Here is a 51497-nt window from a genome sequence, read left to right on the forward strand (position 1 = left end):
ACAAATCTCGGGGCTATTCATCCATACCATCACGGAAGAGACGACCTGTCCGCTTTGTGCCCATCGATGGTGGCGTGCCTGCTCACGCCAGCGATCCGGTGATCGGTCTGCGCTTCAACATCCAGGCGCGATATGGGGGCATCGCAGAAGTCGATTTCACGGACCTCGAGCCAAGACCTTTGGCGATCGCTTTCGCTGGCGCTCTTCGAAGGCAAGCGGAGTTCGGTGGCTCGTTGGGCGCGCGCAGCACCATCATGCAGCATATGAACGCCTATCGGCGTTTCTTCGCATATCTGCGCGAGCACACACAGGTGACGAAGCCCGCCGACCTGAGCGCCGATGTCATCGACGGCTACGAGGATTTCCTCGAAGCCGGTGGGATGACGCCGATCCATCGCCACACTGTGGTCGCCAAGGCTATTCTGGCTTTGCGTTCGATCGACGCCGATCAGCCTGGTGTCCTCGATGAGGTCCTTCGTCGTCGGCTCAACTATACCAGCGCACAGTCGGCTGGCCGGTCGCGCCCACGCGATGCCTACAGTCCGTTTGTCGCAAGACAGCTTCGCGATGCCGCCCGCGCTGACATTGGCGAACTGTTTCGGCGCTTCGGCAACCTGCCGAGTGAAGATGCCGACGAGAACCTTCGCAACGTGACGGCCGAAGCCCATGCAACGATCACCGCCCATGGCAGGCTCAGCAGTGGAGACCGAGTATTCAAGAGCCTGTACTTCATGCGGCTTCGTCGAGGCCTGCCGGTGTCAACTCTCGCCGAGGACATCCATGCACGTTATCATCTGCGCGCCGCCGACATTCCGCCCCTCCTTACATTTCTGTCGCTGGAGACCGGACTGGAGATAGAGTGTTGCAAGACGCTGACGATCGATTGCCTTCAGAATCCCGGCCCAGGCACGATCGAGATTGCCTATGTGAAGCGGCGCGCTCGCGGCGCCGAGCACAAACATATCCGCGTCCGTGACGGAGGGCTCGGAACTCCGGGTGGCCTCATTCGCAAGCTCATCGAGGTCACGGCCTTCACGCGTCAGTTCGTACCGAGCGATTGTCTCTGGCTCTATTATTATACTGGACCGAAGCAGCTCCGCGCTGGTGTCGAACATCAGCAGGAGCTGGTCGACCGATGGACAGGAAGTCACGGGATCGTCGATGACGATGGCCAGCCTCTTCGCCTCGTTCTGTCGCGCTTGCGCAAGACCCACAAGGCGCTCTGGTATCTGAAGACGGACGGGCACATGGCTCGCTTCGCAGTCGGGCACACCCCGGAGATTGCGGCGCGCCACTACGCCGACATTCCGTCGCTGCGACCACTTCATGAAGCCACTGTGGCAGAAGCGTTTGCCGAAGCCGCTGCGGCAGCAGGTCCGATCATATTGGCGCCTGACGATAAGGATTCCTGGCGCCGCGACGACACCGCCTCGGGAGGAGGCAGCAACGTCAATGCTCTCCTGGATGGGGAACAGGATGTCTGGCTGGCTGCATGCTCGGGTTTCGATCGCAGTCCGTTCGGTGAAGTCGGGTCACCATGTCCACAGCCGTTCTGGGGTTGCCTCGAATGCCGTAACGCCGTCATCACCGCGTGCAAGCTGCCGGCGCTCGTCGCCTTCCAAGGGTTTATCGAGGCGCAACGTGTCGGGTTGTCGGCCGCCGATTGGGCGATGAAGTTCGGCCGCGCGCACGACCGCATCACCAATCAGATCCTGCCGGCCTTTTCCGACAGCTTGATCGATCAGGCCCGCCGCGAGGCGGAAGAGAAGTCGCTTTATCTCCCGCCAGAGGCTCGACAATGATCAGTGCCGCGACCGCCCCTCGTGAACAGGAACTCGACCTCCGTCCGGTTCTCGCGTCCGTCCCGCTGAGGCCGGGCTTCGATCGGGACAATCTGTCACGCTACGGCGATGCGAACTGGGATCTTGGGCCGGCCGTGTTCCGTGAGAACGCCCGTCGCTGCCATGTCACCGTCAACTTCGAGTCCGTCGAGCACATCGGCGTGCGCGAGGCGCTTCGCGAGTTCCTCTATGCGCGCCTCAACGTCGACCTGCCCGGCCATCGCAAAAGGCTTCCACCAGGCAGCGTGCGGCAGGTCTTCAACCGCGCGCGACGGTTTTTGGAGTTCATTTGCGACGAGCTAGGCGACGTCGATGCTCATCGGGTCGATCAGCAAATCCTTGACCAATATGCTCGCCATCTTAAAAGTGGCCGCACCCGTCAACCGGCAATGGTGGCTCAGCTCCTGGAGATCCCATTCGACCTGCGAGCTTACCGTGACCATCTTCCCTCCATCGGTCTGCCCTTCGAGCCATGTAGCGAACGGTCGCCAGCCCGGGTCGCCGGATATCGCTTCGTCCGCGAGAACCTGACGCCGCGGATTCCCGAAGAGATCATCACGCCATTGCTGTCGTGGTCGCTCCGCTACGTCACCATGTTCGCGGCCGATATCTTCGCCGCACGCGAAGAGATTGAGCGATTGGAGGCCCACTGCTCTGCGCTCATCAAGTCCGACCAGGGACTCGGACGCAAGGAACGCCGCATTCGTCAAAGAAAGCGTCTACAGGACTATCTCGATCGCCTGCATCGCGAAGGCCGCGGCGTGCCGATCTTGGGGAACCGCGCATAATGGAATGACGCTACGCCATCCTGAGACCGGAGAGGTGACGCCGCCCGTCAACTCACATCTGCTGCATCTTCATATCGGCATTGACGCGGTGGCTGAACCCAGGATGCATATCCAGTTGCTCGACGGCGCCCCTCGTTTGATTACCGCGGCCGTGCGTGTGCTTGGCGTCGAGACTGGCGGCATGGATACGCCTATTGCCATCCTGCCGGAGACCGGCAGCCACTGGCGACCGCGCTTCGATGCCAAGACGCTGGCGCATGAGGAGCGCATGCTTCAGACCGCCGCCTACATTCTCTGCGCCTATCTGACCGGTATGCGTGATTGCGAAGTCCAGGCGATGCAGCGTGGATGTCTCACCCTGACGCGCAGTGAGGACGACATGATCATGCGCCGTCGCGTCCGGTCGATGGCATACAAGGGCAAATCGAACCAAGGCGAGCCGGCCGAGTGGGTCACGATAGAGCCGGTAGCCAAAGCCATCGATGTCCTCGAGCACCTGTCGTTTCGGGCGGCCTCTGCTCGTGGGCTCACGACGCTCTGGCCTGTCCTGGCGGCCAAGTCCTACTGCAAGAATTACCTGTCCGCCGAGATCGTCCGTCAGCTCAACCGCTATCGTGACCATCTCAATGACCTGTTCGGCACGCCGGACGCGCCGGCTGTTCCGAACGGGCCTGATGGCGCGCCCTGGCGCATCACGACGCGGCAGTTCCGGCGGACGATCGCGTGGCATATCGCCAACCGCCCCTTCGGAACGATCGCCGGCATGATCCAATACAAGCATGCCTCGGTTGCGTCATTCGAAGGCTATGCCGGCTCCAGCCGATCGGGCTTTCGCGCCGAGGTCGAGAACGAACGCAGCCTCGGCCAGCTCGACGATCTGCTGACCTATTTCGATGAGCGCCAGGCCGGTGCGACCCTATCGGGGCCGGCGGCGGCACGCATATCGCAGACGCTCGATGGAATATCGGCGGAACTTGGACCGCTCCCCGCCATGATTGCCGACCGCGCGCGGCTGCGCACGATGCTCGCCAGCCTGGCGCGAACGCTGCATGTCGGGGTGCTTGCCGACTGCTTCTTCGATCCGGGCACGGCCGTCTGTCTGAAGCAGGCCACCAGCGTCAATAACGCGACGCCTCTGACAGCACTTTGCCAGCCGACACGATGTCCGAATGCCTGTATCAGCGCCAGACATCGACCCGCCTGGGCGCGCTCGGCACTGGACGCCAAGAGCCTGTTGAAGGAGAAGCGGTTGTCGCAGCTTCAGCGCAATATTCTACAGCGGGAGCTCGAGCGAACGATGAAGATCCTGACTGACATCGACGAAGGCACAGCTCGGCGGTGAGCGTCTGATGGCATCGACGCTCACCGCAGGAAGTCGCGGATCCCCTGGCCGGCCTTCGGGTCTTTTTCGTAGCGACACACCACATGCATATGCGCGTGGAAGATATGCTGACCTCCGATCGCTCCGACATTCCATCCAATCGTGAATCCTTCGGGCTGGAACTGGTCGAGTTGGCGCTTGGCTTCCGTCAGCATCTCACCGAGATCCGACCACTCTTCCGAGCTGAACTCGAACGGCGTCTCGACGTGACGGTACGGCATGATCATCGCGGACGGGTTTGGCAAGGTCGCTTTCAGCATCATGTATTGGGTCTCATTGCTTGCGGCGGGGTCCGATCCAGCCAAACCGTTCGCAAGACACCAACGACAATTTCCTACGCTTCCATCTGCCATAACGACTGTCCATGCTCGTGATATTTGTGCATACATATCGCCCATGACTGACGCCGCCAACACATCACTTCCCCGCCATCCCGCAGCTGCTTTCAGCGGAGGTGCGATTATTGGCGCCCTCGGTGGCCTCATAGGCCTGGGAGGCGCCGAGTTTCGCCTTCCGATCCTGATCGGGTTCTTCAATTTTGCAGCCCTGGAGGCGGTGATCCTCAACAAGGCCATGAGCCTTGTCGTCGTGGCGACGGCTCTTCCCTTCCGGGCGGGAACCGTGCCCTTCGGCGCCATAGCCGATAACTGGCCGATCGTGATCAATCTCCTTGCAGGAAGCCTGATCGGCGCCTGGTTCGGCGCGGGCTGGGCGACAAGACTTCGATCGGAGACACTTTACAAGGTCATCGCCATCATGCTGGTGGCGATCGCGATCGTCCTAATGCTTGGCCATGATGCGACAGCGGGCCAGCCGCTGCTGACGGGCGTGGCCCAGATGATTGCCGGCGTGATTGCTGGTTTCATTATCGGCATTGTCGCCGCGCTCCTGGGTGTCGCAGGGGGCGAACTCCTGATCCCGACCCTCGTCCTGCTATTCGGCGCGGACATCAAGCTCGCCGGTAGCCTCTCGCTCGCGGTAAGCCTGCCCACCATGCTGGTCGGGTTTACCCGCTACAGCCGCGATCAGAGCTTCTCCGTTATCGGTCGCAACAAGGTTTTCCTGCTCATAATGGCTGCCGGATCGATCGTCGGTACGTTTATCGGCGGCCTTCTGCTCGGCATCGTTCCAAACGCGGTTTTGCTGCCGGCATTGGCAATCATCCTCCTGATCTCTGCGGTGAAGGTGTGGCGGCATTAGCCGCCCAGAAGCTGACGGAACCAACCCTCCCGAATGATACAATAAACTAAAGTGCAGGGCGTGCTCGCCCGCGCCGGCTCTCTCCCGGCGTACCCGGAGCGCGCGACGCCCGGCTCGTCTGTGCAACGGCTGTCGCCGTCCTTCGCTGTGCTTCGGCTCTGCGAGTGCGCAGCCGTGCCTGAGACGTCGCAAGTCGCTGCTCCGACGCCGGGACAGGCCCGGCGGAGAAGGAGCAACGATTATGACAAAACAGGAAACAAGCCAAAACAGCCGCCCTTCGGGCCGGCATGAGAGGAAGAGAAAGGCCGGAACCGGACGGTCGGTTGAAAGGGAGAGAGAGGCTCGCCCGGCTGGCCACGGAGGTTCCCGCATGTCCCACGCTTCCAGCTCAGCGAGCCGTGCCGATGTCTATTCCCGCGTGACGGCGGAGATCATCGCCGCAATCGAGCAGGGTACAGGTGAATGGCGTGCGCCCTGGTTCCACAACGGAGCGAGTATCGCCCGTCCGACCAACATTGCGTCCGGAAAGCGCTACCGTGGCATCAACACGCTGGCCCTGTGGGCTGCGGGCTATGCCGTCGGTTACGGTGATGGCCTCTGGGGCACCTATAAGCAATGGCAGGAGGCTGGCGCACAGGTGCGCGAGGGAGAACGCTCCACCACGGTCGTGCTGTGGAGAGAGGTCCAGGCGTCACGGTCGGCCGACAATGAAGACGACACCGATGACGGGCATCGACGGATGTTCGCTCGCGCATTCTCCGTCTTCAACGTCGCGCAGGTAGACGGCTACGAGCGTCCGCCGATCCCCGTATTGCCCGAGAGCGAACGCCTGGCGCATGCGGAGGCGTTCATCTCCAATCTCGGCATCAAGACCGAGTTCGGCGGGTCGGAAGCCTATTATCGTCCCTCAGAGGACACGGTGTTCATGCCGGCCTTTACCTCGTTTCGCGATCCCGCGTCTTTTTATGGCGTCTGGCTGCATGAGGATGGTCATGCCAGCGGTGCAAAGCATCGGCTCGACCGCGATCTCTCGAGTCGGTTCGGGTCGGCTGCCTATGCTGTCGAAGAGTGCTGCGTCGAGATTCTGAGCGGCCTTGTCCTTGCTGATCTCGGCATCGCCCATCATCCGCGTCCCGATCATGCGGCGTATATTGCCTCGTGGCTCAAAGTGTTGAAGGACGACCCCAGGGCCATTTTCACGGCCGCCAGCAAGGCGCAGCAGGCGGCTGACTGGATGCACGCCCAGCAGGGTGATGCAGCGCACCTGTACGCTTGATTTGTAACGGTCGTAACTTTATAGTACAGCCATGGCTACTTCATCTTGGCTGCTTTTGACCTACAAAGTCCCGCCCGAACCGGCTGCGAAGCGCGTCGCATTGTGGCGCCGGTTGAAGGGAATGGGGGCAGTTTACCTTCAAAACGGGGTCTGCCTGCTACCCAAGACAGACGATCACGTCCGAGGACTGAAGATGATTGAGAACGGCGTCTCCGAGATGGAAGGGGAATCTGTGATTCTGGAAACGGTGGCGCTCGATCGGTTCCAGGAAGAGAAGGTCATCGCCCGGTTCAAGGCTGACCGGGACGAGGCGTATCGCGAGTTCATCGACAAGTGCGGGGACTTCGACGCGGAGATTGCTAAGGAGCGGGCAGCAGATCACTTCACCTATGCCGAGCTCGAGGAGAATGACGTCGATCTGAAGAAGCTCCAGGGCTGGTTCGAGAAGATTCGTAAGCTCGACTTCTATGGCGCGACCCTTGGAGCCGAGGCTGAAGAACGGCTGCATGCCTGTGAGGCATTGCTCGACGCCTATGCCCAGCAGGTCTTCGACGCACATGACGAGAATCGCTAATTGGAGCCCGACTGGATGGATTCGTCCTCGCATGATCAAGACTTACGGCGGGTAGTCCGTCTGGTCGCCCTTCTCAATCTCGCCTACTTCGGCATCGAGTTCACTGTTGCTCGCGCCATCGGCTCTGTCTCGCTATTCGCCGATAGCGTTGACTTCCTCGAGGACGCCTCGGTCAACTTTCTGATCCTTGTGGCACTTGGGTGGTCTGCCCGCCGCCGCGCCAAGGTCGGAATGCTGCTTGCCGGCATTTTGCTCATCCCGGGCTTGGCTACACTCTGGACCGCGTGGGAAAAGTTCATGGCGCCGAGCCCACCCGAGGCGCTTGCTCTATCATTGACGGGCCTCGGTGCGCTTGTGGTCAACCTTACTTGCGCAATCATGCTGACGCGTTTCCGACGGCACAGCGGTAGTCTCACGAAGGCCGCTTTCCTTTCAGCGCGTAACGACGCATTTGCGAATATCGCGATCATCGCGGCCGGCCTTCTGACGGCTTACACCCTGTCTGCATGGCCCGACCTGATTGTCGGGCTCGCTATTGCCGCCATGAACGCAGATGCGGCGCGAGAGGTCTGGGAGGCAGCCCGCGAGGAACACAAAACCGCTGAGGCCTGACCACAGCTTCCGCGATAACCACGATCGTCAGGCTTGACTGTCAGGATATGTTGCCGAGCTCGGCAGTTGCTTCCTTTGCGCCGACCTCGGCATCGCACCGGAGCTTGAGCCACGGTCCGACCATGCGTCCTACCTGCAGTCCTGGCTATCGGTCCTTGCCAACGACAAGCGGGCAATCTTCCAGGCCGCCGCGTACGCGCAGCGCGCGGTCAGTTTTCTGCATTCCCTGCAGCCGGAAGCGGATCTCAAGGCTGCGGCCTGAGCATCAGGCGCGGCCGTCACCATCGGTGGCGGCCGCTTCTTCCATATCACGCTGATTTTGGAGGCCTTGTGCGATGTCAGTGTCCAGCTTTCCCCAGATCGACGGTTTCAGAGCGTCGGGTTTTGGTTTGCGGGACGGTTTGCGTTCGATGATGAACGGCTTGGTCTGCTGACGCATTGATCCTCCAGGCTGCGATTCGCGAGCGCAACGATATCTCACCGGGCATGGCAGGCAAGCCGGACCACGGTTGCACGTGACCCACTCCCCAATCGAAGCAGGCTCCGACGACGGGACAAGCGGAGTATGATCCAGGTTGCCATTCTTCCCACGGGCAAATGCGGTGAGCGCCATTGCCATATCCCTTCACGACAGTGTTTCCGGCAACCCATCTGCGGGCTCGATGGGGCATGTCTGACCGGAGACCGGCTGCGCCTCGATCGTCTTCCCGCAACGACAAGGCTCAGATTTCTGACCCCGGAGCCCTGCAGGCTCCTCCTCGCCCACTAACAAATCTGCGATTTGCCGTCCTCCATTGGATTGCGGCCCAATCGCCACCCCAACGCGCAGGCGCGCTGGGGACCCCGGCTGGGTGCGGTCCGATCGTCTCCGGTCTTGTCGACTGCCATCGAGGCCGCGATGGGCGCGGCCCGAACACCAGAAAAGGAATACGACAATGGCTACCATCGGCACCTTCACCTCCACTGAAAACGGCTTTACCGGCTCCATCCGCACGCTCGCCCTCAACGTCAAAGCCCGCATTGCCCGGGTCGATAACCCCTCCGACAAGGGTCCGCAGTTCCGCGTCTATGCCGGAAGCGTCGAACTCGGCGCTGCCTGGCAGAAGACCTCCGGTGAGGGCCGCGACTACCTCTCGGTCAAGCTCGACGATCCGAGCTTCCCTGCCCCGATCTACGCAACGCTCGCCGAGGTCGAAGGCGAGGAAGGCCTCCAGCTCATCTGGTCCCGCCCGAACCGCGACTGATCAGGATCACGAAGCTCCGCCACCGGCGGAGCCCACTCTCCTGCGAGAAGTCAAAGCCGGATCTGGCATCGAGCCACGCCCGGCTTTCTTGGTGGCATACGGTGAGCGGGGAAGCTGCTCAGAATGCATGATTGTGCCAAGCGTCGCCAGATCCAAGCCGAGCTCGACATCGCCCAGGCGGATATGATCGTCGCGGCTGCCGAGATGGACGGCCTGGCTGAGGCAGAGCCGCCCTTCTGACGGCGGTGATCTCTACCAACCCCTTCACCGTGCGACCAGGAATACATTATTTGCAACAATGCTGTATGTGTTGTATGAACAGCACTGAGACCCTTTCACCCTAATCGTATTGAGGCTGGCCACATGACAAGCAGGAACGGCTACTACACGACAAGCGACCTTTCTCGGAAATCCGGAGATATCATCGCCGAGGCACTCCGACGCCCTGTCACGATCACCCAACGCAACAAGCCGCGATTGGTGTTGCTGAACATAGACGATTACGAACGTCTTATGCGCCAGTCGGATCGTCGCTCTGTAGGCAGACTGGAGACAATGTCCGACGAGCTGTTTGCTGAATTTGAAGAGGCCGTCGATGCCTACGCCCAGTCTGATGAGACGAGTCGATGAGCGTATATGACAAGGTCCAGACGGCTGCGGTCGTTCGATATCCATATCTGTGGAGCCATGAGGCAAACGAGGGAGAAACGGAAGGGCGCAAGAACCGTCCTGTGGCTGTCGGCGTGCGGATCGCGAGGTCAGGTGGCGATCTTGTCTTGTTTTTTCCTATCACGACAAAGATGCCCGACCGAAATCGTTTTGCCGTCGAGATTCCGACCATCGAAAAGCGACGCGCGGGTCTTGATGCAGATCTTCCGCTGTGGCTCATCCTGGATGAGTTCAACAGCGATATCATAGGCCGGTCATTCTATTTGGAGCCTGAGCCTCCGCTTGGTCACTTCAGCAAGGCATTCTTTTTGCCGCTTCTGCGCGAATTTATTGCCCGTCGAAAGTCCTTTGCGGAAGTTAGCCGATCGAGATAGCGGAGTGTGGACAGCAGGGTCTCCGTTCGAGAAGACCAAGGTCCGCCCTCACATTCTCTTTCGCCAGCGGCAGTATCGTCGGGTGTTTACTGCGAAGCGACAGAGCCGATTGCCCGATATCCCCGGCGGCGTTTTTGCCTCAGAAGATCAAGGAAGAGATCGACCGCGTCCTGTTCCTTTTCGAACTGATGGGTTTTCACCTGACCGCTCGTCCCAATCCGTCCCCATCGCCGGGTCAGGCATGCCTCTCCGAACAGGTTCGGCTCGATCGACATCGCGTAGAAGCGGGCCAGGTTCTTACTGGCATCCTTGCGTTCGACATAGAGGTGATAGGGTTGGGCGATCATGCAAAACATCATCGTGTTTCTAGAGGGCGTCGTCCAACGACTGTTTTGAATCATCAGAGATCAAACGATTCCTTTCCGTGATGTATCGAGGGGCAACGGAAATCTCCGTCCGCATAGGTGATTGACCTCATTCACATTGCTGCCTCGTGCTTGTGATTGCGCAATGTCTATGAAAAGAAGCTCCCGAACTGATCACAGGAGGCGCAGATGGAAGATGCTATCCAAATCGACAACCGCGGCGACTTTGGCCTGTGGGCGATCGAAGTGGCCAAACAAATCGTTGCGGATCAGGGATTCGAACTTGCCCGTGCGGCTCGCGATGGCTCTGAAGACGACGTCCGCGTGGCTGGCAACGCTCTTGGCCAAGCCATTACCAGCGCGATGATGGGAAGTGTTCGACGGGCTGACCGAATGGGCCTCCGACTAGCAGATGGCGCTCCTAAGCGGAATGCCTCGGTCGGGGCCAGTCGGTCCCGGCTTCAGCTGACGCGGCGCTATGCTAAGCCTCCTGCGGCAGCCCGATTTCCGACCGAAGCATGACGAGAATTCCCGAAATCACGCCCTTTCAGGTCGTCGCTATGCTGATTTCTCCGATGCTCTTCATTCTGTATGTGCAGGCGCGTCGCGCCGCAGAAACCTGCTCCGCTCCACGCAAACGGTCATATCTTTCCGCCGGAACCAGATGGCACGGCCGCATCGAAGTGGCGGATTGCCTGCGGTGAACACTATCTGCTCGTCCGCCCTCATACGAAGCACTTCATGGGGCTGGATGAGTGGCCGGGCGGCCAACTGCTTCGACCGCGTCCGCGATGACCCGCGTGACTGGAAACTACGGCTAACCTGGTCGATCTCCACCGTCGTCATGCCGCAGCGACGGGAGATATAGTCGGCGGTTTCCGGATCGTTGATGGCTGCAAAACTGATCCAGCTTGCGCTTTCGAACCACTTGCTGGACGCATCGCGCCCGCCATAGGTTTCGCGCAACTGGCCGATCGACTGATAGATCATCGTAAGCGTGATGCCGTACTTGCGGCCGGCGTCGCGCGCGGTCTCCAGAATGCGCATGTAGCCAAGGCGGGCGACCTCATCGAGCAGGAACAGGGCGCGACCTTCCATGGCGCCATCGCGATTATAGATCGCGTTCAGAAACGAACCAATCACGACCCGTGCCAGCCCGGCATGGGTCTCCAATGTTTTCAGGTCGATGTTGATGAACACGTCGGTCTTACCCGACGCAATATCCTCGGTCCGGAATGTCGAACCCGAGACCAGAGCCGCATAGTTTTGGTATGACAGCCAGTGCGTCTCCTTGATGGCATTGGCGTAGACGCCGCTGAATGTCTCTGGCGTCATGTTGACGAAGGCGGCGACGTTTTCCTTCACGAAGTCCGATCCCGAATTGTCGTAGATATATTGAAGGCGCTGTCGAAGCTTCGGCTCGGGTTCCGACAGATTCTCGCGGACCTGACGTAGCGTCTGCTTTTCCTTTGCGTTGTGGCCGGACAGGCAGACATCGGCGATGATCGCCGTCAGGAGCTGAAGTCCGGAAGCGCGGAAGAAATCGTCGCGGACGCCACTCGCGCGACCGCTATCGCTCATGATCCATGAGGCGACCGAGGCGATATCCTCCTCCTTCGTGCCGCCATATTGGCCGACCCAGTCGAGTGCGTTGAAGCCTGTTGCGGGTTTGCGCGGGTCGAGGATCCTGACACGCCGCCCCGCCTCTTCTCGATGTTTCGAGACCATCGGCGCGACCTCGTTCGACGGATCGAGCAAGATGAGCGATCCACCCCACTTCAACGCTGTAGGGATCGTCACCGAGGTCGTCTTTAAACCGCCCGATCCCGCAAAGACGATGCCGTGCGATGAGCCGAATGAGCCGTCGAAGCAGAGCAGCGGGGACTTGCCCCCGGCGCCCCAGGTTTCGCTGCTATCGGCACGGAACGAAATGCCGGCGACACCATCTCGGTCGACACGATACCGCTCGCCGACCACGATACCGCCCGAGTCCGGGAACAGCTTCTCTGCTTCGGTGAGTTTCATCCAGTCGGCCTCGCCGTGCAGGGCACGCTTGCCGATGACGCGTTTCGGCACAGCCCGCGCGAAGGCGGCGTTGCCGACAATCGCCACGCGCAGCGCGAAACAGCCCGACATAAGTGCTGCGGCCGCTCCGATCACGGTCGAAGGATCGAGATAGGAAAGCGTGGATTTCCCCGCTGATACTTGGGACGATAGTTCTGCGAGCCGAATGCCTTCTCGCAAGCAAGCCGTCAGGATCACCGCGGCGTTTCCGATTGCAGCGCCAACGCCTGCAGCGCGAATGTTTGCTGATCCCGCGCTCGCGAACAGAAACATCAGGCCCAGAGCTGCGGCCGCCACGAATGGAGCGGCGACTCCTGCCCGTCCCAAGGTGAGCTTTGCCGCCTCAGTCTTCCCAAACCCGGCAAGCCATGTCTCAATGCCGGTCATCGCGAACACCGTCGCTGCCATCATGGCCAGAGGCAGAATGGCGAGAACGATCCTATTCACCTTCATTGCCGAACGCCTCCGACCCGATCGCTGTCAGTCGTGTTCGCTCATTGTCGTCCGACTTCAGCCGCTTTCGCAGTTCGATCAGGGCACCGAGCAGAAGCGCCCGCTTCTCGAACCGAAGACCGGCTTTGATGATCAGGCCGCCAAGCTCGATCTTGTCACGCGTGTCCTTCTTCCGGGCATCGGTCGTTGCGGTTCTGCTCATGCGCTCAAGCCTCACTAGGGATGCGCGAAGCCGCGCCAGACGCGACCGTTTCGGACTGCCCGCTGCCCGTGCTGCTGTCGCCTGCCTCTTTCCTTCCGCTCGTGCCGGGCTTGTCTCCGCGAAAGCGTTTTGCCAGTTCCTCGAACGCCGCCTGGAGCTCGGTCTCCTCGATCTCGATATCGCCGAAGCCTGCACGTAGCGCGATGCGACCGATACGCTCGGCCTCTCTCGTTTCCGCATGCTTGAGCTGTTCCTGGAGCTTGGCGATTTCTGCGCGGATCTTGGAGGACGGTTTCTTCATCTCTGGATTGTCCCTGTTGCCTGCATGTTGTGGTTCACGCAGCCAGAGTCGTTCAGATCGGCGTGCCGATCTACTAACAGAAATGCGAGTAGGCGCAGCCTACGCTTTTGAGCATCATCCCGACCGTTCGCAAGGACGGATCCGAAGGGCGCAATTATACGTCGCTGATGCGACGCTCTGCTTCACGGCCCTGGAGGGGCCTTCCGCTCCTGACGAACACATTGATTTTGTTCGATCCACGGAGCTTGCTTGGTCATGGCCGTCCCGCATTTCTCAGTCAGCATCGTTGCACGCGGCTCCGGCCGCAGCGCCGTGCTGTCGGCGGCTTATCGGCATTGCGCCAAGATGGACTATGAGCGGGAAGCCAGGACGATCGATTACACCCGCAAGCAGGGCCTGCTGCATGAGGAATTTGTCATTCCCAGTGACGCACCAGAGTGGCTGCAATCTTTGGTTGGCGATCGGTCTGTGTCCGGTGCGTCGGAAGCTTTCTGGAACAAGGTCGAAGAGTTTGAGAAACGGTCGGATGCGCAGCTTGCCAAGGACATCACCATCGGCCTGCCGTTAGAGCTGTCGGCCGAACAAAACATCGAGCTTGTTAGGGACTTTGTGGTGCGCCACATCACAGTTCAGGGTATTGTGGCTGACTGGGTTTTCCACGATGCACCGGGCAATCCGCATATCCACCTAATGACAACGTTGCGGCCGCTGACTGAAGACGGTTTCGGTTCGAAGAAGGTGGCGGTCACGGGACCGGACGGCAAAGTGTCGCGCAACGATCGCGGCAAGATCGTCTATGAGATTTGGGCCGGTGGGCTCGATAACTTCAACGCGTTTCGCGACGGCTGGTTCGCCTGCCAGAACCGGCATCTGGCACTTGCCGGTCTCGATATCAGGATTGATGGCCGTTCCTTCGAAAAGCAGGGCATCGACCTGACGCCGACGATCCATCTTGGCGTTGGCACGAAGGCGATCGAGAGGAAAGCAGCCAGTGGGAATCGACCTGCGGAGGAGAAAGCTGCGCTTGAACGGTCGGAGTTGCAGGAGGCGCGGCGGGCAGAGAATGCCCGCAAGATCCAGCGCAAACCGGAACTCGTGCTCGACCTGATTACGCGGGAGAAGAGCGTGTTCGACGAACGCGACGTCGCCAAGATCCTGCATCGCTATATCGATGATGCCGGTCTCTTCCAAAGCTTGATGGCGCGCATCATGCAAAATCCCGAGTCCCTGCGGCTCGATCGCGAACGGCTCGATTTTGTGACCGGGGTCCGTGCGTCGGCAAAATACACGACACGTGAACTGATCCGGCTCGAAGCCGAGATGGCCAACCGGGCAATCTGGCTGTCCCAGCGTTCGTCGCATGGCGTCCGGAAACCAGTGCTTGAGGCGACGTTCGCGCGCCACGAACGGCTGTCGGACGAGCAAAAGGCCGCGATCGAACATGTGGCCGGTGATGAGCGTATTGCCGCCGTGATCGGCCGCGCCGGCGCCGGCAAGACCACGATGATGAAGGCCGCCCGCGAGGCATGGGAAGTGGCCGGCTATCGCGTGGTCGGTGGTGCGCTCGCCGGCAAGGCCGCAGAAGGTCTGGAGAAGGAAGCGGGTATTGTCTCGCGCACGTTATCATCCTGGGAGCTCAGCTGGAGCCAAGGTCGCGGGACGCTCGACGAGAAGACCGTTTTCGTTCTTGACGAGGCTGGCATGGTTTCCTCGCGGCAGATGGCGATGTTCGTTGAGACCATCACCAGAGCCGGCGCCAAGCTCGTGCTTGTCGGCGATCCGGAGCAGTTGCAGCCGATCGAAGCGGGTGCTGCCTTCCGCGCCATTGCCGATCGCATCGGCTATGCGGAGCTCGAAACGATTTACCGTCAGCGTGAGCAATGGATGCGCGACGCATCGCTTGATCTCGCGCGCGGCAATGTCGGCAAAGCCGTCGCAGCCTATCATTCCAATGGCAAGATGATCGGCTCCGAGCTGAAGACTGATGCGGTCAACAACCTCATCGCCGACTGGAACCGAGAGTACCATCCTGCCAAGTCTACATTGATCCTGGCGCATTTGCGCCGTGATGTCCGCATGCTGAATGAACTGGCGCGTGCCAAACTGATCGAACGCGGCATTATTGAGCAGGGATTTGTGTTCAAGACCGCCGATGGCAATCGCAACTTTGCAGCCGGTGACCAGATTGTCTTCCTGAAGAACGAGGGCTCGATCGGCGTCAAGAACGGCATGCTGGGCAAGGTGGCGGAAGCAGCACCTGGTCGCATCGTCGCTGTCATCGGCGAGGGTGAGCACCTGCGCCAGGTTATCGTCGAGCAGCGCTTCTACAACAATGTCGATCATGGTTATGCCACCACGGTGCACAAGAGCCAGGGTGCAACCGTTGACCGGGTCAAGGTGCTCGCGTCCCTGTCTCTCGATCGCCACCTCACCTATGTTGCGATGACACGCCACCGCGAGGATCTCGGCGTCTATTACGGCCACCGATCCTTCGCCAAAGCTGGCGGTCTGGTCGAGACCCTTTCGCGCAGGAACACCAAGGAAACGACGCTCGATTATGCAGGCGGTAGCATCTACCGCCAAGCGCTACGCTTTGCCGAAGCGCGGGGCCTTCACATCGTCAACGTCGCCAGAACGGTTGCGCGCGATCGTCTCGAATGGACGGCTCGGCAGAAGCAAAAACTTGTCGATCTCGCCGGCCGGCTTGCAGCCCTCGGCGCCAGGCTCGGTTTTGCAACGTCGACGACCAGCACAATTCGAACTTCAGCAAAGGAGGCCAAGCCCATGGTGGCCGGTATCACCACATTACCGAAATCGATCGATCAGGCAGTCGAGGACAAGCTTGCATCCGATCCGGCATTGAAGAAGCAGTGGGAGGAAGTCTCGATGCGCTTCCACCACGTTTACGCGCAGCCCGAAGCGGCGTTCAAGGCGGCGAATGTCGATGCGATGTTGAGCGATCCGGCGACCGCGGCGAAGACGCTTTCACGTATCACTGCAGAGCCGGAAGCCTTCGGCTCCTTGAAAGGAAAGACCGGTGTCTTCGCGAGCCGTGCGGACAAATTGGATCGGGACCGGGCGCTCAAAAATGTGACGCCGCTCGCGGACAGCATCAGCGACTATCTCCGTCAACGCGGCGACGCCGAACAGCGAAATCACGCCGAGGAGCTTGCGGTGCGTAGGCAGGTTGCGCTGGAGATCCCCGCTCTCTCGTCCAATGCGAAAAGCGTTCTTGAACGAGTGCGTGATGCCATCGACCGAAATGACCTGCCCTCTGGCCTCGAATATACACTCGCCGACAAGATGGTGAAGGCTGAACTTGAAGGTTTCGCCAAGGCGGTCATCGAGCGCTTCGGCGAGAGAACCTTCTTGCCCCAAGCAGCGAAGGACGCCAATGGCGAGGCTTATCAGCGGGTCACGTCAGGAATGAATGCCGCCCAGAAGAGTGAGGTGCAACAGGCCTGGAATATGATGTGGACGGTGCAGCAACTGTCCGCCCATGAACGCAGTGTGACGGCACTCAAGCAGGCTGAGACACTGCGTCAGACCAAATCTCAGGGGCTCACCCTCAAATGAAGATGCGCCATCGACATAAAGTGCTCCGGCGCATGAAGCGGCTTGTCTGGTTTTACCGGATCAGCAGCGTTAGCCTTTTTACGCTTGGCCTCATTGTCCTGTTCGCAGGTCAGGGCTTCAGGATCAATCTCACACCAAGCGCGCCCCTAGGCCTATGGCGGATCGTTCAGCCCGATCGGCCGATCCTGGTTGGCGATTTGGTCTTCATTTGTCCACCGAACACTGACGCGATGCGTGAGGCGCGTGCGCGTGGGTATCTGCGCTTCGGCCTCTGCGCCGGACGCGTGGCGCCGCTTATCAAGACCGTTGTGGCGACGTCCGGAAAGGCGATCGAAATCAGTGACGACGTGCGTGTCGATGGTCGCCCCCTACCTCATTCGAGGGTTTTCCGGATGGATGGCCAAGGGCGCGAGATGACAGCTTATGATGGTGGTGTCGTTCCGCCTGGCACGGTCTTTCTGCATTCCCAGTTCCCGGGTTCGTTCGACAGCCGATATTTCGGTCCTCTGCCGATGGATGGCATCCTCGGACTGGCGCGAGAGGTATGGACCTATGCGCCGTGAGCTGTTTCGAACGGGTGCGCTTGTGACACTATCGATCGCCGCCGGCTGGATCGGCTGGAGCGGTGATGTGTTGCTCCTCCCGGTCGCAGGGGCCTTTCCCATGTTCTGGTCTATGGCGCGTACGCGCCTCCAAGCGACGGCAGTTTCCGCAGCATACTTCCTCGCCGCATCGCGTGGACTGCCACAGAGCGTGGCCAACTTTTATTCTTTGGATATCTCGCCCGGTCTCGTGCTCTGGCTGGTTGCTTCCTCAGCCTTCGTAGCCGTCCATTCGGTGCTTTGGTCGGATCGTAAGGGATGGCAGAAGCAGCTCCGATACATGGCTGCGTGTTTTGTAATGGCGGTTCCACCATTCGGCATTCTGGGATGGGCGCATCCGATCACCGCGGCGGGCGTTCTGTTTCCCGGCTGGGGATGGTGGGGTTTGGGTGCGATGGCCGCCGGCCTGGGCATGATGACGACGCACTATCAGCCGGCTGCAGTGATAGTCATGACAGGCTTCTGGATCTGGTCCGCCGCTGATTGGACGCCGCCGATTCTACCTGCGCTGTGGACAGGTGTAGACCTCGAAATGGGCGCATCTCTCGGACGCGAAGCTGGCCTCCAGCGGCAACAGGAGCTGATCGACGTTGCTCGCGTCCAACCGCCTGGCACAACGGTCGCGCTACCGGAAAGTGCTCTCGGTTTCTGGACGCCGACGGTTGCTCGCTTCTGGGAAAAAGGGCTCACCGGGACCGATATCACGGTCATCGCTGGAGCGGCACTCATCGATGGTCGCGGCTACGACAACGTGCTCGTGACGATATCCGCTGGGAAAACGGAGATTCTCTATCGGGAGCGAATGCCGGTGCCCGGTTCGATGTGGCAGCCGTGGCGAGGCTGGATTGGTGGCGGTGATGGGGATGACGCTGGCGCGCGGGCACATTTCTTCGCCAATCCCGTCGTAGGGGTCGCCACCGCAAAAGTCGCGCCGCTGATCTGCTACGAACAACTCCTCGTCTGGCCGGTTTTGCAATCGGCCTTCCACCGCCCTGACGCCATCATCGCAGTCGGAAACGGCTGGTGGACTGCGGGGACGTCAATCATCGACATTCAGCGGGCGAGCAGCGAGGCATGGGCCCGCCTGTTCGATCTTCCTCTCGTCATTTCATTCAACATCTGAAACATGGAGCTCGCATGCTGGATGCTGCGTTGATCAAGGAATGTGCCGATCCTTCGTTGAAGCCGGCTATCGTCGAGCAGTTCGTCCAGGCGGTCGGTTCCGACGATCCGCTTGCCATCACGGTGAAGTCCGGTGGCCGTCTGATCCTCATTCCCAAACCGAAAACACCCGAGGAAGCGATCGAGATCGTCCGTGAGAACATTGCTGGCTCTATCGTGCGGGTTGGCCTCACCCAGATCCCGGCTGGCATCGGGGTGAAGGACGCGTGGGAGCTGAAGGTGGCTCTCGTCGATCCCTGCGCCAATCTGCGGATGGGCACAGCGATGTTCGCCAAGATCCTCCGCACCGTTGCGAAGTGGTACGGAAATCCGACGAGGGAAGAGGTTTTCCCGCAGCTGTTCGATGACGCGATTCACGCCTGGCGGACTGGCAAGTTCCAGGGGGAGAGCGTGTTTCAGACTGAGGATCCGGGTGGCGCGGTCGTGCAACGGCTAGCACTCGAGAGTGACGATGTTGCCGAAGTTGAGGAGAGTGGATACTCGGAAATGCCGGAGGAAACTCCGATCAAACCCGACGACGCTGGTATCCGGATCGATCTGACGAGGATCGGGGGCCAGAAGTGATGTCGTTTAAGATCGGACGTTTGTTAGATTAAAAATGGACGGCATCTCGCTTTAAATTAGACGGTCATTGAGTTAAGAATGGCCGTATGACTGATCACTCAAATTTTAAGCCCCTTGTCGATCGTAAAGCCTTGCCTCTCGTGGAGGCAGCTCTGGCCGACACCCGTGTCGTTCTGATATCTGGACCGCGGCAGGCAGGCAAGACCACGCTTGCGCGCATGTTCTCGGATAGCGATCGGCCATATATCACATTGGATGATGCGGGTACGCTGAATGCCGCTAAAGCCGACCCCACAGGGTTTATACGAGGGATCAAGCGAGCGGTTATCGACGAGGTACAACGAGCCCCTGATCTGATGCTTGCAATCAAGGCGAGCGTGGATGCCCATCAGGAGCCGGGACGGTTTCTGCTAACGGGCTCCGCCAATCTCGCGACCATTCCGGCTATTGCTGACTCTCTGGCCGGCCGAATGGCAGTCATTCCGCTTCTGCCCTTTGCGCAGGCCGAAATCCGATCAAGTCCTGGCCTCATGCTAGACCGGTTGTTTGCGGGAGAGGAACCAGCCACCAAGGGTGAGGTTGTTCTGGGCAAGGAATTGATGAGCATGGTTCTGGCGGGCGGCTATCCTGAAGCCTTGAGGCGAACCACATCAGCCCGGCGAGTCTCGTGGCTCGAAGACTACGTTACTCTTATCCTGGATCGCGACGTGCGCGACATTGCCAACATCGATCAGCTCGATCGTTTGCCACGCCTCCTGAACATCCTTGCGGAACATGCCGGCCAATTGATCAACAATAGCAGCTTTGGTTCTGCACTGGGATTATCCGGCGTCACCGCTCAGAAATACATAGCTATTTTAGAGCGGCTATTCCTTATCAAAACTCTGGTGCCATGGTCGAACAACCGGCTCAGCCGGCTTGTCAAAACGCCAAAGCTTCATTTCATCGATACAGGACTTTTGGCGGCTTTGCGCGAAGACGAACTGGCCAGGCTATCCGGCGACAAGACCCGATTTGGCGCCCTGCTAGAGAGTTTCGTCGTCTCCGAACTGATGAAGCTGGCATCCTGGTCCGAGAGACGCGTGACGTTTTCGCATTACAGAACGAAAGATCTGGATGAGGTCGACGTCGTGATTGAGGATCGGCGCGGGCGAATCATCGGTATTGAAGTGAAAGCGTCTGCGACCGTTAAGGCCGATGATTTTCGCGGGTTACGTCAGTTGCAGGCAGCGGTCGGTGACCGTTTCGTGCGTGGGCTCGTCCTTCATGATCATGACCGCATCACGCCGTTTGCCGAACGCCTGCAGGCTGCGCCCCTCTCAATCTTGTGGTCGATGTGAAGTGGATTTGTGAGGCTTATGAGGTTTTGCCTAGTGGGTGTGGCAGCGAGAAGCGATTTGCGTTGTTTAAGGTAGCACCAAGGTCCGAAAGTTTGGGTGGTCGGCTGCTTACCGTGTGTGCCGTCGTCCCAGATCTCTGCAAGCTCGACCATGCGAACCGTGAGCGACGGGTAACCTGCAACGATATCCCCTGTGGTCGCGCGCTGGCTTCTCATGGCTGCAACTATTCTAACCGGAACACGGGTTGCCCCTGAACACAGGCTCACCGCCGCAGACACCTGTGACACGCTCGATCGCGTTTGTGGCCTCACGAAGGGACAGTGCGATCCCCAGTTCCATTGTCGGGCGTGACGAGTTCAACATGGCTTACTCCGAGCGCCTGGGCGATTTCATAGAGGGTAACGATGGACGGATTTCGCGTCCCCCGTTCGAGGCCGCTCAGGTATTGCTGGCTAAAGCCGGAACGCGCTTCCACGTCCTCTTGCGTCAGGCCTTTTTCCCGACGGAGGCGGGCGAAATTCCGGCCGACCAGCTTGCGCATATCCATACGCGGAAGATCGGCATTTACATACTTTAAGTTTATCAACTATAATATGTAATTGAGATTTAAACCGATTTGCCCTCGCGGATACCTCGTTCCAAAGAAGGTTTACACCGGCAGCATATGGGCGGTAATTGGACCGATAATGTTCAAAGCAAGTGCAGACGGGCCTGTGTCTGATACCAAACTCATATTGCGCCCACTTATCGGATTGATGAGTGACCAGTCGCCCGAAGAGATTGAACGCCACGTCGTGCGCGAGATCGAGAAACATCGTCGTTTGCGCGATGACGCCGTCATGCTCGAAGTGCGGGTCGATGCCGCAACTGACTTGGAAACGGCGCGCGAGGCAAGTCAGGCCTATATCGCTGCGATGATTGCCGTCCACGCGCAGCAGACGGTCGTGTCAACGCTTCTCGACATTCTGGGCTACATTCCGGACATGCCGAAATCAAAGGGCCACTGAGCTAGATCAGGCCTAGTTCCTTGGCCATTGCGGTTGCCTGGGGCAAGCTTGTCGCGCCCAAGGCCGATTTGGCGTTGCGGAGGAAGAACGCGACATTGGCATATGTCGTGTTCTCGATGATGGCGATGGCCTTCATTGACTTGCCTTCCGCAGACCAGCGCAAGCAGGTCAGTTCATCAGATTTCATGCGTATTGGGGTGTGATGTGTTGGCTTCGCTAGAAGACCTTCCAACCTCGAGTGCAGTTGCGCGACCGCAGAAGCGGCAAGCACGGGGTTCAGCGATTGCCCCATGGCGAAATCTGCCTCTTCCGAAGCCAGGGTAAGCATCGCCATCCGCCCAAATCCCGTTTTGATCGGGATCGTGATACCGGATCGAATCCCGAACTCCCCGGCCTCTCCGTAGAAGTTCCTGCGCTCCTTGCTCATTCTGAGCGATGCTTCGTTGGACCAGGCGAATGCTGCCAACTGATCGCGCGCGTTGCTCACGACGGGATCAATCAGAGCGTAGGATTTGTCGAAGTACCGCCGCTGCCAGTCGAGGTCATAGTTTGAGATCGCCGTTTGCGTCTCCGCCTGCAGATTGAGGTAGGCATATCCGCCAAAACCAGCTTCTCGGCTTAACTTTTCCAGAATCGCCTTCACCGTGGCTTCGTCATGTGCCAAGGCGACCTGTTCGGTCAAACGCTCAAACCATTGGTTCAATTCATGGCCTCCTATCAATGAGGTATGAACGCAACGAGGTTGCAATCATAAGTGGCATTACCCTTTGTAGAGGGCTTGGTAGCTCCGAAACGGAGGCAGAGCACACCATTGTGCTCGCCTGAAGTCGATTATTAAGAAAAAGAACTTACCTACGCAAGATTGTGAATCGTCATCGCGATTCAATTAAGCGGATGATCACCGATTCGCGCCAAGGTCTATTCTATTGTCGATATGAACCGGGGAAAATTATGTCTTGATCGACGAGCACGTTGAATTTGTAGCCGGGCCGGATCCTGATGGTAGGCTGCACGTTGAGATTTTTCGAGATCGCCTGGTCCGCCACACGGCCGAACGATTCGACAAAATTCCGCCGCGCTGCATCTGAAGCCGTATCCTGCGTGGCGAACGTCGAACTCTCCGGCATCGACATGTCGATCCCCGTGCCGATGATGGCAATGAGCGCGGCAGAGCCGAACGTGCGCCAGAGGTGCCGATCGACCTTGTCCTTGAAGCCGCCGTATCCCTCGGCATCCGTGCCGGCCATGCCGCCGATCTGAAGTGTCGAGCCGTTGGGGAAGATCAAGTCTGTCCACACGACCAGTACGCGCTCCTGCCCGAACGACACCTTGGAATCGTAGCGGCCAAACAGCTTCGATCCCTGAGGGATGAGCAGCCGGTAGCCGGTGGCGCTGTCATAGACGTTCTGGCTCACCTGCGCCGAAATCCTCCCCGGAAGGTCAGAGTTCAAACCGGTGATCATTGTCGCCGGGATGACAGATCCCCGCTTCAACTCGTAGAGCGAGAGCTGCGGGACGACCTGGTTTGGCAGATAGCCGAGATCCTTGATGTCCTGGTTGAAAAAATCCTCCTTCGACGTCTGACCATTCTGATCGACGTTCTGCCCGAGCAGACCGGATTTCATTGCCGCACTGTAGAGATCGGACGCACTGTTCGTCGTGGCATGGAGCGGTTGACGGGAATCGGTCCTTGTTTCGGAGGCGCTCTTCTGGACCTCGGAGACGTCAACCTTGAGCGGTGAATCGAGCGCTGTTGCCCGCGCCTGGAGCCTCGCCATCCTTTGACGCTGCGCTTCGCGCAGAATCTGCTCGTCCTGTTCCCGCTTCAGCCGCGCCTTCCACTCGGCCTCGGGTTCGATCTGGGATCGCCGCTCTGTGCGGGCCTCATTCTGCCGCTCCACGACCGGTTCTCTCACCGGCTCGCGTTCGACAACCACAGGCGTCGGCTGAAACACTTCGCGTTGCTCCGGTTCGCCTATGATCCCGTCCGACACCCCGCGTTTTAGCTGATCGCCAAACGTTGTCGCCGGCGACGCGGAGGTGGTGTCGAGCTCGTTACCACGGTTGAAGGAGAGACCCCGCCAAGACAGGCCGATAATCACGACACCGAAGAACAACACGATGATGACGATCGCGACGATAATCGGCAGGCGATTGAGACGTCGCATGTTCTGTTGATCGTCAGCATTGCCCGCCGTGCCGAGCTGGAGCGATTGAACCATGATCTCCCCTCCCCGTCAGTTTCGCTGCATGATCGAGAGCGGACTTGCCGGTGTCGCGCCGGCTGATGTCGCGGTATAGGCGCGACCGAGCGCAATCGCCGGCGTGCTGATCCGTGCAAGGACCTGTCCGTCGAAGCTGTCGATCGACCACGCAACCTCCACCGGCTTCTGATCCTTGCCGACTTTCCCGTCGGCGATGACCGTGTATCCCCATCCCTTCAATGCGGCCTCGAGCGCTGCGGCATATTCTGAGGTGTCCTTGTCCATTTTGAGCGTCGTGGTGCCGGCCGGGCCCACCTGTTCGGCAAGGCGGCTCGCCATGTCGCCGGCGATCGCGCTCGCGGTGGCGCCAGTGACAGAAATCGGCGTGGAACTGGTGGTCAGCGTTTCATCTGCAGTCTGGCAACCGGAAAGAACCGCGGTGATAATGATGGCGGCGATGGTCTTGTTCATCGGTCAGCCTCCCCGCCGGATGGTGATCTTCTGCTGGCGCCAGCCAACCCCGGAGATGAGCACAGCCTTGTCGACGGCGTAGTCGACGATCATCATGTCGTTCTTCATGCGATAATTGACGATGCGGTTCTGGCCACCGCTGACGACGAACAGCACCGGAGCGTCCTGGCCAGAGATTGATCGGGGAAACTGGATGTACGTCTTGGCGCCGTCGGAATAGACGCGCTTCGGCCGCCACGATGCGCCGCCACTGACCGAATAGGAGAAGTTCAGTTTGTCCGGAGCCGCTCCGGGAATTCCAACGGTCTCGAGCCGGGCATTGATGTCAGCCAGCTTGGTCGACACATCCTCCGGATACTCGAAGCCGATCCGGGCCATGTACTGGCTGGGATGGGATTTGAGCTGGATATGATAGGTTCGTCGCGACGTCGTGACGACCATCGATGTGACGAGGCCGGCCTCCGACGGCTTGACGATCAGATGGATCGCCTGCCCGCTGGTTGCCCCTGACGTCGCAGGTTCGACCTTCCACCGGACCGTGTCACCGACAAGCACGTCGCGGACGATCTCTCCGCCTTGCAGCTCGATGTCGCAGACCTGAAGCGGCGAGCAAACCACGGAGGGCTGGGTCTCGCCAAACAGAAAGATGACCTTGCCATCCGGTCCAGTTGTGACCAGACCCGGCGTTCCCCGCCACTTCCGCGAGATGTTGGTCCCCTTCACCTCGTTCGACGTCATACTTTGCGCGATTGCGCAATCCGCAAGGGCGAGCCCGGCCATGCAGCCGACGGCGGCGATCAATCCTGTTCTGTGCATGTGAATTCCCCTGCCCTTAAAGCTGTGCAGTCCAGTCGAAGTCCTGGACATAAAGACCGATTGGATTGAGCCGGATAATCGCCTCGTCCTGCGGCGCGGTGAGTGCGACCGTCGCGATGCCGCGGAACCGCCTCGTGCCGGTCTCCTTGCCCTTGCGGTCGCGTTCATACTCGGTCCAATCAATCTGATAGGTCTGGTTGGAGAGCGCCACGATGTTGTTGACCTCGATGGCAACGGTCGATGTCTTGGCCTTTTCGAACGGCGAGTTGCCGCGGAACCAGGCATTGATTTTCTGGGTGGAAGGATCGGATGTCCTGAGCAGCGCATAGGTCCGATCGATGTATTGCTTTTGCACCACGGCATCCGGCGTGATCGATTTCAGGCTGGTGATGAAGTTGCCGAGCGTTGCGCGAACGACCCGGGCATCGGCGTACTCGATCTGCTGGGGGAAGCCTGCTGTCACCGACGTGCCGAGTTTATCGACTTCGACGATGTAGGGCACCAGCTTGACCTGTGTGCTGAGATACATGGCATAGGTGAAGCCGATCACGGCCATCGAAAGTCCGAGAATGCCGACGATCCGCCATGCGCGGGCGGCCTGGACATAGGATCCATATCGTTCCGTCCATTCCTGCCGCGCGGCAAGGTAAGGGCTGTCGGGCGGCCGGTTTGCTGCCATCGCTTGTCGCCTTTCTGATGATTACTTGTCGTTTCGTTCGGGTGGCGTCTTGGGGCCGTATTGACCGGTGCGGCTCTCGTCGAGCTTGGCGTTGGCGAGCCCCATGATCGAGCCGGCATAGGCTCCGGGCGAACCGATCGCCTTTTCCTTGGCAGCCGATCCGGCTGCTTTTCCAGCCGACCCGATCCCGGAGCCCATGCCGCGAAGTGCTGCGCCGGCAAATGAAGAGCCTGCTGCGCGCGCTGACTGAGCCGCAGCGGCGCCGGCTCCCACAGCCCCCGCCGCGAGCGACGCTGCTCCAAGTGCAAATGAAGCGGCCTGCCCCCCATGGCGGATAGTTTCCATCCCGCCAGAAACAGACGCGCCTTGAACGACTCCTTGGATGATGTTCGGGACGTACATGGCGATGATGAAGACCACGACCGCGATCCCGGCGATCGCCAATGCGGTCTGAAACTGGTCCCCGACGTCGGGCCGGTTCGCAAGACCGATCAGAACCTCGGAGCCGATCCGCGAAATCATGACTAGAGCCATGAGCTTCATGCCGACCGAGAACGCATAGATCAGGTAGCGGACGGCAAAGTCCTTGGTGAACGATGAACCGCCAAGTCCCAGCATGATCATGCCGGCGAGCAGGCCAAGATACATCTCGACCATCACCGACACGAAGATCGCGGCAACGAGCGAGAATGCGATCACCGTTACGACCATCGCGAAAGCGGCCGAGATGGCAAGCGCATTGTCCTCGAACAGTCCGAACTGCACCTTTTCTGACATCTTGGTCGCAACGGCCAGTCCAGCATTGAACACATCCGCTGGCGAAGCCGTACCTCCACCAGCGCCAATCTGAAACAGGCTATCGACGACCGCCTTCGCGAAGGTTGGTCCCTGTGCGAGAGCGAAGGCGAAGAAACCTACGAACATGATGCGCCGGACCAGTTCAGCAAACCAGCTGTCAAGCGACGCGGCCTGAAGCGCCAGCCAGACAGCAGCAATACCGATTTCGATCCCTGCGAGAATCCAGAACAGCGACCTTGCCGCATCCATGACGGTGGTCTCCCAACCCTTGGCGGCAGTGGTGATCTCGTTCTGAAGGGCTGTCAGGACCGACCCTTCCTGCGCAATCGCGGGCTGGAACGACACGACGATGAATGCGACGAGCACCGCAATGACCCTGATCTTTTTGAGTTCAGAGGTCATGCGATTACCACTCGATCTTCATCTTCTCGCCGCCCGACGTCGGATACTCCTTCGTCGACCCAAAGAACTTTTCGTGCCGCTCTCGCGCTCCCTGTCTCTCTGAGATCAGGAACCACAGGCCTGTTCCTCCAACAGAGATCACTGCGGCGAGGATGGTCAGGATCAGCTTCGTTCTCACCATTCCACCTTCATTTTCTCGCCGCCGGATGTTGAGGGCGCAGTTGATTTGAAGAATTTCTCACGCCGGGCCTGTGCGAGGTCCTTGTCCGTCTGCTCGGTTTGGAGCCATGTCCCCATCATCGTCATTTGCTGCGAGACAAGACCACGCAGCTTCTGCATCTGGGAAACCTGCTGGGCGGCAATCTGGTGTCCGACCTGGAGAGCCTTCATCTGGCCGTCGGCCGACTCCGACATTGATCGCAGCGAACTCATCGTACCCTCCTCGGTATCGAATTGATCCGCCGTCAGGCTCGCCGCCTTCAGCGTGCTGCCGATCGTGTCCCGGTTCGTGTCTGACCAGGACTGGTAGGTGTTCGAGAATGTCTCGGCATTAGGCAGGTTGGTTTTCAGGTCCGCATAGCTCTTGAACCGCTGCTGAAGGACATCGTCTGCATTGCCCATCGAAAACGATATGCTCTGCCCTTGATCAACAATGCTTCGCAGACGGTTGAGATCGCTTTCGACCTGGCCCCAGATATGATCAGGGAGCTGCGCTGTGTTCTGCAGCATGTTCTCATAGATCTTCAGTTGGTTCTGAATCTGCTCTGCGAGTTGCGTGATCTGGGTCAGCTGGTTATCGACCTGCAGGCCAGAGCTTTTGAGAAGATCGATGAGCTGAGCATTGTTGGCGAGCTGCGTCCATTCGGTGGCAGCGCCCGTTGCAGAGCCCGCATGGACGGAAGCAATCGGCAACAGCGCGATTGCCGCAGTCATCGTTGCGACGATCCAGTTACTGGGCGTTGAGGTGCGACGTGGCATCGTGAACTCCTCTTGATTCGAGCCAATGGGTAGGCCAGTCCTCGCCGTGTTCCGCCTTCAGCGAGCGGATCCGCTTCAGGTCTTCCTTTCCGGATGCGCCCACAAAGCTCAGCGCTACCGGCCCGAGCGACATGTCGAAAAGCCGACGGCCGTCCGGTGTCGCGACATAGTATTCGCGCTTGGGGATGGCGCTTGAGACGATCTCGATCTGGCGCTCGTTGAACCCGATCCGCTCATAGAACTCGCGCGTGCCTGGCTCGCGCGCAGCGCCGTTCGGCAAGCATATCTTGGTCGGGCAGGATTCTTTCAGCACGTCGATGATGCCGGAACGCTCGGCGTCGGAGATGGATTGCGTCGCCAGAACAACGGCGCAATTGGCCTTGCGGAGCACCTTCAGCCACTCCCGGATCTTGTCGCGGAACACGGGATGCCCGAGCATCAGCCAGGCTTCGTCGAGGAGGATGAGGCTCGGAGAGCCATCGAGCCGCTTCTCGATCCGGTGAAAGAGGTAGGTGAGAACGGGCACCAGATTACGCTCGCCCATATTCATGAGCTGCTCGATCTCGAAGCACTGAAACGCTCGAAGCGTCAGCCCGTCCTCTTCCGCGTCGAGAAGCTGACCCATCGGGCCGTCGACGGTATAGTGATGGAGTGCGTCCTTGATCTCGCGCATCTGCACGCCGCTGACAAAGTCCGATAGCGACTTTCCGGGTGCTGTCGCCATCAGCCCGATCTGGCGTGAGATTGCATTGCGATGGTCGGGTGTGATGGTAACGCCCTGCAGGGCGACAAGCGTTTCGATCCACTCGGTCGCCCAGGCGCGATCGCCATCCGTCGAAAGGTCGAAGAGCGGGCAGAACGCCAGCGCTTTCACCTCCCCACTCTGGTCGTTGCCAATCTCATAGTGATCGCCGCCGGCAGCCAGCGTCAGGGGAAGGAGCGAATTACCTTTGTCGAAGGCAAAAATCTGGGCGAACTCATATCGGCGGAACTGCGCTGCGATCAGAGCGAGAAGGGTCGATTTGCCCGAGCCTGTCGGTCCAAAGATCAGGGTGTGGCCGACATCGTCGAGATGCAGGTTGAGACGAAACGGCGTCGATCCCGAAGCCACCTGCATCAGCGGTGGCGAGTTCGGCGGATAGAAGGGGCACGGCGCCACTGGGCTACCCGACCATACCGAGTTGAGCGGGACGAGATCTGCCAGGTTGCTTGTATTGATCAGCGGCTCACGGACATTAGCGTACCAATTCCCCGGCAGACTTCCGAGAAACGCATCTGTCGCGTTCAGGGTCTCGACGCGCGCTCCGAACCCCTCTGCCTGGACGAGCCGGCGGATGGCTTCCGCCTTTTCCTGCAGAGCGTCACGGTCCTCATCAAAGAGGATGACGACCGGGGTGTAATAGCCGTAAGCGACGAGCTGGGACGACGCCTGAGCGATGGCGTCCTCGGTCTCGGCGACCATCGCCATGGCATCCTGATCGACCGATCTGCTCTGGGTCTGGAAAAGCTGGTCGAAGAAAGGGCGAACCTTCTGCTGCCACTTCTTTCTCGTGCGTTCGAGTTTCTGGCGCGCCTCTTCCGCATCGAGGAAGATGAAACGAGACGACCAGCGGTAGGTCAGCGGCATCAGGTCGAGATTGTTGAGGATGCCGGGCCAGCTCTCGGCCGGCAGGCCATCGATGGCGACGACAGCGAGGAACCGATTCTCGACCTTCGGCGTCAGCCCATGCTCGAGCTCCGCCGTCGCCAGCCAGTCGAGATACATCGGAACCTCGGGCAAGCGAACCGGATGGCTCTCCCCCGTAATGCAAAAACGAACTAATTGCATGAGATCGTCATAGCAGGCTACCCGCTCCCCTCCCCTTTCACGGACTTCGCGAGTCTGCATGCGAGCAATCGACAGGGTATTGGCAAGGTATTGTTCGATTTCCCGGATCGCGTTGCGGAACACGAACAGGACAGTGTCCGCATAGGATTTCTTGCGGCTCTCCTCGTCAGAGTAGATGTATTTGGATAACGCTGTCTTCTTCGACGCGAGCGGTCGGTAGGTGAGAATGATCGCGTGCTTGCTCTCGAAATGCCCCTGCTCCCGCCCGAAATGGGCCCGGCGCTCCGCATCGATCGCGCGGGTGACAGGGTCCGGGAAATGGCACTGGTCCGGCGTGGGATAGTCGACTGTCGGCACACGGATGGCCTCGACCTGAATCATCCAGCCCGTCCCCAGACGCGACAAGATCGCATTGATTTGACGAGACAGCTCATTGCGTTCGAGGTCGGTGGCGCTTTCGGAGTCCGGACCCGCGAAGTACCAGCCTGCCATCAGGCTACCGTCCTTCAAAAGCAGGACGCCGTTGTCGACCAGGCCGGCGTATGGAACCAGATCAGCGAACGAGGGACCGGTCGCGCGGAATCGTTTGAGGGCAACCATCAGGACACCTCAGTATCTTCGCCACGGCGCGGCCGTCGGCCGGTAGTGGGATTTGTAGGAAATGTGACGGGCATAGACCTGCCGCATCAGCGGGTCAGACTTGGCCATCATGCGAAGCAGGCCGACAAGCACGATCCAGACGGCCACACCGAAGAGCGCCGAGTAGACCGTCAGGACGACGAAGATCAGGATCACGGCGGCGAGCCCGGTGATCAGCACAAGCTCGCGGTCGGCGCCCATCAGGAGGTTTGGACGCGACAGCGCGCGATGAATGCGATTGCGTTGGAGGCTCACGATGCCCCCTCCCCCGCTTCATCATCTGAAACAACTTGCGTGACTTGATCCGTTGGCAGGCCGATCGATGCACCGGTGGCGCCAAAGAGGCCGACGATGGTTGTGGCGCCAAGCAGAATGCCGGCCACCAGAACGACATACATCAGCCTGCGGGCGAAATCGTTGAGCTCGCCGCCAAAGATCAGCATGCCGCCGGCGATCGCGACAGCCGCAAGAGCAATGTAGCCTGCGACTGGGCCGGTGATGGATTCCTGGATTTGTTCGAGAGGTCCTTCCCATGGAAGGCTCCCGCCTGAACTGGCGAAAGCGGGGGAAGTAACGGCTGCGATAGAAAGGGCCATCACGGCAAGAGGCAGGAGTGATCTCTTATGCTGCATCGCAGTTTTCCTCTGCATATGGTTCGGTCTGGTACTGGCCGCCTGCAAAGCGGGTGACATGAAGGATTTCGCTGATGCGCCGGCCCTTGGCCGTTCGTTCGATCGAGATGATCAGATCGACCGCATCTCCGATGACAGCCTGCATAGGCTGGTGACTGGCCTCGGCGGTCAGTTGCTCAAGACGCAGGAGTGCGGAGCGTGCGCTGTTTGAATGGATCGTTGCGACCCCTCCTGGGTGCCCGGTGTTCCAGGCCTTCAGCATGGTCAGCGCTGCACCATCGCGGACCTCGCCGACGATGATCCGATCCGGCCGAAGGCGCATCGTGCTTTTCAGGAGACGCGACATGTCGACGGCGTCGCTGGTGTGAAGGCTGACTGCATTGTCCGCGGCGCACTGGATCTCGGCTGTGTCTTCCAGAATGACGAGCCGATCATCGGGAGAGCTCGATATGATCTCCGCCAGGATCGCGTTGGTGAGGGTCGTCTTTCCCGAGCCGGTGCCGCCGGCGACGAGAATGTTAAGCTTAGAGGCAATGGCGCTTCGAATGACCTCCGCATGCTTTGCAGTCATCACCTTGCTGGATACATAGTCATCAAGCGGTATGAGACGCGACGCGCGACGACGGATCGTGAAAGATGGTCCGGAAACCACCGGTGGCAGCAATCCCTCGAAACGGTGCCCGCCGATCGGCAGTTCTCCCGAAACGATCGGCCGAGCATCGTCGACCTCGGAGTTCAAAACATGGGCGACGCTTCCGATAACGGTCTCGGCGGCCGAGCGTGTCATCTCGCCAGCGGCTGTCATGCCGTGGCCAAGCCTCTCGATGAATAGACGACCATCTGGATTGAGCATGATCTCAACGACACTCGGGTCTTCGAGCGCAATGCACAGATGATCTCCCAGTGCGTTCTGCAGCTTGCTGACGAGGCGAGGGAGTGAGCGGTTTGGGGTGCTAAGCATGATCAGGCCGCTTCCTGTCGATGGAGTGAGAAGCTCGACGAATAGATGCTGGGGCGAAGTCGATCGAAGCTCACCCAGTTTGCGGGCAGCAGACCGGCGACGCTCTTCGTTTCGTTGATTTGGGCAGGTGGGCCGAGGCGGCTTAGCGGCCAACCTGCCCGACGGAGGATGCGCTCGAGTCTGACATCCGTGGCGGTTACGATTTCTTGATAGCCATGCAGAATGCTCCACTCGACGATACCGGCGAACATGGCGAGGGTCGCCGAGTGGAGGCCCGCCTGCTCCCGCTCGGCAGCGGCGTTTGTATCGACGCAGAACCGGGAGCTTTCGATCACCCGATTGTGCTTTGGGAGTTTCTCGGTGCCCAGGAGCTGAGGGAACACCTGTTCCACCATCGTGCCGCCTGCGGCTGGCAGCAGGCGCGCGCATCCAATCACTGTCCCTGTGCGGTCGAGGCAAAGGATGTATGTCGGGCTTAGCTTGTCGAAGCTGTCTATTTCAAGACCTGATGTGCAACGGACTTTCCAAGCCAGTCGGCCGCGGAAAACGCGCGCACGGAGCCGGTGCATTTCGTGAATGAGGCACTGTTCAGCTTCGTTCTGTGGGTTCTTGATGGCGACGACGCGCATCGAGCAAATCTCCCTTGCGTTGGTGACGCAAGGAGGTTTGCCGGTGCTGAGAAGTTCGATCTACTGCCAAAAGTGGTAGCTGCCGACGCCACTTCTAACTGCTAGACCCGAAGGAAGTTGGGTCACGCGAGTGAGTCACGAACCAGCAAAAATATGGGTAATCGCCTTTTTGGTGAGAGCCTTGCATTGGGTTACGTCGCTGAATTTGCGTGGAAAAATGAGAATTTATCCATTAGCGATTCCTGCTGGAGCTGACATGTTGAGACTTTGTTAACTTTAAATTCCTTGCGGGGTATTCAGAATCGGGAGATAGTTGCGAAAATTATGGCCAAAGCGCCATTTTTTTGAAAGTTGAGCCACTCAGGAAACAGTTTGCAAAATGAGCCAGCCGCAGCCGAACCGTTTTGATCTGGAAATCGCCGAGCAGGGTTCGAAGATCTCGGGCGCTCTGCATATGCTGCGTAGCCAGCAGTACCCGCCTGACGCCCGGAAGGGACTTCGCAAATTTCAGATCGGCGAGGTCGCCGATTTCATGGGGGTAACTCAGAGCCATCTTCGACAGATTCATTCCGAGGGAAAAGGCCCGGAAATTGAGTCAGTCGGTGGTCGCCGCTTCTATACAGCTGCTCAAATGCTGGAACTTCGGGAATACCTCGAGGCGAACAAAAAGTCGGACAAGCGATATTATCTCCCAAAGCGACGTCCCGGCGAGCCCATGCAGGTCGTCTCTGTCGTGAACTTCAAAGGTGGAAGTGGCAAGACGACGACGGCAGCCCATCTTGCGCAGTATCTTGCTTTGACCGGCCACCGTGTCCTCGCCATCGACCTCGACCCCCAGGCATCCCTGACTTCGCTATTTGGTATCCAGCCCGAGCTCGATGAGACCTCCTCTCTCTATGAAGCTCTTCGCTTCGATGAAGGGAAGAAATCTATTGAGGAGGTCATTCAGCCCACCAACATTCCGGGCCTCGACGTTGTCCCGGCGAACCTGGTTCTACAGGAATATGAATATGACGTCCCGCTCGCGATTTCATCGAAAAAAGGTGACGAAGGCCGGCTTTTCCATATGCGGATTGCCAATGCGCTGAAGGCCGTCGACGACCGTTATGACGTCGTTGTCATCGACTGCCCTCCTCAGCTGGGTTATCTGACAATTACGGCCCTTATGGCCTCAACGGGCATTTTGATCACGATCCACCCTCAGATGCTGGATATCATGTCGATGAGCCAGTTTCTGATGATGCTCGGTGGTATATTGACCCCAGTGGCGGAGGCTGGAGCAGAAATCCGAATCGAGTGGTTTCGCTATCTTGTCACGCGGTTCGAGCCTACCGATATTCCGCAGGCTCAGATGGTTGGCTTTATGCAGTCAATGTTTGCTCAGCATATGCTGAGAAATCATGTGCTCAAGTCAACCGCGATTTCAGATGCCTCGATCAAGAAGCAGACGTTGTATGAGGTTGAGCGCGGAGACTTCGTGCGATCGACATACGATCGAGCAATTGAGAGCCTTAACTCGACAAACGGCGAGATCGTGGAGTTAATCCACAGCGTGTGGGGGCGAAAGTGATGAACTTGTCAGCCGTTTTTTTTCCAGCTTTTTATCGGCGGATCAATCTCTTATCGGAGTTGAACAGCACAAGGGGAGACCGCTATGTCACGTGAGAACCCTTTCGCAAAACTAGATCTCTCGTCCATTCCTGCTGGAAAGTCGCCGGTGAAGCCTGGCTACGCTATGACTGGTGCTGCCAAGACTGTCGTGCGGTCAATAGAGGATCTCGCGGAGAACACCAAAAAGCTTATGGAAGGTGAAGTGATCGTGGATTTAGATCCGCGATCGCTTGACGTTTCACTGGTAGCTGACCGACTTTCCGACGACGACGAAGAGTATCAGGAGCTAAAGTCGGCAATACGAGCTGCCGGGCAAACCACGCCGATCCTCGTGCGCCCCATTGGGGACGGCCAGCGATACATGGTCGTGTTCGGACATCGCCGCCGGAGAGTTGCCGAGGAACTAGGTATCCCCGTCAAGGCGGTCGTCAAGAAGCTAGATGACATTACGTCGGCCATCGCACAGGGCCAGGAGAACTCTGCACGCTCGAACCTGTCCTTCATTGAGCGGGCATACTTCGCACAGAATCTAATTGCAGCCGGGATGGGAAAGGATGTCGTCAGATCGTCGCTGGCGATTGACGAAGCGATGCTTTCCAAGATGCTTGGAGTAATCGAAACCGTCCCTGAGCCTGTCATCAAGGTGCTTGGAGCTTCCAAAAAGATCGGCAGAGACAAATGGTTAAGCTTGCGACAAATGCTGCTTGCCCCTGCCCTGCGTCGGGTGGCCACCGATCACGCTGCGACGCCTGATTTTCTGACGATCCCGGAGGAAAAGCGGTTTGATGCGCTTCACGGCTACCTGAAGCGCTATAAAGCCAAGTCCTCCGCTAAAACTCTGAAGCCTGTCGAATCCAATAAGTCTTGGATGTCAAATGACAAGTCTTTGAGTTTCTCAATGAGTGCCAAGTCGAAGAAGGTGGCGATCGAGCTTTCGAGCGTGGAAGCGAAACCCTTCAGCGACTGGCTTTCGAGCCAAATGGATCATCTGTACGACGAGTACAGGCGGTCAAAGCCCAACACTGATGGAGACTAAACCGCAAAAGAAAAAGGCCCCCAAACGGTAAACCGTGGAAGCCTCTCTCGTTATCCTTAGCAAGATCGAGAATCGCATTTCCCGGAATCACAGTCAAGAGTCTTTGGCACCGATTTGGTGAGCGGAGTTCTTTTGCCTAAAGAAAGGTGAGAGAGAAATGCAGATGGGACATGTGACGACGCCCTTTGGGCGGCGATCAATGACGCTTGCTTTGGTGAAAGGTCAGCTTGACGTCGGGGCGTCTAAATCAACGCGTCGAGTTGATAAATGGAAGGTGTTTCGTGACATCAGCGAAGCTCGTGTGCGTTTTGGACTCCAGGATAGAGCCCTTGCTGTCCTGGACGCCCTTCTTTCCTTCCATCCCGACGGTGAACTGGACCCTGAACAAACGTTAGTCGTCTTTCCCTCTAACGCGCAGCTTTCTCTGCGCGCTCATGGCATCACTGGCACGACGTTGCGGCGGCAGCTGTCGGCACTCGTGAACGCCGGCCTGATACAGAGACGCGACAGCCCTAATGGGAAACGCTACGCCCATCGCAATCTCGATGGAGAAATCGAGCAGGCTTTTGGTTTCGATCTTGCTCCGCTTGCAGCACGTGCAACTGAGATAGCCGCGATTTCCCAGGAAGTAGCAGCAGAACGCATGCGATTTAAGCGCGCAAAGGAAGCCCTAACGATCTGCCGACGTGACGTGCGCAAGCTGATTTCGGCCGCTCTCGAAGAGAATGCCAGTGGCGACTGGGGAGCCATTGAGGCTCTCTATGTCGACATCTTGGCGCGGCTCCCACGCAATGCGCGTCGCGCCGAGGTCGAAGCAGCGCTCGATGAGATGTCCCTCTTGCGGGAAGAGATCGTCAATCGTTTGGAAATCCTACTAGATGCCAGGAAAATGGCTAGCAATGATAGCCGAAACGGATGCCACATACAGAATTCAAATACCGAATCCATAAGTGAATCTGAACCTGCCTCTGAAAAAGAGGAGGACGAAAAGTCGAGGTTGGCTCCACAATTGGGGCGAAGTGCGACTCCAGCTCGTCATACTGATCCAATGAAGGTGTTTCCCCTGACCATGGTGCTGCGTGCCTGCCCGCAGATGATCGACTATGGACCGGGCGGCAAGATTGACCATTGGCGTGATCTGCAGGCGGCGGCAATAGTTGTTCGATCGATGCTGGGCGTTAGCCCATCGGCCTACGAGGATGCTTGCGACGCTATGGGGCCGGAGAGTGCCGCGGTGGCGATGGCGTGCATTCTCGAGAGATCAAACATGATCAACTCGGCCGGTGGCTACCTTCGGGACCTGACAAGACGTGCGCAAGATGGAGAATTCACTCTCGGACCGATGCTGATGGCGCTCCTGAGAGCCGCTGGATCGACGGAGAAGCTCGCTTGCTAGAAGCCAGGTTGATGCGCTCGCCGATAATCGTCCCCATGGTCCCGACGAGGAACCTTGTCAGCCGTTTTTTTTGGGGATTTATGTCATAAAAACAGATTGTTAGAGGAGTTGAGGTGGGATGCGATAGTGCTGGCCTGTCTAAAGGGTGTGGCATCTATTTTGCCTCAGATCCTGCGGCTTTGAAAAAGTTCCGGCATTCGGTAACCGAGAAGAGAGAGCGTTGATGTCGCCGAGCGCTTGGGCAAATAGTATCAAAGCTTCTGGCGGCTCGCTTTCGTGAGAGCGCCTGAGCTTTGAGAACGCCATTTCGATGGGGTTCAGGTCGGCTAGCCAACGAGCCTTGCGGCTTTGCCGCTCCGCCGCGTCGCGCTGATGTAACATTCTGAGGCTTGCTGTACGGAACGATGCCATGACTGCTCCATGGCTTTCGGCAGAGGGACGCCACGATTGGCCGCTTCTGTCAGATAGCCAGAGCGCAGCGTATGGGGCAAAAATTCGGTGTGATCGAGACCAGCCAGCTTGGCGCGCTGCTTGACTATGTCGTTGATCAACTTCGGATCCAGCGCCGCTTGGAAACATTGCCCCATCTATCGATGGCCCGGAAGATTGCACCTTTGTCGATCCGCGCTACTTCAAGCTAGCGCGTTCAGCGCCTCAATGGCGCTGGCCGCTAAGACAGGCAATTTCGTTGTTTTCCGCTCCACTGGTCTTCGTGCGACCAAGATAAATGGACAGGAAGGGAAGGGGAGGCGAATCGTGTCAGGCTGAACCGTCCCGGCTTTGCCGGAGACCGTTTGGTTTAAGTTATGCGGCCATGGCTGGCGCGTCCAGCATGGCATAATATCGTTCTTCTGCTTCGGCTGGCGGTATGTTGCCGATAGGCTCCAGAAGGCGTCGCTGGTTAAACCAGTCGACCCATTCCAGCGTGGCGAACTCCACGGCTTCGAAGTTGCGCCATGGTCCTCGGCGATGGATGACCTGGCGAGGACAATTTGCGCTGCGTTGATCGCTCCGACGTCCGTCTTCCCGTCACCATAAACACCTCCAAGTTGGGGGTGTTGTGGCGACCGGTTGAATCTGCCCAATACACAAGCGAGCAGTTCCAGCGTCTCATGGCCGATCACGGCATCACGTGCTCGATGAGCCGATCCGGCAATGTCTGGGACAATGCCGCGATGGAAAGCTGCTTCTCATCACTCAAAACGGAAAGGACAGCTCGCAAGGTCTACAGGACCAGGGACGATGCAAAGGCGGACGTGTTCGACTACATTGAGCGCTTCTACAATCCAAAGCGTCGCCATTCGACGCTGGGCTACCTCAGCCCTATGGAATTTGAAAACAAGGTGGGATTAGCCTAACTCGGCGTCCGAAAAACCGGCAGCATGCCACACGCAGCAAATCGGCATCAGCACTTTTCTCAACGAGGGAGTGTAGGTCCATCATGTCGTCGGTCATCGGCGGTGTCCCTCAGGTTGGTCATAAGCAACCCGACCCTACCGGAAGTCACCGATAGCTATGAAATCCAGCTACACCACTTCCCGGGACTCGATCTTGTGTAGTCAGCTGACTACAGGTTAAGTGCTTGAATTTATGAATGTCGAGACGGAAGTCGGGATCGTAATCCATTAGAAGGTTTAGCTTTCCAGGCCACGCAAAAACTTCTGAATCGTTCTCCCTATGAGAACGGCACTTCCAATATCGGGGGGTAAGGTTGGGTAGATATTGTTCACCGGTCCGGACGGGTCGTGAAGGCACTTGGCTATGAAGGTCCCGATACGTTACTGCACATTTTGCAGTTCCTGATAAAGCTCGAATTTTTCTTGGTGAAAGGCGGCGGAGGCCTCTTGTCTGCGGGCAGCGTCAGGGAAACGCTCCGGTCCGGAGGCAACAATGCCTGGAAGCGACGAAACGAGGTGGATATCATCCTAAGGCGGCGCAATACTCCGTGCGTCGAGCATTGGTCACATAAGGGTATCAACAACCGCGCCGAGAATTCACATCTTCCCGTGCGACGACGGGAGCGGCGCATGATGCGCTTCAAGTCGGTCCGGTAATGCCAGCGTTTCGTCTCAACCCATGGCCAGATCGCCAATATTTTCCTACTTCGCCGACAATACGTCACCGCCGCACATCATCGCCAGCTTCGCTCCCATGCCATCGGCACATGGCGGGAAATCGCTTCGTCGATTGGTGCGTGAAATTAAGGCTGAGACGACTACCGCATCCCAAGCTAGATTAAGGCGACGCTACCCATAGCCTCAGGAAAAGTGCAGCCCGGCTTGGCCTCCGAGCTGCAAAACCTCAGAGGAATCCGATCGAGATCCACGGAATGGCGGCGACGATGATCAGGCCGACCAGCAGTGCGATCATGTAGCCGACGATCGGCTTCATGCCCTCGTCCGGCGTGATGCGGCTGATTGCGCAGGCGGCGTAATAGCCGACGCCGAAGGGCGGGGCGAACAGACCCATGCCCATGGCGAGGATCACCACGATGGAATAGTGGACCTCATGCACGCCGACATCGCGGGCAATCGGGAAGAGAAGCGGGCCAAACAGCACGATCGCCGGTATGCCTTCGAGAACGGAGCCGAGAATGATGAAGGCGACGATGGAGACCGCAAGGAAGGTCATGGCGCCGCCCGGCATGTCACGCATGACCTCCGCCAGTTCGGTGGAGAAGCCGGATTGCGTCAGGGCCCAGGCCATCGCGGTGGCGGCACCGATGATCAGCAGGATCGCGCCCGACAGAGCGGAGGCATCGACCAGCATCGGATAGATCCGCTTCCACTCGAACCGGCGGTAGATCAGGAGACCGGCCAGCACGGTATAGGCAATGCCAATCGTCGAGACTTCCGTTGCGGTTGCCACACCTTCGATCACGGCGGCCCGGATCAGGAACGGCAGCGCGATTGCCGGAAGCGCGATGATGAAGCTTGCGGCGATCTCCTTCCAGCTGGCGCGGCGGATGCTGGACAGGTCCTCGTGGCGATAACGCCACCAGACAACGGCCGCCAGCGTGAGGCCCAGGATCACCGCAGGCAACAGGCCGCCGGTGAAGAGGGCAGCGATCGAGACGCCCGTGACGGAACCGATGGTGATCAGAACGATGGAGGGGGGAATGGTTTCTGTCTGGGCGCCGGTGGCCGACAGCAGCGCGACCAGATCTCCCGGCTTGGCGCCCCGCTTCTGCATTTCCGGAAACAGCGCCGGCGCGACCGCGGCCATGTCTGCGGCCTTGGAGCCCGAGATGCCGGAGACCAGATACATCGCACCGATCAGAACATAAGAAAGCCCGCCCTTCACATGGCCGAGAAGGTTGGCAAGAAAGCCGACCATGGCGCGGGCCATGCCGGTCATTTCGATGAGCAGGCCGAGCAGAACGAACAGCGGCACCGCGAGCAGGATGATATGGCTCATGCCCTCATCCATGCGGCCGATGACGACCATGGTCGGCGTCGTGGTGGTGGAGGCGATGTAACCGAACGTGGCCAGCCCGAACGAGAAGGCAATCGGAACGCCGAGAAATACCATGGCGCCGACGCCAAGCACGAAGAAGAGCAGCAGGTTCCAGTTGCCGAGCCCGCTCAGCACCGGCCCGATCAGTGTGACGGCTGCGACCACGATGGCGACACCCGCCAGCGCCAGGATGACCTGACCCCAGTTTCCCTTCTGCAGAAGGCGCAGTGTTGCAATCAGCAGCATGAAGAAGATGCCGACGGGCAGTGCAGCAGCACGCCAGGCATTGGGAATTTCAAGCGCCGGCGTCGTGACCCAGACTTCCTCGGCGGCAAAATGATAGGCCGGCGTAACCGTCAGCAACAGGAAGGCAAAGGCTGCAGCGATCGCGACAAGATCGAGAAGCGAGCGCCACTGCGGCTGCAGGGCGCCGACAATGGCGGTCATGCGCATGTGTTCGCCACGTCGGAGCGCAACGACCGAGCCCAGCATGGCCAGCCAGAGAAACAGGATGCCGGCGAGCTCGTCGGACCAGATGAGCGGTTGATGCAGCGCATAGCGCCAGATTACGCCCATCATCAGCACCACCACCTCGGCAAGAAGCAGCAGGGCCGCAGGAATTTCGACCATCAGGCCGATGATCCTTTCAGCGCCGGCCGCCAGCGCGGCGATCCCGGCCGGTGCGACAGGCTGGATGTCCGTTTCATGATAATGTTGGGCTGTCATGGCCAATTTCCTCCCTTCGTCTCGCAAATGCCTGCCTGTCGTGCCCGTGGTGACGCGCATCGCGATGCGGGCTACACGGCGGCTTCGTGTCTCGTGGGCATGCCGGTGCGCATCCCGCATTGACATGCCGATCGGCGTCTCACCGGCGGAATGAACCCGTCCCGGTGAATGTTTTCGGCTGCAGCGCTCCCCATCGCGGCAACCGGGTATCATCTGGGGCCCGTCCTCCTTCCGTGCCCCCGGCACGCGCGGCGCGGCGGGACGGCAATCCTCTATCTGCCGAGCGGGCCGGAGACCTTCTCCAGACTCTTCCAGGCATCCTCACCGTATTTCTGCTTCCAGTCGGCATAGAAGCTGGTCGAGGCGAGCACCTTGCGGAAATCGTCCTGCTGGACCTCGATAAGGTTGATGCCCTTGCCCTTCAGATCCGCCTTCAGGCTTTCGCTGAGGCGGGCAATGTCGGCGCGCTGGTCGAGCGCCGAACGATCCAGTTCGCGCGCGACGATGTCCTGCAGGTCCTTCGGAAGACGGGCGAAGGAATTCTTGTTGCCCAGAACCCAGTATCCGTCCCAGACATGGTTGGTCAGGCTGACGCTTTTCTGAACCTCGTAGAGGCGGGCCGTGGAAATGATGGCCAGCGGATTTTCCTGGCCTTCGACGACCTTGGTCTGGAGAGCCGAGTACAGTTCGTTGAAGTTGATCGGCGACGGTGCCGCGTCCAGTGCCTTGAACAGGGATGTCAGGGCAGGCGCCGGCGGAACGCGCAGTTTGAAGCCCTTCAGGTCGTCGGGTGTCTTGATCTCCTTCGTGGACGAGGTGATCTGACGAAAGCCGTTGTCCCATATCTTCGACATGGCAAAGATCGGGGTCTTGCCGATCATCTCACGGATATGCGCACCAAGCTCGCCATCCATCGCCTGCCAGACCTGGTCATAATTCTTGAAGGCAAAGCCGAGGCTGGTGATGCCGGACAGCGGCACGAAGGTGGCCAGAACCAGCGAGGACAGGTTGAAGAAGTCGACCGAACCGTTGCGGACCTGCGCGAGAAGATCGGTGTCGGAACCGAGTTGGTTGGCCGGATAAAGCTTGATCTCGACCTTGCCGGATGTCGCCTCGCGGATGCGGTCGAAGGCTTCCTTGGCGCGGATGTTGACGGGATGCGTCGGATCCTGGCCAGTCGCGTATTTAAGGGTGAATTCGGCCGCCGAGGCAGGGTGCTTCAGCACCGTCAGCAGCGGCAAGGTCAGCGCGCCGGTCATCAGCGTGCGGCGCTTCATGGCGAATGCGATGTCTTTCATATGTCCTCTCCCATGGATCCGTGTGGCCCGCCGTATCAGGCAGACCAAAGCATGCAGTTCACCATTCGACGGCCTCGTCTCCCGCCGTCGAACACCTGCGTTACGATCAAAAAGTCTGGTCTCCGTCGCTGGCCACGCGGTAGGGCATGGCCGGCTCCGCGAAGCCGGTTGATGCCTCAGCCGAGGCCGCGACTGCCTTGAGCCACCGCGGTCAGTGGATCAGCGAGCCGCCGTTCACATCGACCTCCGTGCCTGTGCAGTAGGCGGCCAGATCGGAGGCCAGGAACAGGGCGCAGCCCGCCACGTCAGAGGCTTCGCCAGCCCGGCCCATCGGAATGCCTTCAACGATCTTGTCGAGCATCTCCGGCGTCAGCTTGCCGGCGGTGATATCGGTCGCGATAAAACCGGGGCAGATGGCGTTGACGCGAATGTTGGCGGGAGCCAGTTCACGGGCCATGGCCTTGGTCAGGCCGAGAACGCCGGCCTTTGCCGCCGAATAGTGCGGTCCGCCGAAAATACCGCCGCCGCGTTGCGCAGAGACCGAGCTGAGATTGACGATGGAGCCCGACCTGTGCTCGCGCATGCCCGGAATGACGGCCTGGCTCATGTAGAGCGTGCCGCGCAGATTGACATCGAGCACGGCGTCGTAGTTCGACGGGCCGATATCCATGATCTTCAGTGGCTGGGTGATGCCGGCATTGTTGACGAGAACGTCGATACGGCCCCACAGCGTCAGCAATTCGGCAACGGCCGCATCGCAGGCCGCCTTGTCGGTGACATTGCAGGCCAGACCGACGTGCTGAGCCCCGAGATCGGCTGCAGCAGTCTTGGCGGCCGCCGCATCGAGATCGAGGATGGCAACTGTCGCGCCATGGTCCGCGAACAGTCTTGCGGTGGCCTTTCCGAGGCCGCGTGCCGATGCGGCGCCCGTTACAACGGCAAATTTACCCTTCAGAAGGCTCATGAGCCTTTCTCCTCCCTGTCTGCTGTTTGAAGACGTGGGCAGGCTCCTCAGAGCCAGCCCTTGATCTGTTCCGCGACCTTGCCCACCGAAATGCCGTACATCTCGTGCAGCGTCGGCAGTGCGCCGGCCTCCAGGAACTGGTCCGGAAGGCCGATCATCCGGAAGCGCGGTGCGATGCCGCGTGACAGAAGCCCGGCGGCGACTGCCTCACCCAGTCCGCCCATCACGGTGTGGTTCTCCGCTGTGACCACCAGTCGCCCGCCCTTTGCCGCCTCCGCAGCAATGGTTTCCAGATCGAGGGGCTTGATCGTCGGGCAATGCAGCACCGCGACATCGATCTTGTCCGCGGCGAGCTGCACCGCGGCATCAAGCGCGCGCATGGTCATCAGGCCAGTGGAAATAACGAGGACATCATTCCCCTCGCGGATCATCTGTGCCTTGCCGAGCTGGAAGCGATAATCCGGCTTGTGTTTCCTGAGCACCGAGGGAACCCTGCCGCGCAGAAGACGCGCATAGACCGGACCTTCATGGGCGATCATCTGCGGCACCATGCCGACGATGTCGTCGGCGTCGCAGGGATCGATCAGCGTCATGTTCGGCAGGCCGCGGAAGATCGCCAGATCCTCGGTCGCCTGGTGGCTTGGTCCGTATCCGGTCGTCAGGCCCGGTAGCGCGCAGACGATCTTGACCGGCAGGTTTTCCTCAGCAATCGCCATGGCAATGAAATCATAGGCCCGGCGCGAGGCAAACACGGCATAGGTGGTGGCAAAGGGCAGAAAACCTTCGCGGGCAAGGCCGGCCGCTGCTGACATCAGAACCTGTTCGGCCATGCCCATCTGATAGAAACGATCCGGCATCGCTTGCGAGAAGATGTGCATGTCTGTGTATTTGCCGAGATCGGCGGTGAGGCCAAGGATGCGCTCATCCTTTCGCGCGGCTTCGACCAGAGCATGGCCAAAGGGCGCGGCAATGGTGTCATATCCCTCCGCCGCAAGCGAAGCGATCATCGCCGAAGTGGCCTGGCGTTCGCCTTCGGGAAGCTTGCGGACTTCGTATTTGCGGGCCATGGATGCGAGGGTCATGCGGGTTTTCCTTCTTCCAGAACGGCGAGCGCCTTGTCCCATTCATCCGCTTCGACGCGGACGAAATGGGTGATTTCGCGCCTTTCGAGGAAGGGCACGCCCTTGCACATGGTGGTATCGAAGATGATGACCCGGGGCTTCGCGTCCTTGACGGCACGGGCCTTGTCGAAAGCATGGACCACGGCTGCCAGATCGTTGCCGTTGACCCGCTGGGCGTGCCAGCCGAAGGCTTCCCATTTCTCGGGAAGCGGTTCGGAGCAGAGCATTTCGGTGGATTTGCCGTCGGCCTGCTGGTCGTTGAAATCCACGAGGCAGATCAGGTTGTCGAGCTTGTGATGGGCGCCGGACATAGCCGCTTCCCAGGTCGAACCTTCACCAAGCTCTCCATCCGACATCAGGTTGTAGACGACAGCCTTGTTGTTCTTCCGCTTCAGGCCCATGGCCATGCCAACGGCTATGCCAAGCCCGTGGCCGAGCGAACCGCCAGTGATTTCCATGCCGGGCGTATAGGAGGCCATGCCGGACATCGGCATGCGGCTGTCGTCCATGCCATAGGTCTCAAGCTCGTCCTCCGGCAGGATGCCGGCTTCCATGAGAACGGCGTAGAGCGCGATGGCGTAATGGCCGATCGACAGAAGAAAACGATCGCGGCCTTCCCATTCCGGATCTTCCGGACGGTATTCGAGGGCGTGGAAATAGGATGCGGCGAGAACGTCGGCGATCCCGAGTGCCTGGCCGATGTAACCCTGGCCCTGTACCTGGCCCATCAGAAGGGCCTTACGACGGATATTCCATGCCCGCAGTTCCAACGATACGTTGGAGCGCGCCACGGAGCGGCTTGCCAAATTCATAGTCTCCTCCCGGCAATTCATGCAGCTGGAGATAGCATTGCCGAGGGCGGAATGATTTGAAGAAAAGAGAAAGACCTTTGAAGCCAGCCTTAATCAATTATCAAGGTCACGGTCAGAGACCCCAGGGTTTGACGTCGATCAGATCGGTCGGCGAACCGGGGCGGAAGCGGCAGCCCAGCCCCTTCAGATGGGCGCGCGCCATGTCGTCATGGTTCTTGCAAGACAGCGTCAGCCATTGGGAAAAACGCTGCACGATCCGGCGGTTGAGGTGACGGGATGGGCAGACGAACCAGTAGGCCGGAAAGTCGATGACCTCGAAATCGGTGGAAAAGGGTACCAGTTCCCCGCGCTGCAATTCGCCGAGGCAGAGTGTCACGCTGTCGAGCGCGATGCCGCCTCCCTGCTTGGCCATTTCGATCGACATGGAGGAGCGGTCGAAACGCAAGGGATAGTTGATTTTCGGAATGTGGATCTTGTTGAAGGCCAACCAAAGATCCCAGCGATAGAGCGTCTTGACGCTGTCGATCAACCTTGCTCCGGCAAGCTGGCGCGCCGGATCCGGATCGATCGCCCGCAACCGCTCAAGATAGGCGGGACTGCAGAGCGGAAGAACGAGATCGTGCATCAGCGGGGTGACGGCAACGCCCGTCCACGTGCCCATGCCGTAGCGCAGGTCCACATCTACGTTTTCCGTCTCGAAGGCGGAGAAATCCGGCGTGGCATCGATGCGGATGTTCCAGTCCTCGTTTTCCGCCGCAAAGGCCCCGACCCGCGGCCCAAGCCAGCGCACGCCAAAACTTGGACTGACACGGATGACGAAATTGCGCCGGTCGCGCTGGAAGGAAATGGCGGAGCGGGCATTGCGGATGGCACCGAAAGCCTGTGTCGTCGTCTGGAACAGGCGGTCGCCGTCCAGCGTCAGGACCAGGCGGCGTTTCTCGCGCCGGAACAGCTTGACGCCCAGCTGCGCCTCCAGGATAGACAACTGCTGGCTGACCGCGGACGGGGAAATGCCCAGTTCTTCCGCCGCCTTGGTCACGCTGCCGAGCCGTGCGACAGCTTCGAAATATTCCGTGGCCTTGAGATTGAGATCGCGCATGGGCTCCATGGTAGCGGATCGGCGTGCATCGATCCATCGTCAGCGACGGTCGCGCCCGCCATTGGCCGTGGCACGCAGTCGCGCACGGCCGTCACGCTCGTGAGACATTCATTTTCGCTGCAGTCGGTCAAAGCAGGTAAAACTTTTCGGCATTGTCGTGAAACAGCTTCATCCTGTCAGACTTCGGATAGGCGGCGGTAATGCTCTTGAACGCATCGAAGATCGCATCATAGGACGAGAAGAGCTTGTCGACGGGGAAGTTCGAGGCGAACATGCAGCGATCGACGCCGAAGATCTCGATCGCCGCCTCGACATAGGGGCGGATTGTTTCGGTCGTCCAGGTGAAATCGCCCATGCCGAGCCCGGAGATCTTGCAGGCGACGTTGTCGGCTTCGGCCAGCTTGCGCATGGCCTTGCGCCAGCCGTCGAAATGCTCCTGCCCATCCACCTGCATGCCGGTGTGGTTGAGGATGATCTGGGTGTCGGGAAAATCCCTCGCCAGGTCGTAAAACTCCGCCATCTGCCAGTAATAGAGCTGCAGGTCGTAGGAGAGGTTGCGTCTTGCGAGTTCCCGGAACCCCCGCCGCCATTCCGGCGTGCGGCTGACCTCGGGACGGTCCAGATAGGTCTTCGCTGGATCCGGGTGATAGTTCATCGATTGGCGGATGCCGCGAAAGTTTGCGTATTGCAGATGGCCGTCCAGCAGGTCCGCCACATCCGGCTTTCGAAAATCGGCATAGCCGACGATGCCGTTCGGAAAGCCGCAGCGGTCCGCGATCGATTGCAGCCAGCGGGTTTCGCCCACGGGATCCTTCGGATCGTATCCGACATCGAGGTGGACGGATTTCACCAGATTCTGGTTCTTCGCGTCGGCCAGAAAGTCCTCGATCAGATAATCGGAGATGATCGCGGAATAATCCCCGAAGGCGGAGGGCTTGGGCCCGTCGTTCAGCCAGGGATAATAGTTGTTGGTGATGTCCCACAGATGGTGGTGGGGATCGATCAGGGGGATGTCGTTCATCGAGGCAAACCGATCGGATCAAGAGGGCGATTGAGTGGACAAGGCCGGAGGCGATCAGAACCGCCTCCGGCGACAGCATCCTGCCGAAAACAGGAACCGGCACGATGCTCTGGACGATCACTGCGGGAAGACGCGGGCAATGACCTTCTTCGCCGCATCGGAACTGATGTCGGCAGCCTTCACCAGCGGCATAACGAGCGCCATGTTCTGCGTCGTCTTTTCCCCCTTCAGGGCCTTGTAGACCTGTTCCGTCGCATCGATACCCTGCCCGACGGCCTCCTGGAAGAAAATGCCCTGGATGGCACCGTCCTTCAGCAGCTGGATGGTCGTCGGGCTGCCGTCCGCGACGGTGACGCCGACCTTGCCGGTCAGACCGCGGGTCGCAAGCGCCTTGGCCGCGCCACTGCCGGCCTGATCATACATGCCGTAGATAGCCTTGACGTTCGGATGCGCCGTCAGAAGGTCGTTGGCCTGTGTCACGGCTTCATTGATGGTCAGCCCCTTGGTCTCCAGCATCTGGACCAGTTCGCAACCATTCGCCTGGAAGGCTTCCTTGGCACCCTTCAGGTATTTCTGGGCGTTCTCGCGGTCCTGCGGCAGGGACAGCATGCCGACTTCTTTGCCGCCGCGTTCCTTCGCCAGTTCGCAGGTATATTTGCCCTGTGCCAGACCCGTCTCGTAATTGTTGGCGGTGACGGACGAGGTATAGTTCGTCTGCCCCGGCTGCGGGCCGATGCCTGCAAAGGCAACCGGAACCTTCTGCTGTGCGAGGTATGCGAGCAGGGGCGGTGTGGAGGTCGAGCTGACCGGGCCGATCACCACCGCATTGACGCCGCGCGTGACAGCAACGCGGGCATTGTCCATCTGCTTGGCGGGCGAGTTTTCCGAGGTGTATTCGACATAGTTCATGCCGAGATCCTTGGCCTTCTGCTGAACGCCGTGCGCCACCCACTGCCAGTAGTCGATATCGAGCGACGGCGCGATATAGGCGACAGTAAATTTCTTGTCCTCTGCATGCGCCCCTTGTGCAACCAGGACGGCTGCAGCAATGGCGAGTGCCTTCATCAGCTTTTTCATCTTACTCCTCCTCCTCGAGCGATTTATCGATGACTGAACCTGTCGATCAGGACCGCCACCAGGATTGCAAGGCCGGTGACGGAGCCCTGCCAGAAACTGTTGATACCGATGAGATTCACCCCGTTCTGGATGATGGTGATCATCAGGGCGCCGAGCACGGCGCCGACGGCGGAGCCGGATCCACCTGAAAGGCTTGCCCCGCCGATGACGACGGCAGCGATGGCCTGCAGCATGAGGGACGCTCCTGCCGTCGCCTCCGCATTAAGAATGTAGCTGACCGTCAGCAGCCCCGCGAAGGACGCCATGGTGCCGGAGATTACATAGGCCGCAAAACGCGTGCGCTTGACCGGAATGCCGAGCAGATAGGCCGCCATCGGCGAGCTGCCAACGGAATAGAACCAGCGGCCGGCGGTGACCTTGCGCAGCACGAATTCGAGCGCCACGGTGAAGAGCAGGCAGAAGAGAACGAAGTTCGGCAGACCCGGAATTATCTGACCACTGTTAAAGAGCCAGTAATCCGGGGAATCGACGCCGAGCGAGCGACCGTTGGTGACGATGAAGGCAAGCGATGCTGCGACCGCATAAGTGATCAGCGTCACGACGAAGGGCGCAAGCCCCACCAGCGTGATGAGGGCACCGTTGATCGATCCGAATACAAGGCCGACGCCGAGCCCCGCCAGACTGGCGCTCACGTCGCCGAACCCGTTGGCCATGGCAAGCGCGGTAACCATTCCCGTCAGCGAGAAGATGGAGCCGACGGAGAGATCGATCCCGCCGGTGATGATCACCACCAGCACGCCGAGCGACATGATCACCAAGGGAGCCGAGGCCTGCAGGATATTGGCGAAGTTGCCGGCTGACAGCGCCGCCGGCACGAAGATGCCGACGCCGACCAGAAGCGCGATGCAGGCAATGGCAATTGCCATTTCCGAACGATAGGCCGAAAGGATGGACGGTGCGCGTGGCGCCGGAGGCAGGCTGTCGTTCGAAGTCATGGGCTGTGCTTTCGTATTCATGCCGCCATTCCCGTCAGATCTGCGAGCGCGTCTTCGTTGAACCGGTCATGCGGCAGAAGGCCCTTGACCCGGCCATCCGTATCGAAGGCGAGGATCTCGTCGCAAAGTTCGAGAAGCTCGACATTCTCCGTCGACCACCAGACGACGATGGTGCCTTCCTCCGCCATGCGGCGGATCAGGTCGTAAATGTCCCGTTTGGTGCCGATATCGACGCCGCGGGTCGGCTCCTCGAACACCACCAGACGCAGCGACATGCCGAGCCAACGAGCAATCAGCAGCTTCTGCTGATTGCCGCCGGAGAGTGTCGAGGGAAGATCGCGGATCGAGCCTGCCTTCAGCTTCAGCGCATGCACCAGATCGAGGCATTCCCGTCGTTCTGACGCGCGAACCATGTAGCGCTTTTCGCGAACCCGTCGCGAGGCAAGCACATTATCGACGATCGGCAGTTGGGCGAGCACGCCCTTGTGGCGGCGATCGCCTGACACGTAGCCTATTCCAAGTGCCACGGCATCACGCGGCGAGGCCGGCCGGGCCGGCCAGCCCTTCGCATCCAGGCTCCAGGAACTGGAGCGGCCGGTGCCGTTGAGCAGCGCAATCACCTGGCTGGGGCCAGCTGGCGAGCCGGCCAGGCCGAGGATCTGCCCCTTGTGAATGGGGATCACGGCCTCCGCTCCCTTCAGGACGAGGCCTGCCTCTGCCATATCGAAGCGCCGCCGTGAATGCGCCACCTCGCGCGCGCCTGGCTGACCCATTTGCTGCATGATGTCATTATCGGTAAGGCTATCGAGTGGTGTCGCATCTACAACCGTCAGTCCATCGCGGATGATCGTGCAGACATCGCAGAGCTGGCGGATTTCCTTCATTCGGTGCGAGACGAAGACGATGCCGATCCCGGTCTCACGAACCAGCCGCCGCAGCACGGCAAACAGACGCTCCGTCTCACCGGCGGTCAGATTGGCTGTCGGCTCATCGAGCAGCAACACGTCGGCACCAATGGACAATGCCCGGGCAATCTCGACGATCTGCCCTTCATGCATGGATAGGTCTGCCGCCTTGCGGTGGAGCGCGCTCCGTGCCAGATGCGGGTCAAGCAGGGCGAGGGCGTTGTAGGCAAGCTCTGCACGCTGTCCGGCCCGGACGATCGTCAGGCCGGCGGTGGCGTGAACCATGGCGATGTTTTCCGCCACCGAAAGATCCTGCACAAGGGCCAGTTCCTGATGCACGATGGCGATCTTCGGCTCTGCCCCGCGCTGTGAGCCAAGCATTATCTCGCCGTCATCCTTGCGGATGCCGCCTGTCATGATGCGGATCATCGTGCTCTTGCCGGCGCCGTTGCCACCAAGCAGCGCGTGAATCTGACCGGCACGGACGGTAAAGTTCACCCCGCGCAGTACCCGTGTGGCGCCGAAGCTTTTCTGCAGGTTGCGGACGGAAAGGAGCGGCAGATCAGCGTCAAGCATGATGTGCCCACCTTGCAGGCCATGCCGAACGATCCCGTGATGACGGCACGCGGCCGCGCGATTTCTCTGTCATATCAAACTCCTCCCGGTGAGAGACCTTAGTGGAGGGTCGTAGCCGCGGAAATTTACTTAAGTTAAAGAGATGTGAAGCTGGGCTAATGAATGATCGCGCGATCTACCCCAGACAGACAGGCACACCCGTTGACCTCGCATTTGTCAAAGCAATGGAAAGGCTGGGTAGGACGGTCATCCAAGTCATGACCGTTAGCGTTCAAAAGGGATGGCCGGGAGATATAGGTCGCGGCGCGGGATATCTCATCCGGCTATGCTATGAGCACAGAACGACCCAGTGCAAGTCGTGTACGTGGTTCAGGACGAGCGCACCCTCCCGATGGCGGGGTCCGCTTCCTCTTCCTTCAATCACAGATCATTCCACTCGATGTGCTCGGAGGGGAGGGCGGTTCACATACGACAACACGAAGACAACTGGGTGGAGCAGCAGCGCCACCCAGTTGGACATGTCATTAATATGCGACGCCGATCTGCGCCCTGTGACGGGTCGGATTTTCGATCTCGTCGAGAACCGCACGGGCATAATCGATCCCGCTGATTGCCGATTTGCCATTCTCGTCGAACAGCGCCACTTCATCGCCAACACGATAACGGCCGAGATCCTCGCCCGGTTGCCAGGCCGAGAATTCCATTGCAGGGGAAACAAACAGCCAGTCGACGCCAGTGGTGTCCGCGAGCAG

General features: G+C 59.4%; 49 protein-coding genes and 7 pseudogenes. 23 read left to right on the forward strand and 33 right to left on the reverse strand.

Annotated elements, in window-relative coordinates:
• From FNA46_RS17475 to FNA46_RS26430, 3 genes are all read left to right on the forward strand, one after another.
• A partial coding sequence (locus tag FNA46_RS17475; protein WP_342782396.1) for a hypothetical protein occupies nucleotides 1–1802 on the forward strand: 1802 nt, incomplete at its 5' end.
• Nucleotides 1799–2629, forward strand: a complete 831-nt coding sequence (locus tag FNA46_RS26425) for a hypothetical protein (protein ID WP_246103162.1) — start codon at nucleotides 1799–1801, stop codon at nucleotides 2627–2629. The genes FNA46_RS17475 and FNA46_RS26425, both read left to right, overlap by 4 nt.
• 4 nt (nucleotides 2630–2633) lie before the next feature.
• A complete protein-coding gene (locus tag FNA46_RS26430) occupies nucleotides 2634–3971 on the forward strand; it encodes a hypothetical protein (RefSeq protein ID WP_246103164.1) in 1338 nt (445 codons plus the stop codon).
• Nucleotides 3972–3991: 20 nt separating this feature from the next.
• Here FNA46_RS26430 and FNA46_RS17485 read toward each other — a convergent pair whose 3' ends face one another.
• Nucleotides 3992–4273, reverse strand: a complete 282-nt coding sequence (locus FNA46_RS17485) for an HIT family protein (RefSeq protein ID WP_185969895.1) — start codon at nucleotides 4271–4273, stop codon at nucleotides 3992–3994.
• Nucleotides 4274–4406: 133 nt separating this feature from the next.
• Between FNA46_RS17485 and FNA46_RS17490 the strand changes: the two genes are divergently transcribed.
• The 5 genes and pseudogenes from FNA46_RS17490 to FNA46_RS17510 form a co-directional block, all read left to right on the forward strand.
• Nucleotides 4407–5210 (forward strand): sulfite exporter TauE/SafE family protein, encoded by an 804-nt coding sequence (locus FNA46_RS17490; RefSeq protein ID WP_244618140.1) that lies wholly within the window; start codon nucleotides 4407–4409, stop codon nucleotides 5208–5210.
• A gap of 370 nt (nucleotides 5211–5580) precedes the next feature.
• Nucleotides 5581–6486: an ArdC family protein gene (locus FNA46_RS17495; RefSeq protein ID WP_143126500.1), complete on the forward strand. Its 906-nt coding sequence runs from the start codon at nucleotides 5581–5583 to the stop codon at nucleotides 6484–6486.
• A 31-nt stretch (nucleotides 6487–6517) separates the two neighbouring features.
• Entirely contained in the window at nucleotides 6518–7060 is a 543-nt protein-coding gene (locus tag FNA46_RS17500; RefSeq protein WP_143126501.1) for a Chromate resistance protein ChrB, read from the forward strand.
• 15 nt (nucleotides 7061–7075) lie between these two features.
• Nucleotides 7076–7672: a cation efflux transmembrane domain-containing protein gene (locus tag FNA46_RS17505; protein ID WP_143126502.1), complete on the forward strand. Its 597-nt coding sequence runs from the start codon at nucleotides 7076–7078 to the stop codon at nucleotides 7670–7672.
• Between the two features lie 49 nt (nucleotides 7673–7721).
• A pseudogene (locus tag FNA46_RS17510) lies at nucleotides 7722–7934 on the forward strand (zincin-like metallopeptidase domain-containing protein); the annotation flags it as partial.
• Nucleotides 7935–7937: 3 nt separating this feature from the next.
• On the opposite strand, the gene FNA46_RS26120 reads toward FNA46_RS17510, so the two are convergent.
• Nucleotides 7938–8111 (reverse strand): hypothetical protein, encoded by a 174-nt coding sequence (locus FNA46_RS26120; protein WP_185969896.1) that lies wholly within the window; start codon nucleotides 8109–8111, stop codon nucleotides 7938–7940.
• A gap of 496 nt (nucleotides 8112–8607) precedes the next feature.
• Here FNA46_RS26120 and FNA46_RS17515 point away from each other — a divergent pair, with 496 nt between their 5' ends.
• From FNA46_RS17515 to FNA46_RS17525, 3 genes are all read left to right on the forward strand, one after another.
• Nucleotides 8608–8916 (forward strand): DUF736 domain-containing protein, encoded by a 309-nt coding sequence (locus FNA46_RS17515; protein ID WP_143126503.1) that lies wholly within the window; start codon nucleotides 8608–8610, stop codon nucleotides 8914–8916.
• A 363-nt stretch (nucleotides 8917–9279) separates the two neighbouring features.
• A complete protein-coding gene (locus FNA46_RS17520) occupies nucleotides 9280–9546 on the forward strand; it encodes a type II toxin-antitoxin system prevent-host-death family antitoxin (RefSeq protein WP_143126504.1) in 267 nt (88 codons plus the stop codon).
• Nucleotides 9543–9959: a hypothetical protein gene (locus tag FNA46_RS17525; RefSeq protein WP_027488996.1), complete on the forward strand. Its 417-nt coding sequence runs from the start codon at nucleotides 9543–9545 to the stop codon at nucleotides 9957–9959. Before FNA46_RS17520 ends, FNA46_RS17525 begins: the two co-directional genes overlap by 4 nt.
• Nucleotides 9960–10045: 86 nt before the next feature.
• Here the strand turns inward: FNA46_RS17525 and FNA46_RS17530 are convergent, their stop codons facing one another.
• Entirely contained in the window at nucleotides 10046–10306 is a 261-nt protein-coding gene (locus tag FNA46_RS17530; protein ID WP_143126505.1) for a WGR domain-containing protein, read from the reverse strand.
• A 207-nt stretch (nucleotides 10307–10513) separates the two neighbouring features.
• Here FNA46_RS17530 and FNA46_RS26435 point away from each other — a divergent pair.
• A pseudogene (locus FNA46_RS26435) lies at nucleotides 10514–10733 on the forward strand (hypothetical protein).
• A gap of 173 nt (nucleotides 10734–10906) precedes the next feature.
• Here FNA46_RS26435 and traG read toward each other — a convergent pair.
• Genes traG through traC form a run of 3 tightly spaced genes read right to left on the reverse strand, consistent with a single transcriptional unit; the run spans nucleotide 10907 to nucleotide 13344 of the window.
• The gene (gene traG / locus FNA46_RS17540) at nucleotides 10907–12841 is read right to left on the reverse strand and encodes a Ti-type conjugative transfer system protein TraG (protein WP_143126506.1); all 1935 of its coding nucleotides are present in this window, start codon (nucleotides 12839–12841) and stop codon (nucleotides 10907–10909) included.
• Nucleotides 12828–13043: a type IV conjugative transfer system coupling protein TraD gene (gene traD, locus FNA46_RS17545; protein WP_143126507.1), complete on the reverse strand. Its 216-nt coding sequence runs from the start codon at nucleotides 13041–13043 to the stop codon at nucleotides 12828–12830. The genes traG and traD overlap by 14 nt, the downstream gene beginning before the upstream one ends.
• A gap of 4 nt (nucleotides 13044–13047) precedes the next feature.
• The gene (gene traC, locus FNA46_RS17550; protein WP_143126508.1) at nucleotides 13048–13344 is read right to left on the reverse strand and encodes a conjugal transfer protein TraC; all 297 of its coding nucleotides are present in this window, start codon (nucleotides 13342–13344) and stop codon (nucleotides 13048–13050) included.
• Between the two features lie 255 nt (nucleotides 13345–13599).
• On the opposite strand from traC, the gene traA reads away from it, so the two are divergent.
• The 5 genes from traA (at nucleotide 13600) to FNA46_RS17575 (ending at nucleotide 20608) form a co-directional block, all read left to right on the forward strand.
• Nucleotides 13600–16920 (forward strand): Ti-type conjugative transfer relaxase TraA, encoded by a 3321-nt coding sequence (gene traA / locus FNA46_RS17555; RefSeq protein WP_143126540.1) that lies wholly within the window; start codon nucleotides 13600–13602, stop codon nucleotides 16918–16920.
• Between the two features lie 2 nt (nucleotides 16921–16922).
• Nucleotides 16923–17483: a conjugative transfer signal peptidase TraF gene (gene traF / locus FNA46_RS17560; protein WP_246103171.1), complete on the forward strand. Its 561-nt coding sequence runs from the start codon at nucleotides 16923–16925 to the stop codon at nucleotides 17481–17483.
• A complete protein-coding gene (locus tag FNA46_RS17565; protein WP_143126510.1) occupies nucleotides 17473–18645 on the forward strand; it encodes a conjugal transfer protein TraB in 1173 nt (390 codons plus the stop codon). The genes traF and FNA46_RS17565 overlap by 11 nt, the downstream gene beginning before the upstream one ends.
• A 14-nt stretch (nucleotides 18646–18659) precedes the next feature.
• On the forward strand, nucleotides 18660–19268 hold the full coding sequence (locus tag FNA46_RS17570; RefSeq protein WP_143126511.1) for a TraH family protein: 609 nt from the start codon (nucleotides 18660–18662) through the stop codon (nucleotides 19266–19268).
• Between the two features lie 86 nt (nucleotides 19269–19354).
• Entirely contained in the window at nucleotides 19355–20608 is a 1254-nt protein-coding gene (locus FNA46_RS17575) for an ATP-binding protein (protein ID WP_143126512.1), read from the forward strand.
• Nucleotides 20609–20915: 307 nt separating this feature from the next.
• Here FNA46_RS17575 and FNA46_RS17580 read toward each other — a convergent pair whose 3' ends face one another.
• A complete protein-coding gene (locus FNA46_RS17580) occupies nucleotides 20916–21155 on the reverse strand; it encodes a helix-turn-helix domain-containing protein (RefSeq protein WP_143126513.1) in 240 nt (79 codons plus the stop codon).
• Between the two features lie 166 nt (nucleotides 21156–21321).
• Between FNA46_RS17580 and FNA46_RS17585 the strand changes: the two genes are divergently transcribed.
• Nucleotides 21322–21615, forward strand: a complete 294-nt coding sequence (locus FNA46_RS17585; protein WP_185969898.1) for a transcriptional repressor TraM — start codon at nucleotides 21322–21324, stop codon at nucleotides 21613–21615.
• 1 nt (nucleotide 21616) lies between these two features.
• Here FNA46_RS17585 and FNA46_RS17590 read toward each other — a convergent pair whose 3' ends face one another.
• The 13 genes from FNA46_RS17590 to traI all read right to left on the reverse strand — a co-directional run bounded on the left by FNA46_RS17590 (nucleotide 21617) and on the right by traI (nucleotide 32652).
• Entirely contained in the window at nucleotides 21617–22318 is a 702-nt protein-coding gene (locus FNA46_RS17590) for an autoinducer binding domain-containing protein (protein WP_246103166.1), read from the reverse strand.
• Between the two features lie 220 nt (nucleotides 22319–22538).
• Nucleotides 22539–23837 (reverse strand): IncP-type conjugal transfer protein TrbI, encoded by a 1299-nt coding sequence (gene trbI, locus FNA46_RS17595; protein ID WP_143126515.1) that lies wholly within the window; start codon nucleotides 23835–23837, stop codon nucleotides 22539–22541.
• Nucleotides 23838–23852: 15 nt separating this feature from the next.
• The gene (trbH, locus tag FNA46_RS17600; protein WP_143126516.1) at nucleotides 23853–24290 is read right to left on the reverse strand and encodes a conjugal transfer protein TrbH; all 438 of its coding nucleotides are present in this window, start codon (nucleotides 24288–24290) and stop codon (nucleotides 23853–23855) included.
• A 3-nt stretch (nucleotides 24291–24293) separates the two neighbouring features.
• Nucleotides 24294–25106, reverse strand: a complete 813-nt coding sequence (gene trbG / locus FNA46_RS17605) for a P-type conjugative transfer protein TrbG (RefSeq protein ID WP_143126517.1) — start codon at nucleotides 25104–25106, stop codon at nucleotides 24294–24296.
• Between the two features lie 16 nt (nucleotides 25107–25122).
• A complete protein-coding gene (locus tag FNA46_RS17610) occupies nucleotides 25123–25785 on the reverse strand; it encodes a conjugal transfer protein TrbF (RefSeq protein WP_062428114.1) in 663 nt (220 codons plus the stop codon).
• A gap of 21 nt (nucleotides 25786–25806) precedes the next feature.
• Nucleotides 25807–26985: a P-type conjugative transfer protein TrbL gene (gene trbL, locus FNA46_RS17615; RefSeq protein ID WP_143126518.1), complete on the reverse strand. Its 1179-nt coding sequence runs from the start codon at nucleotides 26983–26985 to the stop codon at nucleotides 25807–25809.
• Between the two features lie 4 nt (nucleotides 26986–26989).
• Nucleotides 26990–27166 carry an entry exclusion protein TrbK gene (trbK, locus tag FNA46_RS17620; protein ID WP_143126519.1) on the reverse strand — a complete coding sequence of 59 codons (177 nt, stop codon included), beginning with the start codon at nucleotides 27164–27166 and terminating at the stop codon, nucleotides 26990–26992.
• Nucleotides 27160–27918 carry a P-type conjugative transfer protein TrbJ gene (trbJ, locus tag FNA46_RS17625; RefSeq protein WP_425468776.1) on the reverse strand — a complete coding sequence of 253 codons (759 nt, stop codon included), beginning with the start codon at nucleotides 27916–27918 and terminating at the stop codon, nucleotides 27160–27162. The genes trbK and trbJ overlap by 7 nt, the downstream gene beginning before the upstream one ends.
• 16 nt (nucleotides 27919–27934) lie before the next feature.
• Nucleotides 27935–30391: a conjugal transfer protein TrbE gene (locus FNA46_RS17630; protein ID WP_143126521.1), complete on the reverse strand. Its 2457-nt coding sequence runs from the start codon at nucleotides 30389–30391 to the stop codon at nucleotides 27935–27937.
• 9 nt (nucleotides 30392–30400) lie between these two features.
• Complete coding sequence (locus FNA46_RS17635; protein WP_143126522.1) at nucleotides 30401–30688, reverse strand: conjugal transfer protein TrbD; 288 nt, start codon at nucleotides 30686–30688, stop codon at nucleotides 30401–30403.
• Complete coding sequence (locus tag FNA46_RS17640) at nucleotides 30682–31062, reverse strand: TrbC/VirB2 family protein (protein WP_143126523.1); 381 nt, start codon at nucleotides 31060–31062, stop codon at nucleotides 30682–30684. Before FNA46_RS17640 ends, FNA46_RS17635 begins: the two co-directional genes overlap by 7 nt.
• Nucleotides 31052–32023, reverse strand: coding sequence for a P-type conjugative transfer ATPase TrbB (trbB, locus tag FNA46_RS17645; protein WP_143126524.1), 972 nt, complete (start codon nucleotides 32021–32023; stop codon nucleotides 31052–31054). Before trbB ends, FNA46_RS17640 begins: the two co-directional genes overlap by 11 nt.
• 2 nt (nucleotides 32024–32025) lie before the next feature.
• Nucleotides 32026–32652 (reverse strand): acyl-homoserine-lactone synthase, encoded by a 627-nt coding sequence (gene traI / locus FNA46_RS17650; protein WP_143126525.1) that lies wholly within the window; start codon nucleotides 32650–32652, stop codon nucleotides 32026–32028.
• Between the two features lie 379 nt (nucleotides 32653–33031).
• On the opposite strand from traI, the gene repA reads away from it, so the two are divergent.
• The 3 genes from repA (at nucleotide 33032) to repC (ending at nucleotide 36695) form a co-directional block, all read left to right on the forward strand.
• Complete coding sequence (gene repA, locus FNA46_RS17655) at nucleotides 33032–34222, forward strand: plasmid partitioning protein RepA (RefSeq protein ID WP_143126526.1); 1191 nt, start codon at nucleotides 33032–33034, stop codon at nucleotides 34220–34222.
• An 84-nt stretch (nucleotides 34223–34306) separates the two neighbouring features.
• The gene (gene repB, locus FNA46_RS17660; protein WP_143126527.1) at nucleotides 34307–35299 is read left to right on the forward strand and encodes a plasmid partitioning protein RepB; all 993 of its coding nucleotides are present in this window, start codon (nucleotides 34307–34309) and stop codon (nucleotides 35297–35299) included.
• A 157-nt stretch (nucleotides 35300–35456) separates the two neighbouring features.
• Entirely contained in the window at nucleotides 35457–36695 is a 1239-nt protein-coding gene (gene repC, locus FNA46_RS17665) for a plasmid replication protein RepC (RefSeq protein WP_143126528.1), read from the forward strand.
• Between the two features lie 326 nt (nucleotides 36696–37021).
• Here the strand turns inward: repC and FNA46_RS17675 are convergent.
• Both FNA46_RS17675 and FNA46_RS17680 read right to left on the reverse strand, forming a co-directional pair.
• A pseudogene (locus FNA46_RS17675) lies at nucleotides 37022–37451 on the reverse strand (tyrosine-type recombinase/integrase); the annotation flags it as partial.
• A gap of 48 nt (nucleotides 37452–37499) precedes the next feature.
• A pseudogene (locus tag FNA46_RS17680) lies at nucleotides 37500–37676 on the reverse strand (IS3 family transposase); the annotation flags it as partial.
• Between the two features lie 92 nt (nucleotides 37677–37768).
• Here FNA46_RS17680 and FNA46_RS17685 point away from each other — a divergent pair.
• Together FNA46_RS17685 and FNA46_RS17690 are read left to right on the forward strand one after the other, a co-directional pair.
• Nucleotides 37769–38053 (forward strand): annotated as a pseudogene (locus FNA46_RS17685) (IS3 family transposase); the annotation flags it as partial.
• A 591-nt stretch (nucleotides 38054–38644) separates the two neighbouring features.
• Nucleotides 38645–38893, forward strand: a pseudogene (locus FNA46_RS17690) (DDE-type integrase/transposase/recombinase); the annotation flags it as partial.
• A 103-nt stretch (nucleotides 38894–38996) separates the two neighbouring features.
• Here the strand turns inward: FNA46_RS17690 and FNA46_RS17695 are convergent.
• The 11 genes and pseudogenes from FNA46_RS17695 to FNA46_RS17745 form a co-directional block, all read right to left on the reverse strand.
• Nucleotides 38997–40877 (reverse strand): TRAP transporter large permease, encoded by a 1881-nt coding sequence (locus tag FNA46_RS17695; RefSeq protein WP_143126529.1) that lies wholly within the window; start codon nucleotides 40875–40877, stop codon nucleotides 38997–38999.
• A 272-nt stretch (nucleotides 40878–41149) separates the two neighbouring features.
• Nucleotides 41150–42175: a TRAP transporter substrate-binding protein gene (locus FNA46_RS17700; protein WP_143126530.1), complete on the reverse strand. Its 1026-nt coding sequence runs from the start codon at nucleotides 42173–42175 to the stop codon at nucleotides 41150–41152.
• A 211-nt stretch (nucleotides 42176–42386) separates the two neighbouring features.
• On the reverse strand, nucleotides 42387–43139 hold the full coding sequence (locus FNA46_RS17705; protein ID WP_143126531.1) for an SDR family NAD(P)-dependent oxidoreductase: 753 nt from the start codon (nucleotides 43137–43139) through the stop codon (nucleotides 42387–42389).
• Between the two features lie 47 nt (nucleotides 43140–43186).
• Complete coding sequence (locus FNA46_RS17710) at nucleotides 43187–44221, reverse strand: transketolase family protein (RefSeq protein ID WP_143126532.1); 1035 nt, start codon at nucleotides 44219–44221, stop codon at nucleotides 43187–43189.
• Entirely contained in the window at nucleotides 44218–45072 is an 855-nt protein-coding gene (locus FNA46_RS17715) for a transketolase (protein ID WP_143126533.1), read from the reverse strand. Before FNA46_RS17715 ends, FNA46_RS17710 begins: the two co-directional genes overlap by 4 nt.
• A gap of 112 nt (nucleotides 45073–45184) precedes the next feature.
• A complete protein-coding gene (locus tag FNA46_RS17720) occupies nucleotides 45185–46171 on the reverse strand; it encodes a LysR family transcriptional regulator (RefSeq protein WP_143126534.1) in 987 nt (328 codons plus the stop codon).
• 127 nt (nucleotides 46172–46298) lie between these two features.
• Nucleotides 46299–47192, reverse strand: coding sequence for an amidohydrolase family protein (locus FNA46_RS17725; RefSeq protein WP_143126535.1), 894 nt, complete (start codon nucleotides 47190–47192; stop codon nucleotides 46299–46301).
• A 117-nt stretch (nucleotides 47193–47309) separates the two neighbouring features.
• The gene (locus tag FNA46_RS17730) at nucleotides 47310–48269 is read right to left on the reverse strand and encodes a substrate-binding domain-containing protein (protein ID WP_143126536.1); all 960 of its coding nucleotides are present in this window, start codon (nucleotides 48267–48269) and stop codon (nucleotides 47310–47312) included.
• A gap of 23 nt (nucleotides 48270–48292) precedes the next feature.
• A complete protein-coding gene (locus tag FNA46_RS17735) occupies nucleotides 48293–49264 on the reverse strand; it encodes an ABC transporter permease (RefSeq protein WP_143126542.1) in 972 nt (323 codons plus the stop codon).
• Nucleotides 49265–49281: 17 nt separating this feature from the next.
• Nucleotides 49282–50745, reverse strand: a complete 1464-nt coding sequence (locus FNA46_RS17740) for a sugar ABC transporter ATP-binding protein (protein WP_143126537.1) — start codon at nucleotides 50743–50745, stop codon at nucleotides 49282–49284.
• A 524-nt stretch (nucleotides 50746–51269) separates the two neighbouring features.
• A pseudogene (locus FNA46_RS17745) lies at nucleotides 51270–51497 on the reverse strand (NAD-dependent epimerase); the annotation flags it as partial.

Origin of the sequence: Affinirhizobium straminoryzae (assembly GCF_007004135.1) — a bacterium.
Taxonomy (GTDB): Bacteria; Pseudomonadota; Alphaproteobacteria; order Rhizobiales; family Rhizobiaceae; genus Neorhizobium; species Neorhizobium straminoryzae.

Coding starts and splice junctions, on each gene's coding strand:
- repA (WP_143126526.1), top strand. CDS start 33,032: ATGAGCCAGCCGCAGCCGAACCGTTTTGATCTGGAAATCGCCGAGCAG.
- FNA46_RS17500 (WP_143126501.1), top strand. CDS start 6,518: ATGGCTACTTCATCTTGGCTGCTTTTGACCTACAAAGTCCCGCCCGAA.
- FNA46_RS17495 (WP_143126500.1), top strand. CDS start 5,581: ATGTCCCACGCTTCCAGCTCAGCGAGCCGTGCCGATGTCTATTCCCGC.
- trbB (WP_143126524.1), bottom strand. CDS start 32,023: ATGCTTAGCACCCCAAACCGCTCACTCCCTCGCCTCGTCAGCAAGCTG.
- traI (WP_143126525.1), bottom strand. CDS start 32,652: ATGCGCGTCGTCGCCATCAAGAACCCACAGAACGAAGCTGAACAGTGC.
- FNA46_RS17565 (WP_143126510.1), top strand. CDS start 17,473: ATGCGCCGTGAGCTGTTTCGAACGGGTGCGCTTGTGACACTATCGATC.
- traC (WP_143126508.1), bottom strand. CDS start 13,344: ATGAAGAAACCGTCCTCCAAGATCCGCGCAGAAATCGCCAAGCTCCAG.
- traA (WP_143126540.1), top strand. CDS start 13,600: ATGGCCGTCCCGCATTTCTCAGTCAGCATCGTTGCACGCGGCTCCGGC.
- traF (WP_246103171.1), top strand. CDS start 16,923: ATGCGCCATCGACATAAAGTGCTCCGGCGCATGAAGCGGCTTGTCTGG.
- FNA46_RS17735 (WP_143126542.1), bottom strand. CDS start 49,264: ATGACTTCGAACGACAGCCTGCCTCCGGCGCCACGCGCACCGTCCATC.
- FNA46_RS26425 (WP_246103162.1), top strand. CDS start 1,799: ATGATCAGTGCCGCGACCGCCCCTCGTGAACAGGAACTCGACCTCCGT.
- trbL (WP_143126518.1), bottom strand. CDS start 26,985: ATGACCTCTGAACTCAAAAAGATCAGGGTCATTGCGGTGCTCGTCGCA.
- FNA46_RS17740 (WP_143126537.1), bottom strand. CDS start 50,745: ATGCTTGACGCTGATCTGCCGCTCCTTTCCGTCCGCAACCTGCAGAAA.
- FNA46_RS17520 (WP_143126504.1), top strand. CDS start 9,280: ATGACAAGCAGGAACGGCTACTACACGACAAGCGACCTTTCTCGGAAA.
- repC (WP_143126528.1), top strand. CDS start 35,457: ATGCAGATGGGACATGTGACGACGCCCTTTGGGCGGCGATCAATGACG.
- FNA46_RS17505 (WP_143126502.1), top strand. CDS start 7,076: ATGGATTCGTCCTCGCATGATCAAGACTTACGGCGGGTAGTCCGTCTG.
- FNA46_RS17710 (WP_143126532.1), bottom strand. CDS start 44,221: ATGACCCTCGCATCCATGGCCCGCAAATACGAAGTCCGCAAGCTTCCC.
- FNA46_RS17730 (WP_143126536.1), bottom strand. CDS start 48,269: ATGAAAAAGCTGATGAAGGCACTCGCCATTGCTGCAGCCGTCCTGGTT.
- trbH (WP_143126516.1), bottom strand. CDS start 24,290: ATGAACAAGACCATCGCCGCCATCATTATCACCGCGGTTCTTTCCGGT.
- FNA46_RS17525 (WP_027488996.1), top strand. CDS start 9,543: ATGAGCGTATATGACAAGGTCCAGACGGCTGCGGTCGTTCGATATCCA.
- FNA46_RS26430 (WP_246103164.1), top strand. CDS start 2,634: ATGACGCTACGCCATCCTGAGACCGGAGAGGTGACGCCGCCCGTCAAC.
- traD (WP_143126507.1), bottom strand. CDS start 13,043: ATGAGCAGAACCGCAACGACCGATGCCCGGAAGAAGGACACGCGTGAC.
- FNA46_RS17700 (WP_143126530.1), bottom strand. CDS start 42,175: ATGAAAGACATCGCATTCGCCATGAAGCGCCGCACGCTGATGACCGGC.
- repB (WP_143126527.1), top strand. CDS start 34,307: ATGTCACGTGAGAACCCTTTCGCAAAACTAGATCTCTCGTCCATTCCT.
- trbG (WP_143126517.1), bottom strand. CDS start 25,106: ATGCACAGAACAGGATTGATCGCCGCCGTCGGCTGCATGGCCGGGCTC.
- FNA46_RS17610 (WP_062428114.1), bottom strand. CDS start 25,785: ATGGCAGCAAACCGGCCGCCCGACAGCCCTTACCTTGCCGCGCGGCAG.
- trbK (WP_143126519.1), bottom strand. CDS start 27,166: ATGGTGAGAACGAAGCTGATCCTGACCATCCTCGCCGCAGTGATCTCT.
- FNA46_RS17570 (WP_143126511.1), top strand. CDS start 18,660: ATGCTGGATGCTGCGTTGATCAAGGAATGTGCCGATCCTTCGTTGAAG.
- FNA46_RS17580 (WP_143126513.1), bottom strand. CDS start 21,155: ATGGATATGCGCAAGCTGGTCGGCCGGAATTTCGCCCGCCTCCGTCGG.
- FNA46_RS17530 (WP_143126505.1), bottom strand. CDS start 10,306: ATGATCGCCCAACCCTATCACCTCTATGTCGAACGCAAGGATGCCAGT.
- trbI (WP_143126515.1), bottom strand. CDS start 23,837: ATGGTTCAATCGCTCCAGCTCGGCACGGCGGGCAATGCTGACGATCAA.
- FNA46_RS17695 (WP_143126529.1), bottom strand. CDS start 40,877: ATGACAGCCCAACATTATCATGAAACGGACATCCAGCCTGTCGCACCG.
- FNA46_RS17575 (WP_143126512.1), top strand. CDS start 19,355: ATGACTGATCACTCAAATTTTAAGCCCCTTGTCGATCGTAAAGCCTTG.
- FNA46_RS17485 (WP_185969895.1), bottom strand. CDS start 4,273: ATGATGCTGAAAGCGACCTTGCCAAACCCGTCCGCGATGATCATGCCG.
- FNA46_RS17515 (WP_143126503.1), top strand. CDS start 8,608: ATGGCTACCATCGGCACCTTCACCTCCACTGAAAACGGCTTTACCGGC.
- traG (WP_143126506.1), bottom strand. CDS start 12,841: ATGAAGGTGAATAGGATCGTTCTCGCCATTCTGCCTCTGGCCATGATG.
- FNA46_RS17640 (WP_143126523.1), bottom strand. CDS start 31,062: ATGCAGCATAAGAGATCACTCCTGCCTCTTGCCGTGATGGCCCTTTCT.
- FNA46_RS17705 (WP_143126531.1), bottom strand. CDS start 43,139: ATGAGCCTTCTGAAGGGTAAATTTGCCGTTGTAACGGGCGCCGCATCG.
- FNA46_RS17725 (WP_143126535.1), bottom strand. CDS start 47,192: ATGAACGACATCCCCCTGATCGATCCCCACCACCATCTGTGGGACATC.
- FNA46_RS17630 (WP_143126521.1), bottom strand. CDS start 30,391: ATGGTTGCCCTCAAACGATTCCGCGCGACCGGTCCCTCGTTCGCTGAT.
- FNA46_RS17715 (WP_143126533.1), bottom strand. CDS start 45,072: ATGAATTTGGCAAGCCGCTCCGTGGCGCGCTCCAACGTATCGTTGGAA.
- FNA46_RS17720 (WP_143126534.1), bottom strand. CDS start 46,171: ATGCGCGATCTCAATCTCAAGGCCACGGAATATTTCGAAGCTGTCGCA.
- trbJ (WP_425468776.1), bottom strand. CDS start 27,918: ATGACTGCGGCAATCGCGCTGTTGCCGATTGCTTCCGTCCATGCGGGC.
- FNA46_RS17490 (WP_244618140.1), top strand. CDS start 4,407: ATGACTGACGCCGCCAACACATCACTTCCCCGCCATCCCGCAGCTGCT.
- FNA46_RS26120 (WP_185969896.1), bottom strand. CDS start 8,111: ATGCGTCAGCAGACCAAGCCGTTCATCATCGAACGCAAACCGTCCCGC.